This is a genomic window from Citrobacter sp. wls714, from assembly GCF_005281025.1.
Classification (GTDB): domain Bacteria; phylum Pseudomonadota; class Gammaproteobacteria; order Enterobacterales; family Enterobacteriaceae; genus Citrobacter; species Citrobacter werkmanii.
This window is the reverse complement of record NZ_SZWZ01000064.1, coordinates 1-57671: the sequence shown is the minus strand read 5'-3', so window position 1 is coordinate 57671 and position 57671 is coordinate 1. Positions and strand designations below refer to the sequence as shown.

At 51.4% G+C, this 57671-nt stretch carries 56 protein-coding genes and 2 pseudogenes (1 of these 58 running past the window's edge); 20 read left to right on the top strand and 38 right to left on the bottom strand.

Features of this window, described 5'->3' with window-relative positions:
- Nucleotides 1–201 carry the end of a superoxide dismutase [Cu-Zn] SodC gene (gene sodC / locus FDX11_RS13590; RefSeq protein WP_042308639.1) on the top strand. 327 nt of this gene lie to the left of the window's left edge, so the window shows 201 of its 528 coding nt (coding positions 328–528); its start codon lies off the left edge, out of view; its stop codon occupies nt 199–201.
- Here sodC and FDX11_RS13585 read toward each other — a convergent pair.
- The 3 genes and pseudogenes from FDX11_RS13585 to FDX11_RS13575 form a co-directional block, all read right to left on the bottom strand.
- A pseudogene (locus FDX11_RS13585) lies at nt 177–2217 on the bottom strand (FUSC family protein). The gene sodC and the pseudogene FDX11_RS13585 overlap by 25 nt on opposite strands.
- Nucleotides 2214–3077, bottom strand: coding sequence for an HlyD family secretion protein (locus tag FDX11_RS13580; RefSeq protein ID WP_137398053.1), 864 nt, complete (start codon nt 3075–3077; stop codon nt 2214–2216). The pseudogene FDX11_RS13585 and the gene FDX11_RS13580 overlap by 4 nt, the downstream one beginning before the upstream one ends.
- A gap of 2 nt (nt 3078–3079) precedes the next feature.
- The gene (locus tag FDX11_RS13575) at nt 3080–3316 is read right to left on the bottom strand and encodes a DUF1656 domain-containing protein (protein WP_038640388.1); all 237 of its coding nucleotides are present in this window, start codon (nt 3314–3316) and stop codon (nt 3080–3082) included.
- 192 nt (nt 3317–3508) lie between these two features.
- On the opposite strand from FDX11_RS13575, the gene slyA reads away from it, so the two are divergent.
- Nucleotides 3509–3949 carry a transcriptional regulator SlyA gene (slyA, locus tag FDX11_RS13570; RefSeq protein WP_019076732.1) on the top strand — a complete coding sequence of 147 codons (441 nt, stop codon included), beginning with the start codon at nt 3509–3511 and terminating at the stop codon, nt 3947–3949.
- 46 nt (nt 3950–3995) lie between these two features.
- Here the strand turns inward: slyA and slyB are convergent, their stop codons facing one another.
- Nucleotides 3996–4463 (bottom strand): outer membrane lipoprotein SlyB, encoded by a 468-nt coding sequence (gene slyB / locus FDX11_RS13565; RefSeq protein WP_003029175.1) that lies wholly within the window; start codon nt 4461–4463, stop codon nt 3996–3998.
- Nucleotides 4464–4736: 273 nt separating this feature from the next.
- Here slyB and anmK point away from each other — a divergent pair, with 273 nt between their 5' ends.
- From anmK to pdxY, 5 genes are all read left to right on the top strand, one after another.
- Nucleotides 4737–5858: an anhydro-N-acetylmuramic acid kinase gene (gene anmK / locus FDX11_RS13560; RefSeq protein ID WP_137398052.1), complete on the top strand. Its 1122-nt coding sequence runs from the start codon at nt 4737–4739 to the stop codon at nt 5856–5858.
- A 93-nt stretch (nt 5859–5951) separates the two neighbouring features.
- On the top strand, nt 5952–6275 hold the full coding sequence (gene mliC / locus FDX11_RS13555) for a C-type lysozyme inhibitor (protein WP_042308632.1): 324 nt from the start codon (nt 5952–5954) through the stop codon (nt 6273–6275).
- A 59-nt stretch (nt 6276–6334) separates the two neighbouring features.
- On the top strand, nt 6335–6991 hold the full coding sequence (gene pdxH, locus FDX11_RS13550; protein ID WP_137398051.1) for a pyridoxamine 5'-phosphate oxidase: 657 nt from the start codon (nt 6335–6337) through the stop codon (nt 6989–6991).
- A 126-nt stretch (nt 6992–7117) separates the two neighbouring features.
- On the top strand, nt 7118–8392 hold the full coding sequence (gene tyrS / locus FDX11_RS13545) for a tyrosine--tRNA ligase (protein WP_032939770.1): 1275 nt from the start codon (nt 7118–7120) through the stop codon (nt 8390–8392).
- Nucleotides 8393–8456: 64 nt separating this feature from the next.
- A complete protein-coding gene (gene pdxY / locus FDX11_RS13540) occupies nt 8457–9317 on the top strand; it encodes a pyridoxal kinase PdxY (protein ID WP_137398050.1) in 861 nt (286 codons plus the stop codon).
- A gap of 73 nt (nt 9318–9390) precedes the next feature.
- Here pdxY and gstA read toward each other — a convergent pair whose 3' ends face one another.
- From gstA to blr, 12 genes are all read right to left on the bottom strand, one after another.
- A complete protein-coding gene (gene gstA, locus FDX11_RS13535) occupies nt 9391–9996 on the bottom strand; it encodes a glutathione transferase GstA (protein ID WP_042308627.1) in 606 nt (201 codons plus the stop codon).
- A 104-nt stretch (nt 9997–10100) separates the two neighbouring features.
- Complete coding sequence (gene dtpA / locus FDX11_RS13530; RefSeq protein ID WP_042308624.1) at nt 10101–11606, bottom strand: dipeptide/tripeptide permease DtpA; 1506 nt, start codon at nt 11604–11606, stop codon at nt 10101–10103.
- A 613-nt stretch (nt 11607–12219) separates the two neighbouring features.
- The gene (nth, locus tag FDX11_RS13525) at nt 12220–12855 is read right to left on the bottom strand and encodes an endonuclease III (protein WP_038640407.1); all 636 of its coding nucleotides are present in this window, start codon (nt 12853–12855) and stop codon (nt 12220–12222) included.
- Entirely contained in the window at nt 12855–13547 is a 693-nt protein-coding gene (locus FDX11_RS13520) for an electron transport complex subunit E (protein WP_038640410.1), read from the bottom strand. Before FDX11_RS13520 ends, nth begins: the two co-directional genes overlap by 1 nt.
- 3 nt (nt 13548–13550) lie before the next feature.
- Nucleotides 13551–14171 carry an electron transport complex subunit RsxG gene (gene rsxG, locus FDX11_RS13515; protein ID WP_061381400.1) on the bottom strand — a complete coding sequence of 207 codons (621 nt, stop codon included), beginning with the start codon at nt 14169–14171 and terminating at the stop codon, nt 13551–13553.
- A gap of 9 nt (nt 14172–14180) precedes the next feature.
- Entirely contained in the window at nt 14181–15233 is a 1053-nt protein-coding gene (gene rsxD / locus FDX11_RS13510) for an electron transport complex subunit RsxD (protein ID WP_137365557.1), read from the bottom strand.
- Entirely contained in the window at nt 15234–17351 is a 2118-nt protein-coding gene (gene rsxC, locus FDX11_RS13505) for an electron transport complex subunit RsxC (RefSeq protein WP_137349810.1), read from the bottom strand. It abuts the gene before it with no gap.
- Nucleotides 17344–17922 (bottom strand): electron transport complex subunit RsxB, encoded by a 579-nt coding sequence (gene rsxB, locus FDX11_RS13500; protein WP_032943340.1) that lies wholly within the window; start codon nt 17920–17922, stop codon nt 17344–17346. The genes rsxC and rsxB overlap by 8 nt, the downstream gene beginning before the upstream one ends.
- A complete protein-coding gene (rsxA, locus tag FDX11_RS13495; RefSeq protein WP_003029144.1) occupies nt 17922–18503 on the bottom strand; it encodes an electron transport complex subunit RsxA in 582 nt (193 codons plus the stop codon). Before rsxA ends, rsxB begins: the two co-directional genes overlap by 1 nt.
- A 76-nt stretch (nt 18504–18579) precedes the next feature.
- Nucleotides 18580–19020, bottom strand: coding sequence for a DUF2569 domain-containing protein (locus FDX11_RS13490; protein WP_038640418.1), 441 nt, complete (start codon nt 19018–19020; stop codon nt 18580–18582).
- 91 nt (nt 19021–19111) lie between these two features.
- Nucleotides 19112–19327, bottom strand: coding sequence for a transcription modulator YdgT (gene ydgT, locus FDX11_RS13485; RefSeq protein ID WP_008784684.1), 216 nt, complete (start codon nt 19325–19327; stop codon nt 19112–19114).
- A gap of 291 nt (nt 19328–19618) precedes the next feature.
- A complete protein-coding gene (gene blr / locus FDX11_RS13480) occupies nt 19619–19744 on the bottom strand; it encodes a division septum protein Blr (RefSeq protein WP_038643149.1) in 126 nt (41 codons plus the stop codon).
- Nucleotides 19745–19984: 240 nt separating this feature from the next.
- Between blr and FDX11_RS13475 the strand changes: the two genes are divergently transcribed.
- Complete coding sequence (locus tag FDX11_RS13475; protein ID WP_042308603.1) at nt 19985–21025, top strand: oxidoreductase; 1041 nt, start codon at nt 19985–19987, stop codon at nt 21023–21025.
- A 76-nt stretch (nt 21026–21101) separates the two neighbouring features.
- Here FDX11_RS13475 and add read toward each other — a convergent pair whose 3' ends face one another.
- From add to malX, 8 genes are all read right to left on the bottom strand, one after another.
- Nucleotides 21102–22103, bottom strand: coding sequence for an adenosine deaminase (add, locus tag FDX11_RS13470; protein ID WP_137398049.1), 1002 nt, complete (start codon nt 22101–22103; stop codon nt 21102–21104).
- Nucleotides 22104–22264: 161 nt separating this feature from the next.
- Nucleotides 22265–23275 (bottom strand): cytochrome d ubiquinol oxidase subunit II, encoded by a 1011-nt coding sequence (gene cydB, locus FDX11_RS13465; RefSeq protein ID WP_137398048.1) that lies wholly within the window; start codon nt 23273–23275, stop codon nt 22265–22267.
- On the bottom strand, nt 23275–24681 hold the full coding sequence (locus FDX11_RS13460) for a cytochrome ubiquinol oxidase subunit I (RefSeq protein ID WP_137349808.1): 1407 nt from the start codon (nt 24679–24681) through the stop codon (nt 23275–23277). Before FDX11_RS13460 ends, cydB begins: the two co-directional genes overlap by 1 nt.
- A gap of 50 nt (nt 24682–24731) precedes the next feature.
- Nucleotides 24732–25238, bottom strand: a complete 507-nt coding sequence (locus FDX11_RS13455) for a ferritin-like domain-containing protein (RefSeq protein ID WP_038640433.1) — start codon at nt 25236–25238, stop codon at nt 24732–24734.
- 24 nt (nt 25239–25262) lie between these two features.
- Nucleotides 25263–25760, bottom strand: coding sequence for a ferritin-like domain-containing protein (locus FDX11_RS13450; RefSeq protein ID WP_038640435.1), 498 nt, complete (start codon nt 25758–25760; stop codon nt 25263–25265).
- 92 nt (nt 25761–25852) lie between these two features.
- On the bottom strand, nt 25853–26038 hold the full coding sequence (locus FDX11_RS13445; protein WP_006684659.1) for a general stress protein: 186 nt from the start codon (nt 26036–26038) through the stop codon (nt 25853–25855).
- Nucleotides 26039–26518: 480 nt separating this feature from the next.
- Nucleotides 26519–27691 (bottom strand): MalY/PatB family protein, encoded by a 1173-nt coding sequence (locus FDX11_RS13440; RefSeq protein WP_137398047.1) that lies wholly within the window; start codon nt 27689–27691, stop codon nt 26519–26521.
- Between the two features lie 10 nt (nt 27692–27701).
- Nucleotides 27702–29294 (bottom strand): maltose/glucose-specific PTS transporter subunit IIBC, encoded by a 1593-nt coding sequence (gene malX / locus FDX11_RS13435; protein WP_042308591.1) that lies wholly within the window; start codon nt 29292–29294, stop codon nt 27702–27704.
- A 169-nt stretch (nt 29295–29463) separates the two neighbouring features.
- Here malX and FDX11_RS13430 point away from each other — a divergent pair, with 169 nt between their 5' ends.
- Nucleotides 29464–30492: a Mal regulon transcriptional regulator MalI gene (locus FDX11_RS13430; protein WP_038640443.1), complete on the top strand. Its 1029-nt coding sequence runs from the start codon at nt 29464–29466 to the stop codon at nt 30490–30492.
- A gap of 45 nt (nt 30493–30537) precedes the next feature.
- Here FDX11_RS13430 and FDX11_RS13425 read toward each other — a convergent pair whose 3' ends face one another.
- Both FDX11_RS13425 and manA read right to left on the bottom strand, forming a co-directional pair.
- Nucleotides 30538–32046, bottom strand: a complete 1509-nt coding sequence (locus FDX11_RS13425) for a YdgA family protein (RefSeq protein WP_061381520.1) — start codon at nt 32044–32046, stop codon at nt 30538–30540.
- Between the two features lie 106 nt (nt 32047–32152).
- Nucleotides 32153–33328 carry a mannose-6-phosphate isomerase gene (gene manA, locus FDX11_RS13420; RefSeq protein ID WP_061381393.1) on the bottom strand — a complete coding sequence of 392 codons (1176 nt, stop codon included), beginning with the start codon at nt 33326–33328 and terminating at the stop codon, nt 32153–32155.
- 262 nt (nt 33329–33590) lie between these two features.
- Here manA and fumB point away from each other — a divergent pair, with 262 nt between their 5' ends.
- Nucleotides 33591–35237, top strand: coding sequence for a class I fumarate hydratase (fumB, locus tag FDX11_RS13415; RefSeq protein ID WP_137398046.1), 1647 nt, complete (start codon nt 33591–33593; stop codon nt 35235–35237).
- Between the two features lie 141 nt (nt 35238–35378).
- Nucleotides 35379–36782 (top strand): class II fumarate hydratase, encoded by a 1404-nt coding sequence (fumC, locus tag FDX11_RS13410; protein WP_137370561.1) that lies wholly within the window; start codon nt 35379–35381, stop codon nt 36780–36782.
- On the opposite strand, the gene tus is transcribed toward fumC, so the two are convergent.
- Entirely contained in the window at nt 36779–37708 is a 930-nt protein-coding gene (gene tus, locus FDX11_RS13405) for a DNA replication terminus site-binding protein (protein ID WP_137398045.1), read from the bottom strand. The two genes, fumC and tus, sit on opposite strands and share 4 nt — an antisense overlap.
- Nucleotides 37709–37782: 74 nt before the next feature.
- Entirely contained in the window at nt 37783–39084 is a 1302-nt protein-coding gene (gene rstB, locus FDX11_RS13400) for a two-component system sensor histidine kinase RstB (protein ID WP_061381389.1), read from the bottom strand.
- A 65-nt stretch (nt 39085–39149) separates the two neighbouring features.
- Here rstB and FDX11_RS13395 point away from each other — a divergent pair, with 65 nt between their 5' ends.
- Entirely contained in the window at nt 39150–39494 is a 345-nt protein-coding gene (locus tag FDX11_RS13395; RefSeq protein WP_079224315.1) for a DUF1294 domain-containing protein, read from the top strand.
- A gap of 25 nt (nt 39495–39519) precedes the next feature.
- On the opposite strand, the gene FDX11_RS13390 is transcribed toward FDX11_RS13395, so the two are convergent.
- Nucleotides 39520–40311: an MBL fold metallo-hydrolase gene (locus FDX11_RS13390; RefSeq protein WP_137398044.1), complete on the bottom strand. Its 792-nt coding sequence runs from the start codon at nt 40309–40311 to the stop codon at nt 39520–39522.
- Between the two features lie 132 nt (nt 40312–40443).
- Here FDX11_RS13390 and FDX11_RS25760 point away from each other — a divergent pair.
- Nucleotides 40444–40533, top strand: a pseudogene (locus FDX11_RS25760) (APH(6) family putative aminoglycoside O-phosphotransferase); the annotation flags it as partial.
- 120 nt (nt 40534–40653) lie between these two features.
- Nucleotides 40654–41682: a HoxN/HupN/NixA family nickel/cobalt transporter gene (locus tag FDX11_RS13380; protein WP_137398043.1), complete on the top strand. Its 1029-nt coding sequence runs from the start codon at nt 40654–40656 to the stop codon at nt 41680–41682.
- Nucleotides 41683–41768: 86 nt separating this feature from the next.
- Here the strand turns inward: FDX11_RS13380 and rstA are convergent, their stop codons facing one another.
- On the bottom strand, nt 41769–42503 hold the full coding sequence (gene rstA, locus FDX11_RS13375) for a two-component system response regulator RstA (protein WP_162267373.1): 735 nt from the start codon (nt 42501–42503) through the stop codon (nt 41769–41771).
- 126 nt (nt 42504–42629) lie between these two features.
- Here rstA and FDX11_RS13370 point away from each other — a divergent pair, with 126 nt between their 5' ends.
- On the top strand, nt 42630–42965 hold the full coding sequence (locus FDX11_RS13370; RefSeq protein WP_032939759.1) for a GlpM family protein: 336 nt from the start codon (nt 42630–42632) through the stop codon (nt 42963–42965).
- Here FDX11_RS13370 and folM read toward each other — a convergent pair.
- The 3 genes from folM to ydgH form a co-directional block, all read right to left on the bottom strand.
- On the bottom strand, nt 42962–43684 hold the full coding sequence (folM, locus tag FDX11_RS13365; protein WP_042308572.1) for a dihydromonapterin reductase: 723 nt from the start codon (nt 43682–43684) through the stop codon (nt 42962–42964). The genes FDX11_RS13370 and folM overlap by 4 nt on opposite strands.
- Nucleotides 43685–43720: 36 nt before the next feature.
- On the bottom strand, nt 43721–45103 hold the full coding sequence (locus FDX11_RS13360) for an amino acid permease (protein ID WP_042308571.1): 1383 nt from the start codon (nt 45101–45103) through the stop codon (nt 43721–43723).
- 245 nt (nt 45104–45348) lie between these two features.
- On the bottom strand, nt 45349–46293 hold the full coding sequence (ydgH, locus tag FDX11_RS13355) for a DUF1471 family protein YdgH (protein WP_042308569.1): 945 nt from the start codon (nt 46291–46293) through the stop codon (nt 45349–45351).
- Nucleotides 46294–46818: 525 nt separating this feature from the next.
- On the opposite strand from ydgH, the gene pntA reads away from it, so the two are divergent.
- Nucleotides 46819–48348, top strand: coding sequence for a Re/Si-specific NAD(P)(+) transhydrogenase subunit alpha (gene pntA / locus FDX11_RS13350; RefSeq protein ID WP_137398042.1), 1530 nt, complete (start codon nt 46819–46821; stop codon nt 48346–48348).
- Between the two features lie 10 nt (nt 48349–48358).
- Nucleotides 48359–49747: a Re/Si-specific NAD(P)(+) transhydrogenase subunit beta gene (pntB, locus tag FDX11_RS13345; protein WP_038640472.1), complete on the top strand. Its 1389-nt coding sequence runs from the start codon at nt 48359–48361 to the stop codon at nt 49745–49747.
- A 42-nt stretch (nt 49748–49789) separates the two neighbouring features.
- Here pntB and FDX11_RS13340 read toward each other — a convergent pair whose 3' ends face one another.
- A complete protein-coding gene (locus FDX11_RS13340) occupies nt 49790–50641 on the bottom strand; it encodes an aldo/keto reductase (RefSeq protein ID WP_069324178.1) in 852 nt (283 codons plus the stop codon).
- 261 nt (nt 50642–50902) lie between these two features.
- On the opposite strand from FDX11_RS13340, the gene FDX11_RS13335 reads away from it, so the two are divergent.
- Nucleotides 50903–52099, top strand: coding sequence for a multidrug effflux MFS transporter (locus FDX11_RS13335; RefSeq protein WP_042308565.1), 1197 nt, complete (start codon nt 50903–50905; stop codon nt 52097–52099).
- 30 nt (nt 52100–52129) lie between these two features.
- Here FDX11_RS13335 and FDX11_RS13330 read toward each other — a convergent pair whose 3' ends face one another.
- Nucleotides 52130–53164 (bottom strand): AI-2E family transporter, encoded by a 1035-nt coding sequence (locus tag FDX11_RS13330; protein ID WP_137398041.1) that lies wholly within the window; start codon nt 53162–53164, stop codon nt 52130–52132.
- Between the two features lie 416 nt (nt 53165–53580).
- Between FDX11_RS13330 and mdtJ the strand changes: the two genes are divergently transcribed.
- Both mdtJ and mdtI read left to right on the top strand, forming a co-directional pair.
- A complete protein-coding gene (mdtJ, locus tag FDX11_RS13320) occupies nt 53581–53946 on the top strand; it encodes a multidrug/spermidine efflux SMR transporter subunit MdtJ (protein ID WP_167371265.1) in 366 nt (121 codons plus the stop codon).
- Nucleotides 53933–54262 carry a multidrug/spermidine efflux SMR transporter subunit MdtI gene (gene mdtI, locus FDX11_RS13315; protein ID WP_038640477.1) on the top strand — a complete coding sequence of 110 codons (330 nt, stop codon included), beginning with the start codon at nt 53933–53935 and terminating at the stop codon, nt 54260–54262. Before mdtJ ends, mdtI begins: the two co-directional genes overlap by 14 nt.
- 34 nt (nt 54263–54296) lie before the next feature.
- Here the strand turns inward: mdtI and FDX11_RS13310 are convergent, their stop codons facing one another.
- From FDX11_RS13310 to FDX11_RS13300, 3 genes are all read right to left on the bottom strand, one after another.
- Entirely contained in the window at nt 54297–55118 is an 822-nt protein-coding gene (locus FDX11_RS13310) for a serine protease (RefSeq protein ID WP_042308558.1), read from the bottom strand.
- A 270-nt stretch (nt 55119–55388) separates the two neighbouring features.
- Nucleotides 55389–55766 carry an acid resistance repetitive basic protein Asr gene (asr, locus tag FDX11_RS13305; protein WP_137398092.1) on the bottom strand — a complete coding sequence of 126 codons (378 nt, stop codon included), beginning with the start codon at nt 55764–55766 and terminating at the stop codon, nt 55389–55391.
- A 137-nt stretch (nt 55767–55903) separates the two neighbouring features.
- Nucleotides 55904–57391 carry a carboxypeptidase M32 gene (locus tag FDX11_RS13300; protein ID WP_137398040.1) on the bottom strand — a complete coding sequence of 496 codons (1488 nt, stop codon included), beginning with the start codon at nt 57389–57391 and terminating at the stop codon, nt 55904–55906.
- Between the last annotated feature and the right edge of the window lie 280 nt (nt 57392–57671).

Sequence of the window (57671 nt, the reverse complement as noted above, 5' to 3'; positions counted from 1 at the left end):
GGTCACATGGGTGACCTGCCGTTGCTGGTGGTGAATAACGACGGTAACGCCACAACACCGGTCGTTGCGCCGCGGCTTAAATCCCTGGATGAGATAAAAGGTAAGGCGCTGATGATTCACGTGGGCGGCGATAATATGTCCGATCAACCGAAACCGCTTGGCGGTGGCGGAGCGCGCTACGCCTGCGGCGTTATCAAATAGTCAGCTGCTTAGCGTACCCGGTGGTGGCGCCTGTTCAAGCTGTGACAGGGAGCAGTGCAGCCGCCAGACGAGGGCCGACAGCTCTTGTGCTGCAGGTTGATGATGGTGGGCGAGCGTATCGCAGATACGCTGTAGCTCGCTTAGCGTGGCATTCAACGGTCGTTGTTGGACGCCGCGCTCACTCATCACGTCGCGTAGCAACGAGATACACACATCCCTGACGCGAGCCAGCGGATCTGAGCGTGCCTCCCAGGTACGCAGTTGCCACACCACATGCGAGCAGTTCAGCAAGACAACCCCCCAACGTAATAACCAACGCCTCGCCAGCGCATCCTGACTGTTACTCAGCTGGCTGACGTGATGATAGGTCAACGACTCAAATTCATTCTCACTGAGTGCAGGATGTCGGCTGAGCTGATCGACAAAATCCCGACGCAGGGCGCGTATATGACGGCGGCTTTTCCGCGCATCCGATCCGGGTCGTAGAATAGCGAATGCCAGCCATGACAATGCCACGCCGGTGATTTTCGCCAAATTGTCATTCAGAAAATCAGCAAAGTCGTATACCGGGGGATTCGTTACCGCGATGAACGATCCCATAAACACGATAAGCTGCCCCCAAAGCCCCGCCAGCGCAGGCATTTGTAGTTTTAACAGCTGCATGGTGGCGAGGAGCGGGAAGAGAAACAGGATGAACTGCCAGAGATCGGTAATTTGTACCATCAAACCAAACTTGACCACAAAGCTAAACAGCGACAGCAGAACCAACGTGCGCATTAACAAGGAAAGTGATTTGAAGGGCGTGGCAACGGCGGAATACAACACGCTGCTGATGGCCGCGAGCGTGAGTGCGCCAGATCCTGATTCCCATTGTGCGCCAATGCTCCATGCGCCGATAAGCATCAAAGTGCAGAACGTGCGTAACCCGCTCCAGATAGCTTCCGCATTATCGGTATGGCGGGCAAGCCCTGGCGTACGAGCAACATTGATACGTTCGGCGGTAACGCCATTTTCCAGCAAATGCAGGTAATGGCTGCTACGTAAGTAAAGGCGGCAAAAATAGCGCAGCCGTTGCCAGAAGGCGACGTGTCGATAATCGCGGGCATCGATGGGCCGCAGTGGGGCGATAATACGCGCGACGGTATAGCTGTCGGTATTGGATTTGACCAGCGCGCCAAGTAATTGCTCAATGATATCGCGGGTATTAGCGGGAGGATTAGGCCAGTTCAGCAGCATTCTGCGCAGGCTGGAAATCACGCTGGTCATACGTAGCTGCTGATGCAACAGCGAATTGAGTAAGGCATTTTGGCGGCGAAAGCGGTAGTGACTCCAGAACGCCTGTATACGCAACAGGTTCATGGTCAGAATCTGGCCGATAACACCTTCATGTGCCGTGCGGATGGCATCCGTTGTCTCCGGTTGCCAGAGCAAACTGGCATGCTCGAGCAAACGCGTATGCATGTTTTTCAGTGCTGTAAGCAACGTGGTGCCATCGGAGGTGCTGGGTAGGATCATCATCATCATACCCCCACACAAGATACCCACAATGACCTCGCATACGCGGGCCTGCGCGATATCCCATAACTGCGTGATCTCGACGGTATTGACCATCGGAAACGCAATGATCGCCGCCGTGTAACCCGCCAGTTGAAAGGCGTAAGCGACGTTATTAGTAAAATGCGCGCAGGCCCAGGTACAAAAGCCGATCCAGGCTGACATGCTCAGCAGAAAAAGCCACGGTTCATTGAGGGTATGGCCGGCAATAATCAGCGCGGCTGTCGCGCCAAGTAAACTACCGGCAACACGACCCAGGCTTTTGCTGATGACCCCGCCGACGGTAGGGAAACTCACCACTGCCGCCGAGGTCATCGCCCAATAGGGTTCGTCCAGATTCAGATAATAGGCGAAGGTTAACGCCAGACACATCGCAATGGTGTTACGCAGCGCATAACGCCACTGTGCCGGCGTGGCTTTAAACCATGGCCAATTGCCTGGCGTCAGGTGGGGCAGTTTCATTTACGCTGGCCGATGGAGACGCTACAGGTGGTACCTGAAACCAGCGTGACATTCTGCGGCAAAGCGTCAAATTCGATGCGCACAGGGACACGCTGTGCCAGACGTACCCACGGCACGTTTGGCTTGATGTCAGGAATCAGGCCGGAATCGCTTTCTACACTTTGGTCATAAATCGCGCGACCGATACTGGAGACGTGACCCTGTAACTTAACGTTGCCGCTGTAGAGCGTAATTAACGCCGGTGCGCCTTCGCGTATGTGACGCAACTTAGTTTCTTCAAAATACCCCATCACATAAAAAGAGTGGCTGTCGACAAGAGCAAACAGCGGCTTACCGGTTGAGGCGTAGTCGCCGGTGCGGGTTGAAAGGTTGGTGACCCAGCCCGCTACGGGCGCTTTGACGACCGTTTGCGACAATTGCCATTGCGCCTGGCGCAAACTGGCCTCGGCTGCTTCAACGCTTGCCTGCATCGCTTTTACGTTGAGGTTGGCGGTATCCAGATCTTCGGCTGAGATATAATTTTGCGATAAGTGACGACGGCGATTGGCTTCGTTATTCGCTTTTGCCAGATCGGATTGTGCTTTCGCCAGCTGTGCTTGCGCATTCAGTTCAGCAATGTGAAACGGCGTCTTGTCGATAGTAAACAGGACATCCCCTTTATTCACGAATTGGTTATCTTTTATATTGAGTTCATTAATGCTGCCCGAAACCTGCGGTGTGATGCTGACCTGCTCTGCACGCACTTTGCCATCACGTGTCCAGGGCGACTGCATATAGTAATTCCACATCCACCATCCGGCAAAAACTGCGATTGCAGCGACTATAATGGTTGAGAAGTATTTAATGGTTTTGAGCGACATAATCACCACACAATCAGCATAACAAAGGCCAGACCTACGCTAAGCGTAAAGAGAGACAGATCCATCAACAGGGGATGCCAGATCTCACCGGAATAAATCCAGTCGCGCAGCAGGCGATGAACAACCAACCAGAGAATAAACCCTGCGACAAACGCCTTGAAAATGGGAGGGAAGTAGACAGATGCACCGATCATTAAATCTTGTAGGGGCAATCCTGTTGCATTAAACATAAACTTCACGGGCAAAATCCTTGACGGAAGAGAGCATTGCTATAGGTTTAGCAAAAAAGAGACGATGAGTCTCTGTAACACATAATGTCTGAAAAAATGTCAACCGGTAAGCAAATTTGGCAATACATTTGTTTTGAGAATACAAATGCTGCACACTATTCTAAAATCAGCACAATAACTTAGCAAGCTAATTATAAGGAGATGAAATTGGAATCGCCATTAGGTTCTGATCTGGCACGGTTGGTGCGCATTTGGCGTGCTCTGATTGACCATCGCCTGAAACCTCTGGAGTTGACGCAGACGCATTGGGTTACGCTGCACAACATTCATCAGTTGCCGCCGGATCAATCTCAGATCCAGCTGGCTAAAGCGATTGGCATCGAACAGCCTTCGCTGGTACGTACGCTCGACCAGTTGGAAGAAAAGGGACTCATTTCACGACAGACTTGCGCCAGCGATCGTCGGGCAAAGAGAATTAAACTGACTGAGAAAGCCGAACCACTGATCGCAGATATGGAAGCGGTTATCAACAAGACACGTGGAGAGATTCTGGAAGGGATTTCAGCTGAGGAAATTGATCTGCTGATTAAACTGGTCGCCAGACTGGAACACAATATTATTGAACTGCAGTCGCAGGGCTGAGACGAGAGATGACGTGTGGCCAGTGCCTGACCACACGTAAATTCGATTAACGTGGAGACACGGTAACCTGGCTGCCGTTGTTCGCCATAACAACGCGCTGACCAGCAGAGAATTTGGTCGCGCCCTGCTTCTGAACCACCATAATGGTATTACCATCATCCTTACGGATTTCCAGTTCGACACCCTGGGTTTTATTCATCGCGCCTTGTACGCCCTGACCCGCGACGCCACCGGCAACTGCGCCAGCAGCCGTCGCTAATGAACGACCCGTACCGCCGCCGACGGTGTTACCCAGGAACCCGCCGAGCACCGCACCACCGATAGCGCCAATTACGTTAGCGTCATCGCCACCCTGGATTTGCACCGGACGAACATGAACAATCGTACCGTAGGTAACGTTCTGAACTTGTTTCGCTTCGGATGCGGTATATACGTCGCCGGAAAGGCTATCATTGTTCACGCAGCCCGCTAAAGATACGCCCATTAATGAAACAATCAGCACACGTTTAATCATTTACAAATCTCCTTTGTCACCACGAAACGCTAATAACGCCCCATCATGGTTAAATTATATGGCATTTGTGAGCCTGAGGTCACATGTGCCACTGGCACAATATGAAAATCTTAACCGAAATCGGATCAACCGAGTATAAACGAATCATTCATATAATTGATGTAATTAAGCGACCATTGACATGATTTCCTCTCAAAAATCATTCAGGAAGCATGGCATTAGTCTGCACTTTATGGTTGAGTGTCAAGGCTAATTTGCTTAAAAGGATGACGTATGAAATCGGGCCGTTTTATCGGTGTTATGTCTGGAACCAGCCTTGATGGCGTCGATGTTGTGCTGGCGACAATAGATGAAACGATGGTTGCACAGCAGGCGAGTCTGACCTGGCCTATCCCCATTAATGTAAAACAGGCAATTCTGGATATCTGCCAGGGGCAGCAGCTTACGCTTTCTCAGTTTGGTCAACTGGACGCACAACTGGGTTATCTTTTTGCCGAGGCGGTAAATGCGCTGCTGGCAAAGGAAAAATTGAAACCGCAGGATATTGTGGCGATTGGTTGCCACGGACAAACCGTGTGGCATGAACCGAACGGCGCTGCGCCGCACACGCTACAAATTGGTGATAACAATCAGATTGTCGCGCGTACCGGAATAACCGTCGTCGGCGATTTTCGTCGGCGTGATATCGCGCTCGGTGGGCAGGGCGCGCCGTTAGTTCCTGCGTTTCATCAGGCGCTATTGGCCCATCCCACAGAGCGGCGGATGGTACTGAACATCGGCGGAATTGCCAATTTGTCGTTGCTTATTCCGCAACAACCCGTTCGCGGATACGACACCGGGCCGGGCAATATGCTGATGGATGCCTGGGTCTGGCGGCAATGCGGTCAACCCTACGACAAAGATGCGCAGTGGGCCATTTCAGGAACGGTGGTCCTGCCGTTGCTACAAAATATGCTTAACGACCCTTATTTTTCCGCGCCTGCCCCCAAAAGCACAGGCCGTGAGTATTTTAATTACGGCTGGATAGAGCGTCATCTGGCGCAGTTCCCGGGAATCAGCCCACGAGATGTACAGGCGACGCTTGCCGAACTGACGGCAGTCACCATTTCAGAGCAGGTCTTGTTAAGCGGCGGCTGTGATCGACTCATGGTATGTGGCGGCGGAAGTCGTAATCCGCTGCTGATGATGCGTCTGGCAGCATTATTACCAGGTACCGAAGTCACTTCTACCGATGACGCCGGGATTAGCGGCGACGATATGGAAGCGTTAGCCTTTGCCTGGCTGGCGTGGCGAACGTTGGCCGGATTACCGGGAAATTTACCTTCTGTGACCGGCGCGTCAGAGCCGAGCGTGTTAGGGGCGATTTATCCTGCCAATCCACGAACTCAGAGTTAACTGAAATTATTCAGCGCGGTATGCCGGTAAACTAGGGATATTAGGGAGGGTGCCATTACCCTCCGGGACCAGGAAAGTCTTCAGGATAGGGCTATGAAAAAACTGTTGTTAGTATGTCTGCCGGTACTGCTTAGCGGGTGCAGCGTGTACAACCAATTTGTTGAACGTATGCAAACCGACACGCTCGAATACCGTTGTGACGAAAAACCGCTTACCGTGAAGCTGAACAATACGCGCCAGGAAGTGAACTTTGTTTATGATAATCAGCTATTGAACCTCAAACAGGGCATCTCGGCATCGGGGGCGCGCTATACGGATGGTATCTACGTCTTCTGGTCTAAAGGCGACGAGGCAACGGTCTATAAACGAGACAGAATTGTGCTAAATAACTGTCAGTTACAGAACCCGAAGCGTTGAGATTTTCACCTGGGCGGCGCACAATAGCGTCACCCACTGACAATCCGTAGCCTAACATCATGTCTGACAACGACGAATTGCAGCAAATCGCGCATCTGCGCCGTGAATACACGAAAGGCGGTCTTCGCCGCCACGATCTTCCCGCCGAACCCCTTGCGCTGTTTGAGCGTTGGCTGGGGCAAGCTTGCGATGCCAAACTGGCAGACCCTACTGCTATGGTTGTTGCGACCGTCGATGAAAATGGTCAGCCGTATCAGCGCATAGTGTTGCTCAAACATTATGATGACAAAGGGCTGGTTTTCTATACCAACCTCGGTAGCCGCAAGGCGCACCAACTCGAGAAAAATCCCCGTATCAGCCTGTTGTTCCCATGGCATACCCTGGAACGGCAGGTGATGGTGATCGGCAAGGCTGAGCGTTTATCCACGCTCGAAGTCGTGAAATACTTCCACAGTCGCCCACGCGACAGCCAGATTGGCGCCTGGGTATCTAAACAGTCCAGCCGGATCTCCGCTCGCGGCATTCTTGAAAGCAAATTCCTTGAGCTGAAGCAGAAGTTTCAGCAAGGGGAAGTTCCGTTACCCAGTTTCTGGGGCGGCTTTCGCGTGAGTATTGAACAAATGGAGTTTTGGCAGGGCGGCGAAAATCGTCTGCACGATCGTTTTTTATACCAACGTGAAGATAACGCGTGGAAAATTGATCGTCTGGCCCCCTAAAGATGCAAAATTCTTGTTTTAAGCGCTGGTGCTGATCAATCCGGCGCTTTATTCTATGTTTCTTTCGCATCAGGCGAAAAGTCGTGTACCGGCAAAGGTGCAGTCGTTTTATACATGGAGATTTTGATGGCAAGCAGTAACTTGATTAAACAATTGCAAGAGCGGGGGCTGGTGGCCCAGGTGACGGACGAGGAAGCGTTAGCAGAGCGACTGGCGCAAGGCCCGATCGCGCTCTATTGCGGCTTCGATCCTACCGCTGACAGCTTGCATTTGGGGCATCTGGTTCCATTGTTATGCCTGAAACGCTTCCAGCAGGCAGGCCATAAGCCTGTTGCACTGGTAGGTGGCGCGACCGGTCTGATTGGTGACCCGAGCTTCAAAGCTGCCGAGCGTAAACTGAATACCGAAGACACCGTGCAGGAGTGGGTGGATAAAATCCGCAAGCAGGTTGCACCGTTCCTCGATTTCGACTGTGGCGACAACTCGGCGATTGCTGCGAACAACTACGACTGGTTTGGCGGTATGAATGTGCTGACTTTCCTGCGTGATATCGGCAAACACTTCTCTGTTAACCAGATGATCAACAAAGAAGCGGTAAAGCAACGTCTGAACCGTGACGATCAGGGGATCTCCTTTACCGAGTTTTCTTACAATCTGCTGCAGGGCTATGACTTTGCCTGCCTGAATAAACTGCACGGCGTGGCGCTGCAGATTGGTGGTTCTGACCAGTGGGGTAACATTACCTCCGGTATCGATTTGACCCGTCGTCTGCACCAGAATCAGGTATTTGGTTTGACCGTTCCGCTGATCACCAAAGCGGATGGCACCAAATTCGGTAAAACTGAAGGCGGCGCAGTGTGGCTGGATCCGAAGAAAACCAGTCCGTACAAATTCTACCAGTTCTGGATCAACACCGCCGATGCGGACGTTTATCGCTTCCTGAAATTCTTCACGTTCATGGACATTGAAGAGATCAATGCGCTGGAAGAAGAAGATAAGAACAGTGGTAAAGCCCCGCGCGCCCAGTATGTTCTGGCTGAGCAGGTCACGCGTCTGGTTCACGGTGAAGAAGGTCTGGTTGCAGCAAAACGCATTACTGAAAGCTTGTTCAACGGCAACCTGAGCGATTTGAGCGAAGCGGATTTCGAACAGCTGGCGCAGGATGGCGTGCCGATGATTGAGATGGAGAAAGGTGCGGATCTGATGCAGGCGCTGGTGGATTCCGAACTGCAACCGTCTCGCGGCCAGGCGCGTAAGACCATTGCGTCTAACGCGGTGACCATCAACGGTGAGAAGCAATCCGATCCAGAATATTTCTTCCAGGAGAGCGATATCCTCTTCGGGCGCTACACGTTACTGCGTCGTGGCAAGAAGAACTATTGTCTGATTTGCTGGAAGTAAGATTTAGTTAGCAGGGGCGTGGGAAACTACGCCCCTTTATTTTTTCAGGGTTGTGATAAGTAAAATGAAAAATATCCTCGCCATCCAGTCCCACGTTGTTTTTGGTCATGCGGGAAACAGCGCGGCAGAATTTCCGATGCGTCGTCTTGGCGCAAATGTCTGGCCGCTGAATACCGTGCAGTTTTCTAACCACACGCAGTACGGCAAATGGACCGGTTGCGTTATGCCGCCGACACATCTGACTGAAATCGTGCAGGGTATTGCCGATATCGATAAACTCCAGACCTGTGATGCAGTACTGAGCGGCTATCTTGGCTCGGCAGAGCAGGGTGAGCATATTCTGGGTATTGTGCGCCAAGTGAAAGCGGCCAATCCGCGGGCAAAATACTTTTGTGACCCCGTGATGGGGCATCCGGAGAAAGGGTGTATCGTCGCGCCGGGCGTGGCGGAATTTCATGTGCGTCATGCGCTTCCCGCCAGCGACATTATTGCCCCGAACCTGGTTGAGCTCGAAATTCTGTGCGAACATGCGGTTCACAATGTGACTGAAGCGGTGATGGCTGCCCGTGAGCTGATCGCCCAGGGGCCAGAAATTGTGCTGGTGAAGCATCTGGCTCGCGCGGGTATCAGCACCGATCGTTTCGAGATGTTGCTGGTCACGGCTGAACAAGCGTGGCACATCAGTCGACCGTTAGTTGATTTTGGCGCGCGTCAGCCGGTTGGCGTGGGTGACGTTACCAGCGGCTTGCTGCTGGTGAAACTGCTGCAGGGCGCGTCTTTACAGCAGGCGCTTGAGCATGTGACTGCGGCAGTGTATGAAGTGATGATCGCCACCAAAGAAATGCATGAGTATGAGTTGCAGGTGGTGGCCGCTCAGGATCGTATCGCGAAGCCTGAACACTACTTTAGCGCGACGCAGTTGTAATCAACGCCCGATGGCGCTCACGCTTATCGGGTGTACAGGCCGGGTAAGCGCAAGCGCTACCCGGCAACACCAATTAATTCAACCCTTCAGCCTTCAACGCTGCGGCAACCGCCGGGCGTTCAGCCATACGCGCCATATACGCCTCGATATGGCTTAATCCTGCCATATTCAGCTTAACCGCATAAGCCCAACGCAGCACGGTGAACAGATAAGCGTCTGCAATGCTAAAGCGTGGGCCGCAGATCCATTGCTCATCTTTCAGCGATTCATTCACGTACTGCATTTTTTTCTCCAACTGCGCGCGAACGGTTGGCTTGAAGTCTTCCGGCGTATCGGGACGGAACAGCGGGGTAAAGCCTTTATGCAATTCTGTCGCAATGTAGTTTAGCCATTCGATGGTTTTGTAACGGGAGAGACTGCTGGTAGGGGCGAGGAGGTGGCGGTCTGGCACTGTGTCCGCCAGGTATTGCATGATGGCGACGCCTTCGGTCAGTAATGTACCGTCGTCCAGCAGCAGCGCGGGAACTTGTCCTTTTGGGTTTACCGCGAAAAAATCATCGCCGTTTTCCAGACGTTTCTTCATCAAATCGACACCATCCAGCGTGAAATCTTTACCGCTCTCACGAAGTGTGATGTGGGAAGCGAGAGAACAAGCGCCCGGTTTGTAGAACAGTTTCATCGGTAACTCCTTTTGGCTGAGGTTTATCGTATGGTAGTGCTACCTCTGGCAAAAAAAAAGCCGCTAACAACAGTTAGCGGCCTGAAAATGAGTTTCCCTGAGAATTACGCTGTCGCGGCCTTAGAGGCTTTCTCATTAGCGTCATCGTCCTGAGTCATACGATTCAGTTTCGGCGCCGTCAGCAGCATCAGAACAGCGATAACCGCCGTTGCAACACCAATCTGCAGGAACACACGACCGTAGACTTCCAGAGACATCAGCGGGTCAGTCACGTTTTCTGGAACTGCCATCATGTTAGCGACGTAACCGCCGATGATGTTTGCACCGGCAGTGGTCAGGAACCAGCTACCCATGATGAAGCCCATCAGACGTTGCGGAACCAGCTGCGCCACCATGGCCAGACCCAGACCGGAAATCATCAGCTCACCGATACTTTGCAGACCGTAGCAAATGATCAGCCAGTTAACGGAAACGATGCCCGCATCGGTGGCGAATTTCGCACCCAGCGGCAGGATCAGGAACGCACCGGAGCACAGCACCATACCAATCGCGAACTTGGTCGGCATCGGCAGCGTATCACCCATCTTGTTATAGATAGCGGCGAGGATTGGGCTACCAATGATGATCCAGAACGGGTTCAGCGCCTGGTACTGCTCAGGTTCAAAAGCAATGCCCAGAATAGAGTGTTCAACGTTACGAATCGCAAAGAAGTTCAGTGAGGTCGGCATCTGGCTGTACAGCACGAAGAAGATAATCGCTTCCAGCATCAGAATGAAGGCGACGATCATTTTACGACGCGCAGCACCGTGCATGGTGAAGGCTTCTTTACCGAAGATAAATACGATACCAATGGCAATCACACCCAGAACCATACGGGCGATTTCCTGGTTGTGCAGCAGCCAGGTCGCAATCGCGATCAGAACCACAACGCCAGCGATGGTCAGCAGCAGGTTACGGAAGTTGATCGGCTCAAAGTCAGGTTTAGAACCGTACTGTTTAACCCAGCGCTGACAGAATGCGAAGTTAACCACGGTGATCAGCATACCTACGACGCTCAGCGCGAACGCGGTGCTCCAGCCGTAACGCGCAGCTAACCATGGCGTTGCCAGCATAGAGAAGAATGAACCGATGTTGACGGACATATAGTACATGGTAAATGCACCATCAAGACGCGGGTCATCTTTTGCATAGCAGGTAGAGAGCAGGGAGGATGGGTTGGCTTTAAACAGGCCGTTACCGACCGCGATGGCCGCCATGCCCATATAAACAATACCAGCATCGTGACCGGACCATGCAACCAGCGCATAACCGATGGCCAGAACAATGGCGCCCAGCATAATGACACGTTTTGTTCCCAGAACTTTATCACCTAACCAGCCGCCGATGGCAACCAGACCATACACCAGTGCGCTAAAGGACGAGAAAAGGGTGATGGAATCCGCTTCTGACATACCCAGTTGCTTAACCAGGTAGACGGCCATAATCCCTTGCAGGCCGTAATAACCAAAACGTTCCCACAGCTCTATCGAGAAAATGAGATAGAACGCTTTCGGTTGTTTGAAGGCGTTTAAACTAACGCTTTCTGTTGGTTTATTGTTTGCAGTAGACACTTTTACCTCTTTTTTTACATCCCATATCAACGGGGGTGTTCAGGTACGTGATGAATCAAGTTCATCCGTCCGATTGTTATAGTGGGAGGGGAAACGGCAAGTAATGTTCACTATCTTGACCATTCAGACAAGTGGTTTGTAATAATCTGTTACATATATCCTGGGTGGTGAAATCATCGGTACAGAGAAATGTTATCTAGCGTTAAATTTCTTCATTTGAAAAATCGCAGATTTTTACACTGTTTAAGCAACCCAAAAACCGCAATGTGGCGATATGTTCTGCTATTTACGGTTGAATCCAGTGATATAGGCCATTATCTGAAAAATAGTCAGTGTAATGTTTTGTTTAGAAACTGTTCAGTAAGGTCATCTGATTGTCACTTTAACTAAAAAATAAAAATTATTTAACATTGTGTTGTCTGAGTGATCTGCATCACGTATAGATAGAAATTTCTATTACTAAAAAAACGATTAACCTGCTCAGGTGTTTATACGCAAGAATAATGCGTTAGAAATGCGCAGTTGAATGGCATCATCGACGGGAAAAGATTGTTTAGGGAGTGCATAACTAATCGTTATGTGTCAAAGGGGCAAAGAGAACGCCCCATCAGTATCAGATATCAACTTTCTCTTTGAATTCGCAGAGATCTTCGATGATGCAAGAACCGCAGCGCGGTTTTCTCGCAATACAGGTGTAGCGGCCATGAAGGATTAACCAGTGATGGCAATCGACTTTAAATTCACTCGGTACGACTTTCAGTAATTTTTCCTCTACCTGCTCGACGTTTTTGCCTGGCGCAAATTGCGTGCGATTACAGACGCGAAAAATATGGGTATCTACCGCAATGGTAGGCCAGCCAAAGGCGGTATTTAACACCACATTGGCTGTTTTTCGCCCAACACCGGGCAGGGCTTCTAATGCGGCCCGGTCTTCTGGCACTTCACCATTATGTTTTTCCAGCAGAATGCGGCAGGTTTTGATCACGTTCTCCGCTTTACTGTTGAACAACCCGATTGTCTTGATGTAGGACTTAACCCCGTCTACGCCGAGCTCCAGCATAGCGGCAGGGGTATTGGCGACAGGGTACAGCTTAGCCGTGGCTTTATTGACGCTGACATCGGTGGCCTGCGCGGAGAGCAAGACCGAAATCAGCAGTTCGAACGGCGATGTAAAATTCAGTTCAGTTGTCGGATGCGGATTGTTATCACGCAGGCGTGTCAGTATTTCCAGCCGTTTTGCTTTGTTCATTACACATTCCCTGTTTCACCAACCGGACTGTCTGCGACAGCCGCTTCGGCACGACGTTTCTTCATTTTCTCATCAATCAGATATTTCACCGCCAGCATCAGGCCCAGGCCAATGAACGCGCCCGGTGGCAGCATAGCCAGCAGAAACGGCGTGTCGGTATGGAAGATCTCTACACGTAGTACCTTAGCCCAACTGCCAAGTAAACCGTCTGCGCCATCAAATAGCGTACCGTTACCAATTATTTCACGTAGCGAACCCAGAACAAACATGGCGCCAGTTGCGCCCATACCGATAGAGAAACCATCAAGGGCGGATAATGCCGGGCCTTTTTTAGCCGCGAAGGCTTCAGCACGACCAACAACAATACAGTTAGTCACAATCAGTGGGATAAAGATGCCAAGAGACTGATACAGACCAAAAGCGTAAGCATTAATCAGCATCTGTACCGCACTCACAACGGAAGCGATGATCATGACATAAATCGGAATACGAATTTCAGAGGGCGTCCAGCGACGCAGGGCTGAAATGGTCAGGTTGGTCAGCGTCAGGACGAGCGTAGTCGCCAGTCCCAGGCCTAACGCATTGGTGGCGGTAGAAGTTACCGCCAGCAGCGGGCACATGCCAAGTAACTGCACAAGCGCGGAGTTATTTTTCCATAACCCCTGGACAATGACATCTTTGATTTCGCTCATGGTTTATTCTCCACAGGCGCTAAGTTGAGGGAGTTGTGCAGGCAGTGACTGGGCATACAGCCCCGCACGTTTCACCGCATTAACAACCGCACGGGGCGTAATGGTTGCGCCAGTAAACTGGTCGAAGTCGCCGCCATCTTTCTTCACTGCCCAGTGGGCATCGTTACCCGCGCCGATCGTTTTGCCGCTAAAGTGGGTGATCCAGTCAGACAGACGCAGTTCGATTTTATCGCCCAGCCCCGGTGTTTCATGATGTTCAGTCACGCGTGTGCCCAATACGGTACCTGTGAAATCCACACCAACCAATAGCTGAATAGCGCCGGAATAACCATCTGGGGCTGTGGCTTCGAGAATTGCCGCGACAGGCCGATCGTCCTGGCGCGCGATATATACACGGTGAGTCCCTTTACCTAACGCCTGCGCATTCACCAGATAGCAACTCTCAGACAACGCGTTATTGTAGCGATCGCCAGGCAGAACCTGATCAAACAATACTTTTTGCTGCAACGCCGCTTGTTCATCGATAGTGGATTTGGTTAATTGATTGATTGCCGCGGTTAACCCCGTAGATCCAGCGGCAAATAGCGCCAGAGTAATACCGTGTTTACGAATCGTTTTCAGCATATGTTGTCCTTAGCGATGTCCGTACACGCGAGGGCGGGTGTAATAATCAATCAGGGGAACCGTAATATTTGCCAGCAACACGGCAAAGGCCACGCCATCAGGATAGCCACCAAAACTGCGGATTAACCACACTAACAAACCCGCAAGCGCGCCAAAAATCAGGCGACCACGGTTGGTGGTCGATGCCGTAACGGGATCGGTAAGAATAAAGAAAGCGCCGAGCATCGTCGCGCCAGAAAGTAGATGTAACTGAGGCGGTGCCAGCGACTCTGGCGAGAAAATCCAGCCTAAAGTAGCGCAAACAGCGAGCGACAGCAGGAAACTAACCGGGATATGCCAGCGAATCGCTTTTTGCCATAACAGCACAATGCCGCCAGCCAACCAGGCAAGGTTAACCCACTGCCATCCGGCGCCCGCGAGCATGCCGCTGTAAATCGGGTACTGCATTACCTGTTCAACCGTTCGTCCCGCATGCAGAGAAGTCTTGAAGGTATCAAGGGGGGTAGCCTGGCTGATGCCGTCGATTCCCATACGGAGCGCGTTCATATCGTTGCCGCCAGCGGTATGTCCGGTAAAGATTACGTTCAGAGCGTCAAAGAATCCGGGTACCGTGGCTGCAATTTCCTGTGGCGGCAGCCAGCTTGTCATCTGCACCGGGAATGAGATAAGCAGTACGACGTAGCCAATCATGGCGGGATTGAAAGGGTTTTGTCCGAGGCCGCCATACAGCTGTTTTGCAATGATAACGGCAAATACCGTGCCTAATACCACCATCCACCAGGGGGCCAGCGGAGGAATACTCACGGCCAGCAGCAACCCCGTAAGGAGCGCGGAGTTATCTTTTAAAATCGGCGCAATGGGTTGTTTCCGCAGTTTAAGTACGACCGCTTCGGCGCCGATAGCGCTAATGGCGGCCAGAACGATCTGCAACAACGTCCCCCAGCCAAAGAACCACAGCTGCGCGACGATTCCCGGCAATGCAGCAAGTAACACCAACATCATGATGCGTGATGTCTGACGTTGGTTATGGGTATAAGGGGAGCTTGCTATTCTGAATACCATTTATTCCTCGTTTACAACCTGCTGCTGTGCGGCTTTTTTAGCCTGGGCGCGTGCGATAGCGGCCGCGACGGCGGCTTTACGCGGATCCACCGGTTCAGCGCTTTCAGTCACCGGCTGCTGCTCAAGCTTACGGGCTTTGGCGCGGGCGATTGCCGCTTCGACGGCGGCTTTGCGCGGATCCACCGGTTCAGCGGTTTCAGTCACCGCCTGCTGCTCAAGCTTACGGGCTTTGGCGCGGGCGATTGCCGCTTCGACGGCGGCTTTGCGCGGATCCACCGGTTCTGCTGTTTCCGTTACCGACTGCTGCTCAAGCTTACGGGCTTTGGCGCGGGCGATAGCCGCTTCGACTGCCGCTTTACGTGGGTCAACCGGTTCAGCGGTTTCAGTAACCGGCTGTTGCTCAAGTTTACGGGCCTTGGCGCGGGCGATAGCCGCTTCAACGGCGGCTTTACGCGGGTCGGTACCCGCGCTGCTGTCTTCAATTTTGTTTGAATTTTCCGCTCGGGCCGCACGAGCCTGTGCTTTACGCGCCTCGCGAGCGGCAATCACTGCGCTATTGTCAGGTTTTTCGCCAGCCTGAATAACAACCGGTTGCATTGCCTGAGCCTGTTTCTCTTTTACGCGAGCCAGCGCGGCGGCGATGGCATCATGATCTTTAGCCGCAGGCTGTACGGCAGCGCTTTTGTGGCGTTCAAGACGTGCGGCTTTTTCACGCTCAAGTCGCGCCTGTCGGGCTTCAAAACGTGCTTTGGCTTCTGCGGCGCGTTTTTCTTCCTGGCTAATAGCATAAATCTCGGCCTTTTCCTGGCGGAAATACTGCACCAGCGGAATGTTGCTCGGGCATACCCATGCGCAAGCGCCGCATTCGATACAGTCTGCAATATTGTGAGTTGTGGCTTTATCGTGCTGCTGCCCTTTACTGAACCAGTAGAGTTGCTGCGGCAGAAGATCGGCCGGGCAGGCATCGGCGCAGGCGCTACAGCGAATGCAACCTTTCTCCTCCGGCGTTTCACCCATTTCACTGGCAGAGGGGGCCAGAAGGCAGTTGGTTATCTTCACCACCGGTACATCCAGCCACGGCAGCGTAAACCCCATCAGCGGCCCGCCCATAATCACCATCTGGTCGGCGGAAGGGCAGAAACCCGCGTCGCTGAGCAGATGACGAACCGGCGTCCCTAATCGCGCCCAGACGTTGCCCGGACGGCTGACGGCTTCGCCTGTAAGCGTCACAACACGCTCGGTAATGGGTTCGCCGTCAATCACCGCGCGTTTGATTGCGTAGGCGGTCCCGACGTTTTGCATCAGCACGCCAATATCTGAGGAGCGTCCGCCATGGGGGACCTGTTTGCCGGTCAGAATTTGTGTTAACTGTTTGGCGCCGCCTGACGGGTACTTTGTCGGGATCACGCGTAAGCTGATATCGTGCGAATCGGCCAGCACCGCACGCAGCATGGAAATTGCCTGCGGTTTGTTATCTTCTATTCCCAGCAGGATCTCACGCGGCTGAAGAATGTGCGCGAGGATGCGGATACCTTCGACGACCTGCGCCGCGCAGTCCTGCATCAAGCGGTCATCCGCCGTAATGTACGGCTCGCATTCTGCGGCGTTGATGATCAGCGTTTCAATTTTATCGCCGCCGCCCTGTAGCTTAACCCCGGTTGGGAAACCTGCGCCGCCCAGACCGGCGACGCCGTACTGATGAATACGTGCAATAAGCTCTTCCCGACTACGGGAACGGTAATCGGCCCAGCCATCACGCTCAATCCAGCGGTCTTCGCCATCGGCATCAATGATGACGCTTAGCTCGGCTAATGCCGAAGGGTGTGCGGTGGAGTGCGGCGCAATAGCAACAATAGTGCCTGACGTTGGCGCATGTACCGGCAGCATTTTGCCACGCCCGATGGTTAACGCCTGGCCACGCAGGACGGTGTCGCCCACGTTGACACACAGTTCACCTTCCGCGCCAATATGTTGTTTCAGGGGAATAACGAAGCGCGGCGCCAGCGGAACCTGCCGCAGCGGCGTACCGTTTGACTGGGTCTTCATTTCTGGTGGATGAATGCCGCCATCAAAATCCCAGATTTTGTTTTTTCTGAATGCAGAGAATAACTTAAACATGTTGTTCCACAGGAATGATGCGCACAGGGATAGTGTTTAAATCCCATTTCCAGCTATCGGGCGTCTCAGCCACCGGGCGTAATTCGATACATTGCGTTGGACATGGGTCAACGCACAGGTTGCAGCCGGTGCAGAGATCGCTCATCACTGTGTGCATGGCGCGGGTCGCACCCACAATGGCATCGACCGGACAGGCCTGAATGCACTTTGTGCAACCAATACAATTATTTTCATCAATGACTGCCAGCATTCGCACGGGCGTAACATCTTGTTCATCACCATCAATCGGCTGCGGGTCGACGTTCAACAGGGCAGCGATTTTTAACATCACCGCTTCACCACCGGGCGCGCAACGATTGATTTTTTCACCCTGCGAGCCGATCGCTTCAGCATAGGGATGACAGCCCGGATAGCCGCACTGCCCACACTGGCTTTGCGGGAGAATTTCATCAATTTTCTCCACGACCGGATCATCCTCAACGGCAAAACGTCGCGAGGCGTAACCCAAAATAGCGCCGAACGCCAGACCCAGCAGACTCACTGCGGCAACGGCAATCCAGATAGCATTCATTACAACTTCACCAAACCACTAAAGCCCATAAAGGCCAATGACATTAAACCGGCGGTAATCAGCGCAATCGCATTACCGCGAAACGGAGCAGGGACGTCTGCCACAGCGAGACGTTCGCGAATAGCGGCAAACAGTACCATTACCAGTGAGAAGCCGACGGCGGCGGAAAAGCCGTATAGCGCCGACTGTAAGAAGTTATGGCCGAGGTTAATATTCAGCAACGCTACCCCCAACACCGCACAGTTTGTGGTGATCAGCGGTAAGAAGATCCCCAACAGGCGGTATAGCGCAGGGCTGGTTTTACGGACCACCATCTCGGTAAATTGCACGACGACGGCGATGACCAGAATAAAAGCTAGCGTGCGCAGATAGATGAGATTGAGCGGAATGAGGATCCAGGTATCAATCAACCATGCGCAAATGGAGGCCAGCGTCATGACAAACGTCGTGGCAAGGCCCATACCCATTGCGGTTTCCAGTTTTTTGGAAACGCCCATAAACGGGCAGAGCCCCAGAAACTTAACCAGTACAAAGTTGTTGACCAGTACAGTTCCGACAAACAGCAGCAGGTAATCAGTCATTTTTCGGCCTGAAATAAAAAAGCCGCCTATTATCTGACAATCTACAACAGGCGACAACAGGTTAACTGTAGGGTTATTACGGGTTCACAAACGTCGACTTAACGCGCTGTGAGCGCTTGAAATAGGGCACCAGCAGTGCTGCTGCTAACAAAGGGAACAGCAGTTGGCGCACGGCAAAGGCGTCCGGGACGGGTGAAAACGCAAACGCTTTAATCGCCAGTAACACAGAGATCAGCAGCCATAAAATATAGTGCTTCGGCACGCAGGTTCTGCGTTTGAAAAACGCAATCGTCAGCCATAACGTGTAATACCACATGGCGATAGCCGTAATAAAAGAGACGCCCCATAACAACAAATTGGTCGTACTTTGCTCACCAAGCGTTTGGAAGGTTTGCGGTGTGGCCAGCGCAGTGACGTAAAGTAACAACGCCAGCGAAGCACTCAACAACGCAACTAACAGCCAGGCCAATGGCCCAAGTAGCCAGCCTCCGATACGTTGTGCCGGTGTGGTAGTCATCTCTTCTCCAGGTTTACGCGCGCGATCAAACATGCCATTCATTTTGGGGCAATTATTATAAAGCTTTTAACGTTGAGCGCTACTTTCTTCTTTATTGCACGTAATGCCAGACTGATTTAGGTACCTGACCGACGTCAAACAGACGACCGCCGGAGATGAGCTCCGCACGACGGTGGTCTGCTGCACGGTACATATTGATAATGTCGTTATCATCGGTGAGCGTGTAGTTAAGATGATCGAATAGTTTTTCCAGACTTTCGAGTGAACTAATTTTACGGAATTTTAATAAGTAATCCTGAACAGTCATAAAGAGCGATCCATATATAAAATAATACCAACGGAGTAGTAAATATTAAGAAATAAACAATGTGCACAGGTAAAAGCGGATTTGCGCGCAAATGTAAGAAGAGTATGCATACCTGTGAAAAAGCAGGCGCTATGTACGCCTGCGGCAAGGTTAGCGCGCTTCGCGATCGCAGGCAATACGCGCGGGAGCGGGATGCGGCATAATTCGCTTTTTTTGACAGAATTGGATCTTTTACAGCCGGACCCAGCAATGCGTGAAGGTGAATTGCTGGGCGAAAAAGGCCGATGACGCTTATTTTTTCTGCACTGCTGCAATTGGTTCCGGTGGCTGGTAATTGTCAATATGATTGGCAATACCCAGCAGGATCACGGAGACCGCAAGAACAATCCAACCTGCTAACTCAATAAGACGATTCATTACTGATGACATTTGCTTTGATTTATCCATAAACACAGGCTGCAAATGTTACTAATCTCTCCATAATACAGCAAGAAGATTGGGAACGATTTCAGCCACTTTTTCGCGGCAAATTCAGCTTAAGAAGCATATGTTTGACTTAAGTTAATAAACAACCTTTGTAGCGCAAAGGTTATTAAACTATTGAGACGTTGCAATGTATGGTGTGAAATAGGTCAGTCTGAATTGAGAGGCAATAACATGAGTGACAACATCCGCGTTGGGCTAATCGGCTATGGTTACGCCAGTAAAACCTTCCATGCCCCCCTGATTGTGGGCACACCGGGCCTGGAACTGGCTGTGGTGTCCAGTAGTGATGAAGCAAAAGTGAAGGCCGACTGGCCTACAGTGACGGTTGTTGCTGAACCGAAGCACCTTTTTAACGATCCTAATATTGACCTGATTGTGATCCCTACGCCAAATGACACGCACTTCCCGTTAGCGAAGGCTGCACTGGAAGCGGGTAAACATGTGGTTGTTGATAAACCTTTCACCGTGACACTGTCACAAGCTCGTGAGCTGGATGCACTTGCGCGTAGTCTGGGACGCGTACTCTCTGTTTTCCATAACCGGCGCTGGGACAGTGATTTTCTGACCTTGAAAGCGTTATTGGCGGATGGTGTTTTGGGCGAAGTTGCCTATTTTGAATCCCACTTCGATCGTTTCCGCCCACAGGTTCGTGACCGTTGGCGTGAACAGGGCGGTCCGGGCAGCGGTATTTGGTATGATTTAGCACCACATCTTTTGGATCAAGCGATTAATCTGTTTGGTTTGCCGGTCAGTATGACGGTGGATCTGGCGCAACTGCGTCCGGGGGCGCAATCGACAGATTACTTCCATGCCATTCTGACGTATCCGCAGCGTCGTGTGATTTTGCATGGAACCATGCTGGCGGCCGCAGAATCGGCCCGCTATATCGTGCACGGCTCACGCGGGAGCTACGTCAAGTATGGTCTTGATCCACAGGAAGAACGTCTGAAAAATGGTGAGCGTCTGCCTCAGGAAGACTGGGGTTACGACATGCGCGATGGTGTATTGACGCGAGTTGAAGGCGATGAGCGGGTTGAAGAGACCTGGCTGACCGTGCCGGGCAATTACCCGGCGTACTATGCAGGCATCCGTGATGCGCTGAACGGTAACGGTGAAAACCCGGTCCCGGCGAGACAAGCTATCCAGATTATGGAGCTGATTGAGCTTGGTATTGAGTCCGCGAAACACCGCTCTACGCTATGCCTTGCCTGATAAGACACATGCCGGATGGCGATGCCCTGGCATCTTATCCGGCCCACAATGCAACGCCACGTAGGCCGGATAAGCGTTACGCTGCGGCGACTTTCTCGCGCAGCGTACGTTTCTCTTCGTTACTCAGGAATGCCATTTCCAGACCATTGATTTGTGCCTGGCGGATCTGTTCGCGAGTTAAACCTGCGGCAGGCGCGGCAATAGTGTACTCGTGAATAATATCGACACCCTGAACAGCCGGGTCGTCCGTATTCAGACTGGCCACAACGCCATGTTCAAGGAATGTTTTCAGCGGATGGGTCGCCAGCGCAGCGACGGTGCTGGTCTGGATGTTCGATGTCAGGCAGGATTCAATGCCGATACGGTGCTCGGCGAGGTAATCCATCAACGCACGATCTTCGACCGCTTTAACACCATGGCCAATGCGTTCAGCGCCCAATTCTTTGATGGCCTGCCAGATGCTTTCTGGTCCCGCGGCTTCGCCGGCATGGACGGTGATATGCCAGCCTGCATCGCGTGCCTGGTTGAAGTGTGACAAGAACAAACTACCCGGGAAGCCCAGTTCGTCACCGGCCAGATCCAGCGCAGTAATATGGTCGCGGTGTGCTAACAGCGCATCAAGTTCCTGCAGGCAGGCGGCTTCGCCGAAGGTACGACTCATAATGCCAATTAAACGTGCTTCAACGCCAAAGGCCTTGCAGCCTTCGCGCACGCCTGCAATAACGGCTTCAACCACGCCTGCTACAGGGAGTTGATGGGTCATTGCCATGTAGCCAGGGGAAAAACGTAGTTCAACATAGTGCAGGCCGTTGCGTGCGGCATCCTCAATATTTTCAAACGCGACGCGGCGGCAGGCGTCCAGCGAGGCCAGAACCTTTACGCCCCAGTCCAGTTTGGATAAAAAGCTGACCAAATCAGGCTCGGTTGACGTCACTTGCACATGAGGAATCAACGTTTCCAGCGTCTGTGCCGGGAGGGTTAAATTAAACTGGCGACCCAGATCGAGGATCGTTTGGGCACGGATGTTACCATCAAGGTGGCGATGGACGTCGGTTAAGGGGAGAGAAGTATCAATCATGGTCGCACTCGTATTTTTAGGTAAAGTGCAGGGCATTATACAACAGAATCATAATTCTCTAAAAACTTTGAATAAAGTGCGCCAACACTTTGTAAAAGTGGAACATTGTGGACATATATTTCAGGTTTTCAATGAGTCAGGCGATCGGCGCGCTATCCTGGTCAATGGTAGCCTTCTCCGTCAGATACTTTGCCGCGAAAGACATAGTAGCTCCATGCTGTATACATCAGAATGACCGGAATAATAATAAGCGTGCCAACCAGCATAAACATCTGGCTTGCAGGGGGAGCCGCTGCATCCCACAAGGTAACATGCGGCGGAATAATATAGGGCCACAGGCTGATACCTAAGCCGCTAAATCCCAGAAAGATCAATCCCAGCGTCAGGATAAAAGGTCGTGCATGGCTGGTGTTGTCGCTGCTCAGACGCCAAATCCACAGGCTGAGTATCGTCACCAGAATGGGGACCGGCACAAACCAGTAGAAATTAGGTAGCGTGAACCAGCGTTCTGCAATGTATTGCCAGTTAAGGGGTGTCCAGATGCTGACCACGGCAATAACCGCCAGCAGAGCGAGCAGAACATGGCGCGTTAATTTACGCATCCGTTCCTGAAGCGCGCCATCGCTTTTCATTATCAGCCAGGTGCTGCCGAGTAACAGATAAGCGGCAACCAGTCCGAGGCCGCAAAATACATTAAATGGGGTCAACCAATCCAATGCCGACCCGGCAAAGCGACGGTCTGCTATATCGAAACCGTTAATCACGGCGCCAACAACGATCCCCTGACTCACGGTCGCCAGCAACGATCCACCGGCAAATGCGTAATCCCAAAATAGCCGATGCGACGGCGTGGCTTTAAAGCGAAACTCAAACGCCACACCGCGAAAAATCAACCCAATTAGCATCATCGTGAGTGGAATTGCCAGTGCGTCAGCAATCACAGCATAAGCCAGAGGGAAGGCGCCAAAGACACCGGCCCCACCGAGCACCAGCCAGGTTTCATTCCCGTCCCAGACGGGGGCCACACTGTTCACCATCACATCTCGTTCGCCGGGGGCATGTACAATGCTAAACAACATACCAATGCCCAAATCGAAACCATCCATTACGATGTACATCAGCGTGGCAAAGACAATGATAATAAACCAGATTACGGTGATATCGATGTCCATCAGATTTTCTCCTCTTCATCCGTTACCGGTTCTGCGGCGGAAAGCGGACGCGCAGGGGTGCCATCGGTTTGTGAGGTCAGTTCACTGACCGGCTGAGGACCTTTTTTAATCAGTCTGAATATGTAGTGGTAACCCACGCCAAAGACGGTGCTGTAAACGACGATAAATACCAGCAAACTGATGACCATTTGCGTTGTACTGTGCAACGAAACGGCATCACGGGTGCGCAAAAAGCCGTATACGACCCAGGGCTGGCGGCCAACCTCCGTGGTCACCCAACCGGCCAATAAGGCCAATAGTCCGGCCGGCCCCATCAAAAGTGCAAACCATTGGAATGGACGGGAATGGTACAGGCGCTTGCGCCAACGTAACCAGACACTGCAGATACCCAGGGCGATCATCAACACGCCCATGCCAACCATGATGCGAAACGACCAAAATACAATCGCGGAGTTGGGGCGATCTTCCTTGGGAAAATCCTTCAGCGCAGGAACCTGCTTGTCCAGACTATGGGTCAGAATCAGACTGCCCAGCGCAGGGATCGCCAGAGCGTATTTGGTGCGCTCTTCCTCCATGTCAGGCATGCCAAACAGCGTCAATGGCGTTGCCTCTCCGGGGGGGTTCTCCCAGTGCCCCTCAATGGCCGCTATTTTTGCAGGCTGATGCTCAAGGGTATTGAGGCCATGCATATCTCCAACAACCGCCTGAATAGGGGCGACAATCAGAGCCATCCACAGCGCCATCGAAAACATTTTACGAATGGCAGGAGTATCGTTACCCCGCAGTAAATGCCAGGCGGCAGATGCGCCAACGAACATCGCGCTACTCAGAAAAGCAGCAATCGACATATGCAATAAGCGATACGGAAAGGAAGGATTAAATACGATAGCCAGCCAATCCTGGGGAATGACATGCCCATTTTCGAGGCTAAAACCTTGAGGTGTTTGCATCCAACTATTGGAAGCCAGGATCCAGAAGGTAGATAGCAACGTGCCCAGCGCCACCATACAGGTGGTGAAGAAATGCAGCGCTGGAGATACTTTGTTCCAGCCGAATAGCATTACGCCAAGGAAGCCCGCTTCGAGGAAAAAGGCGGTCAGGACTTCATAAAGCAGCAGTGGTCCGGTAATACTGCCGGCAAATTGCGAAAAGCCGCTCCAGTTGGTACCAAACTGATAAGCCATCACCAGGCCGGATACGACACCCATCCCAAAATTGACGGCGAAGATTTGCAGCCAGAAATTATAGAGCGAGCGCCAGAGATTGTTTCGCGTGCGCAGCCACATCCCCTCCAGCACCACCAGATAGCTGGCCAGTCCAATCGTAATCGCGGGAAAAAGAATATGGAAAGAAACAGTGAAGGCGAACTGAAAACGGGCTAAATAAAAAGCGTCAAATTCAGGCACGGTACAGACCCCATCCGAGGAAGCTCTGCCTGAAGCAGAGCGTAATGAGATTATTTTTTGGCTACAACACCGTCAGCGTCAGACCGTAAGAGAAATTGTTCTGTCGTTTGCGGAATATGTTTAATCAGCCAGTCGGCCATCTCACGTTCTTCTGCGAGAATCGTTTCGATAGCGGGGATAGAGGCGGTATCACCGACCTTTTTGGCAGCGGCCAAAAGCGATGTGTAGCAGGCTATTTCAAATTGCTCGAATACATAGCCGCTGATTGCGCCTTTTACAATTTCGTCAGAAGGAAACATGCCGCCAATCGACTGGCCAAAAGCGGCCATTTTACTCATGGAGTCTTTTAATACAGAACGCGAAATATCGTTTCGATCGAGGATCTCTTCCAGCAGGGTAATTTGCCTTTTTGTTTCATTAATATGTTGCTCAATTCTGGCACGCAAATCAGGATAATTATCGATACGACTCGCCATCGATTCCAGCATTGACTCCGCTTGCTTTTCCATCGCGTGCGCATCGCGTAGCCAGTCATGGTAATGTTCTAAGTGATTCATCGTAATTTCCTCGAGTCAGTATGGTTATCGTTTTTCAGCGTCTTTATTAATGTTACCAACCGCCAGATCGGTTAATTTCAGATCGGTTTGTTTCTCTTCTTCAAGCGTTTCTGCGAGGAGTTTTACGGCTTTTTTATATCCCAGTTGTTCTGCAAGGGTTGCCAGTGTGCCGTAGCTGGCAATTTCATAATGTTCCACTTTCTGTGCGGCTGCGATTAATGCGGCATCGCGTACTTCATTTTTCTCGGTGCTTTCTATAACCTCATTAGCCTCTTCAATTAAGCCTTCCATCGCCACACATTTCATGCGTTTAATCTTAATTCCCGGTTCTTGCTCAACGATTTGGTCAATACGTTCAATTTGCCCCTGGGTTTCTTCCAGGTGGGCATTAAACGCTTTGCTGAGTTTTTCGCTTGAGGCGGCTCTGGCGAGTTTAGCCAGTCCGCGCGTTAACTGTTTTTCAGCGCTATAGGTATCTGAAAGTAGGTGAATAAATACGTCTTCAATGCTTTTCATATGCATATTAATATCCTTTAGAGGTTAAAAATAACTGCGAGCCCCATACAGACCCGCAGGACACTCTTTTAATTAAAAGATGAAAATAACGCTAACTATCAGGAGTTGTCAGACTTACGGCCACCGCCGTGGCTGCTTTGCCCACCTTTTTTACCTGCTTCAGATGCGCGTTGTGGATCGTTTTTGAAGTTACCACCGCTATGTTGACCGCCTTTACGGCCCGCTTCTGATGCTTTTTCTCGGTCTTCTGCGAAGTTACCGGAACCACCACGATGCTCTGCCATATATCACCTCATATATCGGTTATGTCAGTCAGATACAAAAAAATAATTTCGTATCCGTCGTTGTTCAAGGCTTAAAGTTAGCGGCTATTTGTATTAAGTCAAATTTAATGCTGATAGGCGAATCAGTCCGTATTGATAATTTTCAATGGATTGCGGAAAATACCGCTTCGCTTATTATGAATGATGTTTGATTAATAAATAATCGTAACCGTCTGAGAGTTAGAGGGAATAAAAATATGAGTGCTCAATCAGGGTTATTCTTGTAAATTTTCTTAAATTATAAATAAATTATAAAACCGAAGCGTTCCGCTCAGACATAAAATAGCATTATTAAATGTCATGATATTCATTTTTGTCTACGCTCAACTTCTTTCCCCGGTGCAAGGGATAACGCGGGCTTTTCGACGATGCTGGATGAACAGGGTGGTAAAGCGTCAGGTAGAGAAGGCGCGCAATGAGGTTTTCATTGCGCAAACCTGTTTAACGTATTGTACGGATGGCGTTAATCAACCCCTGAACGCCTTTTTCAAGTTTTGAGCGCGGACATCCGGCATTCAGGCGCACAAAACCGCGTCCTTCTTCGCCGTAAGTGTTTCCTGGCATGATGGCAACTTTCTGCTGGTGGATAAGCGCTTCCTGTAATGTGCGATCATCAATGTTAAGCGGACGCAGGTCAATCCACGCCAGATAGGTAGACTGTGGAACCTGCCAGCTCAGTTCGGGGAATGCGGCATTAAGCTCGCGGGCGACGTAATGCAGATTGCTGGCAAGATAATCCCGCAGCGCATCAAGCCAGCTTGCGCCCTGTTGATAGGCGGCGATATGTGCGGTCAGCGCCAGCACCGCAGGTGAGGAAAGACCATCGCGACCTTTTAATGCGCTGAGATAATCATTACGGCTTTGAGTGTCTTCAATAATCGCGTAAGCCCCGGTCAGTGCCGGAATATTAAAACTTTTTGAGCCGGAAGTGAGCAGCGCCCAGCTGTCACGCGCGACGTTACTCCAGGGGATATGCGGGTGATCACCCCATACCATATCCATATGGATCTCATCGGAAATGACTTTTACACCATGGCGATGACACAGTTCCGCCATGGTTTCCAGCTCATCACGCGTCCACACTTTGCCCGTCGGATTTTGTGGGCTACAGAGCAGAAGAATTTTGCTCTCTGGGCGAGACAGGGCATTCTCCAGTGCGGTCATGTCGCAGTACCAACCGTCAGTACGTTTTTCCAGTTCGACAGCGCGCACCACGCGCTGATTACCCTCGATAGCTTTGTAAAACGCGTCGTAAGCCGGGGTGTGAATAACCACCGCATCACCCGCGGAAGACCACTGGCGAATCAGCTCTGACACCATATAGATGACCGAGGGACCATATACCAGCGACTGAGGATCGATTTTTGTATTGTGACGCGTAAGAAACCAGTGCTGAATAGCCGCCAAAAATTCATCATTTTTCCAACGGCTGTAACCCAACACGCCATGGGACAGGCGCTGGGCAAGTGCCTCAAGAATGCAGGGGGCAGTTGCAAAATCCATGTCAGAGATGGTGAACGGCAGAAGATCCGCTGAGCCAAAACGGTCGGCAACATAATCCCACTGGGTACACCAGGTGCCGTGTCGGTCCACAACCTTAGAAAAATCAAACATATTGTTGTCCTTAAGCCTGTACGGTGTTCATCAGAACCGCGATTTCGTCTTTCACTGACTGGACCTGCGGACCAATAACAACCTGAAGGTTATGCTGATTGAGTTGTACTACGCCAATGGCACGATTGTCCTTCAGAGCTTGTACGTTAACAAGCGACATATCTTTCACTGACAAGCGCAGACGAGTGATGCAGTTATCCAGGCTAACAATGTTTTCCGCGCCGCCCAACGCCGCCAGAATAGCTGGCACGTTATAACCCGATTTACCTGGCGATCCAGCCATCACTTTTTCGATAGTGCTGGCCATTTCGACTTCGCGACCCGGTGTCTTCAGATTGAAGCGCGTGATGGCGAAGCGGAAGATAACGTAATACACCGCAAACCAGATAGCTGCGACGACAGGGACCAGATACCACTTGGTAGACAATCCATGCAGGATGCCGAATACCACGAAGTCGATCAGGTTACCGTCAGTGTTACCGATGGTAACGCCAAGCACCGCCATCACGGTGAAGCCGAGACCGGTAAGCAAAGCATGGATCACGTACAGAACCGGGGCCACGAACAGAAACAAGAACTCGAGAGGTTCGGTCGTACCACCAATTACACAGGCAATCAGACCGGAAATTAATAACCCTTTAATTTTATGACGATTCTCTGGACGTGCGCAGTGGTACATCGCTAACGCTGCACCCGGTAACCCGCCGAGGAACGCCGGCATTTTACCCTGGGACAGGAAGCGGGTTGCGCTTTCAGAGAAACCTTGCGTTGTCGGACAGCTCAATTGAGCCTGGAAAATAGTCAATGCACCGCTCACGCTATGACCACAGACTTCCTGCGTGCCGCCCGCTTCGGTAAAGCGGATCAATGCCACCAGAATATGATGCAGACCAAAAGGCAACAACAGACGTTCGCCGGTACCAAACAGCATAGGACCAAATTCACCTGCACTGTTGATGATGTGACCGAGTCCGGTAATGCCCATGGCGAAAACCGGCCAAATCAGGGGAATAACCAGACCGACCAGGCCCATCACCACCGAGGAGATGATGGGAACGAAGCGAGTGCCGCCGAAGAAGGCCAGGGCATCCGGCAGACGAATGTTATGGAAGCGTTCATGCAGCATCCAGACGATGATCCCAGCGATAACGGCGCCGAGGATCCCGGTGTCGATCGACTGGATCCCCAGAATATTTTGCACGTTGTTGGCTTTCAGGATCGCCGCATCAGTGGTGGGTAAGATGCCTTTGGCGGTTAACCAGAAGTTGACGGCAAGGTTCATTACCGCGTAACCAACAAAACCGGCAAACGCCGCCACGCCTTTATTCTCGCGCGCCAGGCCAAGAGGAATGGCAATACAAAACATCACCGGTAGGAAGCTAAACGCAAATGAGCCAACTTTGCTCATCCAGGTAAAGATGGCCTGTAGCACCGGATTTCCTAACACCGGGATTAACGTTAAGACATCGTGGCTGCTTAACGAACTGCCGATCCCTAACATGATCCCGCAAAATGAGAGCAGAGCCACGGGCAACATAAAGGTTTTGCCCAACTGCTGGAAAAATTCCCATAACGTTATTTTTGGTGTGGTTCTCGTCGTCATTAAACGACTCCTTGTAAAATCAGGCTGGCTAATGATGGCGAGAAGATAAAACGTTTTACCTAATTTTAGTGCGGTATAAATCACATTATCGAACGATAATAGAGGGTATAAATATAAGTGATTGATAAAACGTTTTATCGGTCACGTTATCAGGGAGTTTTCTGTTTTTATGGCTATAGCCAAAAAAATAACGATCCATGATGTTGCGCTGGCTGCGGGTGTTTCGGTCAGTACCGTCTCATTGGTACTCAGTGGCAAAGGACGTATTTCATCAGCAACCGGTGAGCGGGTAAATGCTGCCATTGAGCAACTGGGGTTTGTGCGTAATCGGCAAGCATCAGCCCTACGCGGTGGGCAGAGCGGAGTCGTGGGTTTGATTGTGCGCGATCTTTCTACGCCGTTTTACGCCGAGCTGACGGCGGGGCTGACGGAAGCATTAGAAGCCCAGGGGCGCATGGTCTTCTTACTGCATGGCGGCAAAGACGGCGAACAGCTGACGCAGCGCTTCACACTGTTACTTAATCAAGGGGTTGATGGCGTGGTGATCGCCGGGGCCGCAGGCAGCAGTGACGCGCTACAACAACTGGCCGCTGAGAAAGGGATCCCGGTGGTGTTTGCGTCACGCGCCAGCTATATGGATGACGTTGACACCGTCAGACCTGATAACATGCAGGCCGCGCAACTCCTGGTTGAACAACTGATACGCCATGGGCACCAGCGCATTGCCTGGCTGGGCGGGCAAAGCTCTTCATTAACCCGGGCAGAGCGCGTCGGCGGCTATTGCGCGACATTGTTAAAGTATGGTTTGCCGTTTCATAGCGACTGGGTGCTGGAGTGTTCATCCAGCCAAAAGCAGGCCGCGGAAGAGGTGACGGCGCTGTTACGCCGGAATCCCACAATCAGTGCGGTGGTGTGCTACAACGAAACCATTGCCGTAGGCGCCTGGTTTGGCCTGATGAGAGCAGGGCGACAGAGCGGTGAAACAGGCGTGGATCGCTACTTTGAACAGCAAATATCATTGGCCGGATTTGCTGATGTGGCGGAAAGCGCGCTGGATGACATTCCCATCATTTGGGCTTGCACGCCTGCCCGTGAAATGGGATACACCCTTGCGGAACGCATGCTACAACGCATTGGCCACGATGAAAGCCATTCGCGCAATCTGACGCTTGCCGCCCGACTGGTCGTCGCGAAATAAAAAAAGCCCGATAAGCAAGGTTATCGGGCCTGTCGTAACGGATATTTACTGTTGCGGGGCAGCAGGAGCGTCCGGCTCAGCAAAGGCAGGCATACCGAACATGCCAACAAACTCATCCAGCGACATTTTCTGTCCGTTAAGTGTTACCTGACCGTTCGCATATTGCAGGCTGGAACCGATAACGTTGTCCTGCAACGTCGTAATACGGAACATCTGCCCCATCGCCGCGAGGCCATTAACCTGCTGCTTCGCCAGACCCGCCGCTTCTTCCTGCTGATATCCTTCCAGTTTGGCAATCTGTGTCATGAATTCAGTCGCCATATCGACAGGGATCGTCAGCTTAGCATCCAGTGATTTGACGGAGCGATCTACTTCCTGGGCCAGTGTTTGCGGCTCTACGGTGTTTGCGGTCGGATCTTTCAGTAGTAGCGACAAATTAAAGGCGGTTTCACCTTTCGCATTTTTCCAGCTCAGCGGCGCAATAGTGATAACCGGTTCGCCTTTCATCAGAATCGGCAGGGCATTAAAGAAGGCTTCGGTGACTTTCTGCTGATATAGCTCAGGGTTTTGCACCACATCGATTTGTGACATCAACGCCTTGGTTTGGGCGCTATACTGCTGACTGAACTGGTGCAGGGCTTCACCATCAATCTGGCCCACTTTCAGCGTCAGTTTGCCGCTACCCATATCCTGGCCCTGCAGTTTAAGGCTGTTCAGGGTGTAATCCAGTTGGCTGTTGACGGTTTTACCCTCGTTGATCAGATCGGATTTACCATCGATACCCATGCCTTCCAGAACCGCCAACTCTTTACCCTCGACTGCAATCGACAGTTTTTCGAGTGACAACTTCTGGTCGCCAATACGCTCACCAAAGCTGGCGATACTGCTGGAACCCTCAGTTTTCAGGTTATTGAAGGTAATTTGTACTTTCTGGTTGTACTCATTGACCGCATTAACCAGACCACTTTGCGCATCGCCAGTTAGCGAAACTGCATTACCGTCTTTGTCAGCCGTAAACTGGAATTCCCCGCCGCTGAAGGCCACTTTTTCATCGCCATTCTCGTAGTTCAGCGGTTTGAGGGAGAGATCGGAACGGGTATCGCCGCTGTAACCGATACGGGAGTTAATGACGAATGGCGTTTCGCCTTTGGCAATATCGAACAGTGGTTTGGTGACGTCGTTATTCACCAACGTTGTTTTCACCGAGGCCATAGCGGGAACCAGATTCAGCGATTTCAGCTGTGCGAGCGGGAAAGGACCGTGATCAACCGTTTCATTAAGGACGATGCTTTGCCCTGGCTTCAGCCAGGAATCTTGCTGCCCGGTGATGGGTTTAACCACCAGTTGCAGTTGGCTATTGAACACGCCGCGCTGATAGTTTTGATAACTCAGTTCAATGCCCGCCTCAGGGGAGTAGCGTTTCAACTGATTGTTTGCCTGTGTCACCATCTCGGCGAGATGCGTTTCGAGTTTTTTACCTGTGTACCAGGCACCGCCCGTCCAGACGATACCCAGTGCAACCACTACACCCGCAGCTACCAGCGATTTTTTCATTTTGATATCCATAAAATAAAACCAGGCGTTTGAAGACGCCTGGAGGAGTGATTTGTCTTTAACTCACTACAGCTTAGCAAGAGTTGTTAAAAATATCAGTATCTTGCTACAGCTTGTTATAAACCCGAGCTAAACGGCCCTTGCCGCTGACGTTTACCGGCGATTCATTCGCACTAATAAAGGCCGACTCACCCGGCTGCAGGACCAGACGCTGCTCACCTTTGCTCAACACGGCTTCACCCTCAATGCAGAACAGAATTGCGGCGCTTTGCTGGCCGATCTCTGCACCAGTGGCCGTTAACTCATGTAGGGAGAAGGCGAAATCGTCGACCGGAATAGGGAAGTCCAGTTCATCATCTGTTTTAACCGGTGTGGTCAGCAATTGGTTTGCAGGCTTAGCGACAAACTTAACGTTGGCGACCAGTTCCGGGATATCAATGTATTTTGGCGTTAGCCCGGCGCGTAGCACGTTGTCCGAATTCGCCATCACCTCCAGCGCCACACCTTGCAGATAGGCGTGCGGGGTCTCGGCAAACAAGAACATGGCCTCGCCGGGATTGAGTTTAACCACGTTGAGCAGCAGTGGGGAAAAGAGTCCGCTGTCGTTAGGGTAGAAGTCGGCGATCAGGCGGATGGTTTGCCAGGGTTCACCCTGCTGACTGTTCAGCGCCGATTTCAGGATCGCCAGCGCGTGGGATTTCTCCTCATCCTGCATATTCAGCAAGCTGGCAAATAGATAGCTCAGACGCTCTGCGCTCGGTTCCTGCAGGAAATGCGCAATAGCCGGATGCGCAGCGGAAACGGGTTGTAATAACGCAACAATATCGGAGAACTCACGAAATGCGTTCATCGCCAGGAAAGGCGTTAAAGCAAAAACCAGTTCTGGTTTGTGGTTAGGATCTTTGTAGTTGCGCTCGGCGGCATCCATCGGGATCCCGGCGGCGTTTTCTTTGGCAAACCCGATTTCAGAATTGTGCTTGTTAGGATGAACCTGAATCGAAAGGGGTTGCGCAGCACAGAGCACTTTAAACAGGAAGGGCAGTTCACCAAAGCGTTCGGCAACGGCATCGCCTAATAGCGCGGATTTATCGCTTTCAATAACGTCGCGTAAAGCAACCGTCTGACCATCAGCGCTCTGAACCTGCGAACTGCTTTTTGGGTGCGCTCCCATCCAAAGTTCAGCCATCGGTTGCTGAGTTGGGTTGGCAATCCCATAAAGTTCCGTTAACGCAGTTTTACTTCCCCAGGCGTAGTTCTGCACTGAGTTGATGAGTTTTTGCATTCTCAAGCCCTGTTTGAATGTGGAATTTTCTCTGGCTATTAAACCAAGAAACCCTGAGGGAAGTAACCTGCGCATGTAAAAAGTCGTACTTGTCTCAGTTTTTGTTAAAAAATTGTGTAGGATATGGTGACTCGCTTTTAATACCCTGAGTATTTCCGGTTGCAGAAAGCCTTGCCTTCTCCAACCCGACTTACGGCAGGGAAGCAGGGCAATGGAACATCTGCCCAGAGAATAACCAGACCTAGCAGTAAGTGAGAGCACAATGTCAAACAAACCCTTTCATTATCAGCATCCTTTCCCGCTTAAAAAGGATGATACCGAATACTATCTGCTGACCAGCGACTATGTCTCCGTTGCCGAATTCGAAGGGCAGGAGGTTATTAAAGTCGCGCCGCAAGCGCTAACCCTGCTGGCTCGTCAGGCTTTTCATGATGCGTCGTTTATGCTGCGTCCAGCGCATCAGCAACAGGTTGCCGATATCCTGCGTGACCCTGAGGCCAGTGAAAACGACAAATATGTGGCCCTGCAATTCCTGCGCAACTCCGACATCGCGGCGAAAGGTATTTTGCCGACCTGTCAGGATACCGGCACAGCGATAATCGTGGGTAAAAAAGGTCAGCGTGTCTGGACCGGCGGCGGTGATGAAGCGGCACTGGCGCGAGGGATCTATAACACCTACATCGAAGACAACCTGCGCTATTCGCAAAACGCCGCGCTGGATATGTATAAAGAAGTGAACACCGGCACCAACCTGCCAGCGCAGATCGATTTGTATACCGTTGATGGCGATGAATACAAATTCTTATGTATTGCCAAAGGCGGTGGTTCGGCAAACAAAACCTATCTGTACCAGGAAACCAAAGCGCTGCTCACGCCGGGCAAATTAAAAAATTACCTGGTCGAGAAGATGCGTACGCTGGGAACAGCGGCTTGCCCGCCGTATCACATCGCGTTTGTGATTGGTGGAACGTCGGCGGAAGCCACGCTGAAAACTGTCAAGTTGGCTTCGGCGAAATACTACGACGAGCTGCCGACCGAAGGTAACGAGCATGGTCAGGCGTTCCGCGATGTGGAGCTGGAAAAAGAGCTGTTGATAGAAGCGCAGAATTTGGGGCTGGGTGCCCAGTTCGGCGGGAAGTACTTCGCTCATGATATCCGCGTGATCCGTCTGCCGCGTCACGGCGCGTCGTGTCCGGTTGGTATGGGGGTTTCTTGCTCAGCCGATCGAAATATCAAAGCTAAGATCAACCGTGAAGGTATCTGGATCGAAAAACTTGAGCATAATCCGGGTAAATACATACCAGAAGAGCTGCGTCAGGCAGGCGAAGGCGAAGCGGTGCGCGTTGACCTCAATCGCCCGATGAAAGAGATCCTGGCTCAGTTGTCGCAATATCCGGTGTCCACGCGTCTGTCGCTCAACGGAACCATTATTGTTGGCCGTGATATTGCGCATGCGAAACTGAAAGAACGTCTGGATAACGGCGAAAGTTTGCCGCAGTATGTTAAAGATCACCCGATCTATTACGCCGGCCCGGCAAAAACGCCCGAAGGCTATGCCTCAGGCTCGCTAGGCCCAACCACTGCCGGGCGTATGGACTCGTATGTTGACCAGCTTCAGGCCGCGGGTGGGAGCATGATCATGCTGGCGAAAGGCAACCGTAGCCAGCAGGTGACCGACGCCTGTCATAAGCATGGCGGCTTCTATTTAGGCAGTATTGGCGGCCCCGCAGCGGTGCTTGCCCAGGGCAGTATCAAGAGTCTGGAATGCGTGGAATATCCTGAACTGGGGATGGAAGCCATCTGGAAAATTGAAGTGGAAGATTTCCCGGCGTTTATCCTGGTGGATGACAAAGGTAATGATTTCTTCAAGCAAATTCAGACGTCGCAGTGCGCACGCTGCGTTAAGTAACGTCAGCCGCCCTTCGGGGCGGTTTTTTTTACCGCACGAACCACCAAACGACAGATTTATCCTCGTTAATACTGATAAGACCAATGCAAGTGGGCAATGTCGAAACATAACCTAATCAATTGTTAATGTAAGGAGCAGGTAATGGTAACGGTACGCCGCGAGAATGATTCAATGGGCGCAATTGATGTTCCTGCCGATAGGCTTTGGGGCGCGCAAACCCAACGGTCGCTGGAGCATTTTCGTATCTCTACGGAGAAAATGCCGGTCTCGCTGATCCACGCGCTGGCGCTGACGAAACGGGCGGCAGCAAAGGTTAATTTAGATCTCGGGCTGCTGGCGGAGGATAAAGCCACCGCGATTATGCAGGCCGCAGATGAGGTATTGGCGGATAAACATCGCGATGAGTTTCCGTTGGCCATTTGGCAGACGGGCTCCGGCACACAAAGCAATATGAATATGAACGAGGTGCTGGCAAACCGTGCCAGCGAATTGCTGGGCGGCGTGCGGGGAATGGAGCGAAAAATTCACCCCAACGATGATGTTAATAAAAGCCAAAGCTCGAATGATGTCTTTCCGACTGCGATGCATGTTGCCGCGCTGTTGGCGCTACGCAAATCACTGATCCCGCAATTAACGGTGTTGACCAAAACGCTCAGTGATAAATCCCACGCTTTTGCTGATATCGTCAAAATTGGCCGGACGCATCTGCAAGATGCAACCCCGCTTACGCTTGGCCAGGAGATTTCCGGCTGGGTCGCAATGCTCGAACATAACCTCAGACACATTGAAAACAGTTTACCTCATGTGGCGGAACTTGCGCTGGGGGGAACCGCGGTGGGAACTGGGCTGAACACCCATCCGGAATATGCTCGTCGGGTTGCGGATGAACTGCGGGTAATTACCTGCGCGCCGTTTGTTACCGCACCGAATAAATTTGAAGCACTGGCGACCTGCGATGCGTTGGTTCACGCGCATGGCGCGCTGAAAGGGCTGGCGGCATCGCTGATGAAAATCGCCAACGATGTACGCTGGCTGGCATCCGGTCCGCGCTGTGGTATTGGTGAAATTTCAATTCCTGAAAACGAACCGGGTAGCTCCATTATGCCGGGTAAGGTCAATCCGACTCAGTGTGAGGCGCTGACTATGCTGTGCTGCCAGGTGATGGGCAATGATGTTGCCATTAATATGGGCGGGGCGTCAGGTAACTTTGAGCTTAACGTGTATCGACCGATGGTCATCCACAACTTCCTGCAATCAGTGCGTCTGCTGGCGGACGGGATGGAAAGCTTTAACGAGCACTGCGCGACGGGAATTGAACCCAATCGTGAGCGAATCGACCAGTTACTCAACGAGTCGCTGATGCTGGTTACCGCACTTAATACCCATATTGGTTATGACAAAGCCGCCGAGATAGCCAAAAAAGCGCATAAGGAAGGGCTGACGTTAAAAGCATCTGCCCTTGCGCTGGGATATTTAACCGAAGCGGAGTTCGACAGTTGGGTACGACCAGAACTGATGGTTGGCAGCATGCGACCGGGCAGTTAATCAGCAACGTACAGGTACAGTCGGGGAATAATCAATCTCAACGGCTGCGCCTGAGGTTTAAAACGATGCTGAACATTGTCGGCATCGTAATTCAGTAACTCGCCGATATCGGGTACTGTCATGCCGTTGTCGTTGTTGATTAGCGCAATCAATGGCGTCGGGCAGGCGTATTGCACCTGTTTTTGTTCTCCTTTGTACCACACGCGAGCGATGGGCTGCACTTTTACCGGTCTTTTAATCTTCAGTTTTGCCTGCTGTGGCAGAGCTGCAATGTCCTGATATTCCCGCTCCAGCTTTGCCTGCCACTCTTCACGCGTCCAGGGATGTACGCTGCGCGGCGACGTCAGACTCTTTTCCAGTTGCTGTAGGACTTCATCGCGCATCAGGTTTTTAATGATGTGCTTGTTAGCCCACCCAAAGCGCAGGGTGGCGGGTTCTTTCACCAGCGTGAGGGTACGGTAGGCATTCAGCGTAATCAGTCCCGGCAGATGGCGATGCACCCATTCGAAACGTGCCGCCGGCGCCAGTTCCGATTCCACAGTGACAATGCGCTCAAACGTCGTTTTCAACTGGTTAATACGCTGAATTTGTTCTTCCAGAACGCTCTGCGCCGCGTTATCCACCTGATAGCACAACACGCCAGGAAGACGGACGGCCGCTTTGCTGCTGCGGTTCTCGGATTGCTGCTGAATAAACAGATGGCGATAGTGACGCAGTGCCAGTGATTCAGCTTCTTTGCCTAAATGTTGTTTTACATCGATGCTCTGCAAAGGGGCATGTTCTGCCTCCTTGGCGACTTCTGGTAACGAGAACACGCGCGCAATCAGCAGCGTCTGCTGCAACAAATTTTCGCTCAGAAGCGCCAGTTCCTGTTCCATCTGGCGGAAGGTGCTGTTCAGACGGTCAACGAGATCGTAACGGGCCATGTGTTTTACCATTTTAGTTACAACATACTTTTTTATAGCACAACATCTGCCGCCTGACCACCGAGCGGTATGGGTCAGGCAGTGGGAAATTCAGGAATGTTATGCCAGACGGGCCAACTGAAAGAAAAACGGGCCCCGCCCAGTTCACTTTCATCGCAAACGACCGTACCGCCCATAGCCAATGCGATCGAGTGGACGATGGCTAACCCAAGCCCGCAACCACCGGTCGCCCGGTCACGACTAGGATCGAGGCGTACAAATGGCTCAAAAACTTGTTCGCGCGCCGCAGGTGCGATACCAGGGCCGTCGTCTTCCACGATCAGCGTTGCCTGATTACCGTCCAGCCGCAGACTGGCTTGTACTGTCGACTGGCAATAGCGCAGGGCGTTATTCAGTAGATTATCCAGCACGCGCTCCATCAGGCGCATGTCCAGCGCACCGTAGTCGCCAATCTGAAGATGGCGAAGGCGCACAGCATGGTCAGGATTGACGCTTTGCACATCCTCAAGATGGGTTGTCAGCCAAAGGGGCAGGTCGGGTACGCTGAGCTTCAATTCATTTTGGGGGCGATCCAGCCGGGCGTAGGTCAGTAATTCTTCGATCAACGCTTCTAACTGGCCGATATCACGATTCAGTGCCTGAGATTCTTGCTCGGTGAGATTCTCACTCATCTCCAGTCGGTAACGTAAGCGTACCAGTGGAGTCCGAAGCTCATGGGCAATACCATCGATAAGCTGTTTTTTACTGGCGATCAGCGCATTGATATTGTCCGCCATCTGGTTAAACGCCACACCAAGACGCTCAAAACTGGAACCGTTATCAAAATGGAGGCGTTCACCCAGATGTCCTTCACCAAAACGTTGTGCTGCAGCTTCCAGTCGGAGCATTTCCTGCCAGTGGGGGCGCATCCAGATAAGCACCGGGAAGGCCAGTGAAATGGCAATGAACGCCATCAGCGCGACGTCCAGCAAGCGCATTTGATGCAGAAAATAGAGATAGGGAACCGGGCCAACGGCCAGCACGTAATGGCTGCGCGGGATTCGTTGAATAAAAGTGTACTGATCGTCAAGTGCGACAATATCGCCTTCGCGCAGGCGCTGCATGGTTGGGGCGTCCAGCGTGTATTTATTCAGCGGTTCAACGCGCAGATCAAAAGAGAGGTTCAAATCCATCTCCTTTAGCGTCTTACCCCAGTCACGTGGTGGGATCTCGCGCAGCTCACTGCGCATCAGGTACAACGAGCTTTTCATTAAATCGTCGAGCGACTGCCTGCCCGCGCGTTCTGCGGTGAATTTATATACCAGGCCGACCAACAGGGTCATCACCAGAAAGCAGACAAACAGCAGGAGATAAAACTGTACAAACAGCTTCTTCATATAAAATCACCGAATACGCAATATAATGCGTACTGATACTCTCAAAATTGTTGTGATATAAAAATATGAATTTCAATCGTTGTTGTTATTTGCTACTCATTTTCGCAGCAACAGGCTGTATTTTCACCGCACATCCCTGGGTTATGTGGCTCATACTTGCCAATATACTAACGATGGCGCTATACGGCGTGGACAAAATGGCCGCGCGTAAGGCCTGGCGCAGGGTGCCTGAGTCTACATTGCTGATGTTTGGTGTTGTTGGCGGGTGGGGTGGTGCGATAGCGGGTCAACAAATTTTCCGCCATAAAACACAAAAGCAACCATTCAAAACCTATTTTATTATCAGTGTGATAGTCAGTCTCTCGCTGATGGGGGCGGTTTATCAGTTCTATCCATTTTCATCTTCCTGAATGAGGGGGAGAGTAAACGGCCCGATTATCTAAGGCAGGAGATATACTTTTCGCCTGAACGGCGTACGATTTCATCGGCATTGTCCGTAATATCTTTTCCCTCAAATGCACCGTAGAGTTGTTTAAATTTCACCATACTCAGGCGGTAGGTGATGTCGCTGACCGTTGCGGCTGGCAGCGGCAGCATATTGGGGTAACTCCACATAAAGGAGACGGCGTGCGCCCCTGGTGTGACCTGAACGATGTCGCCGGAAAGCACCAGGCCTTCATTTCGTGCCCAGTGCAGAACACAGCCGCCGGAAAAATGTCCCCCAAGTCGTATCACACTGACGTTTCGGGCCAGTTCAAGGGTGTCGCCTTGCCAAAATTTAATCCACGGGCTGTCGCGCATTACCCACTCGCTATCACTGGCATGGAGGTAAATTGGGGCATTAAATTCCGCAGCCCAGTCCTGCATGGTGGTGTAGTAGTGAGGGTGTGATATCGCAATAGCCTTAAGCCCGCCCAGAGACGTTATTAGCATTTTCGTGGCATCGTCGAGCGTAGCAATACAGTCCCACAAAATATTACCCTCGGGAGTGAGCAGAATAAACGCGCGCTGATTAATCGCAAAATCAGGAACGGTGCGGATGCTGAGTAGAGCGCTGTCGTGTTGTTGCCACTTATTTGCATGTGAAGCGCAAAGGGCGGCAAAATCGATCCATTTCTGTCCTGTTGTGGGGACATACTGGCGCTCATCATTACAGATAGCGCAATGTTGTGGATGAGAATCCGTTTTCTCATAGGATGTCCCACAGGCTTTGCATAAAACGATCATCGCGTCTTCCTCATTTAACAACCACAATCAGCATGGCACATAGAGACATAAGAATGTACCCGTTAGTGCTCTGGTCTATAATCTTCCCCTGATTGCATCAATGCTGATTCTTGATTTCGAAATTAAAGTCGGTTTCTGCAGGAGGGAGACTGCGCGGCTATACCCCTGCGCATCGCGGAGTTAGCGATGGCGGAACTCGCACCAGGTGGTAATCAACTTTGATCTAAGACACTGGGTTGGTAATTCTTAAGAGTTATCATTAGCCTGATAAACGTTTTGTTAATTAATCAGTGAACGGCGGTGTGGTGTGTTGTTTAGCGCAAATTTGACTGGCTGGAAACAATGAACGCATTGTTTTCAATATTAAAAAAACGCCCAAATATTATTTCATTGATGGTTTTACTCATCGGGGCAAACATTGTGGCGTGGCTGTGGGCTTTCACCGCGTTTAGCAACAACACGTCGTTACTGGCGCTGAGTCTAATCGCGTGGTGCTATGGTTTGCGTCATGCCGTGGATGCCGACCATATCGCCGCGATAGACAGTGCGACGCGTAAACTCATGCAACAGAAAAAACGCGCCCTGACGACGGGAGCCTGGTTTTCACTTGGTCACTCTACCATTGTGGTGCTGGCAAGCATTGGCATTGCGTTGACCACCAGAGTATTTAAGCAGCATATGGCATGGTTTCAGAATGTCGGCGGTCTTATCGGTACCACGGTCTCAGCCGCATTTCTGCTGATTCTGGCTGCCATTAATCTCATTATTTTCTGCCATGTCTGGAAGGCTTTTCGCCATCTTAAACGCACCGGTACTTACGCTGGCAACACGGAAGAGATTGCTGTTACAGGTCCATTGAACTGGATTTTTCGCTCAGCTTTCCGCCTGGTAGGTAAAGACTGGCATATGTATTTTGTCGGTTTTTTGTTTGGCCTGGGTTTTGATACCGCCACTGAAATTTCTCTTCTGGGTATTTCCGCTTCAAGCGCGTCCAGTGGCATGTCGGTCTGGTCAATATTAGTTTTCCCGGCGCTGTTTACCTGCGGTATGGCGCTGATTGATTGCCTCGACAGCATCCTGATGGTTGAGGCCTACGGATGGGCGTTTAATAAGCCGCAGCGCAAGCTTTATTACAATATGACAATCACCGGAACCTCGGTGATTGTTGCGCTATTTATCGGTGGACTGGAGGCGCTCGGACTGCTGTCTGATGCCTTTTCACTCCAGGGGGGATTGTGGGACACCGTCAGCAATTTGAGCGACCACATGGGGAATGTCGGCTTCGTGATTATTGGCGTCTTCATCGGCTGCTGGATTATTTCCGCAGTGAATTACCGTTGGAAAAAATACGACGGACTGACGTTCAGTTGAGTTACAAGCTAAAACCGATTAATAAATTATTGTGACGCTGTCACGTTTATAGGGCCGTATAATAAGCGAGATACGGCCCGATGGGTTTACTTGTCAGATTCATCGTCCCAGGCGTGCGGTGCGAACAGGTAACCTTTGTTGCGTACCGTTTTGATTCGATAGGGTTCTATGGCGTTATCGAGCAGTTTTTTACGTAACCGGGAAATCGCCACATCGACGCTGCGATCCATACCGTCATAGCTTACACCGCGCAGGTTCTTCAGCAACGCATCGCGGTCCATAATCTGCCCGGCATGGGTTGCCAGCTCCCACAATAATTCAAAATCGGCAGTGGAAAGAGAGACTTGCTTGCCGCCGAGTAGCACGGAGCGGTTGGTTGGGTCGATAGTGAGTGTACCAAAGCGTAGCGTGGTATGCGGTGTGATGGTCGTTGCCTGAATACCTTTAGACTGGGCTGAATGTTCGCTCTGACGCAAATGCAGGCGTAGCCGTGCAAGCAGAACGGCCGGAGGTGTTGTTTTAAGGATGTAGTCGCAGGCACCCATTTCCAGCGCCAGGATATGGTTCATGTCGCTGTCCAGAGAGGTCAGCAGGACAATCGGACCCTGCCAGCGTCCACGTAAATCGCGGCAGATTGTCATCCCGTCTTTGCCCGGCAGCATGATATCTAGTAACACCAGATCGGGTCGAACTTGCAGGATTTTCTCCTCAGCCAAATCACCACGAGGTTCAAGGATAACCTCAATGTCATGCCGGGCCAGATAGGCGGCAATCAGCGAGCCAACTTCGGGATCATCTTCAACAAATACGATGGTGTTCATATCATTCATTTTGAATATAAAACGCCAACATACACCGCCCTCGTTTTTCCTTCCATTAATCTTTTCTAAACAAGAACGCTTCCGTTATGCTAGGGGCTGATGTTATTGATGTGTTAAGGCAGGGTGATGGGACTCGTTATCAAAGCGGCGCTGGGTGCGCTGGTGGTCGTATTGATTGGTTTGCTCGCTAAAACAAAGAATTACTATATTGCTGGATTAATCCCGCTGTTCCCGACATTCGCGTTGATTGCCCATTATATCGTGGCCAGTGAACGTGGGATCGAGGCGTTGCGTACCACCATTGTATTCAGCATGTGGTCAATTATTCCCTATTTTGTCTACCTCGTTTCGCTGTGGTATTTCACTGGATTTATGCGCTTACCCGTCGCGCTCGGCGGGTCAGTGGTGTGCTGGAGCCTGAGCGCGTGGTTGCTGATTTTTTGTTGGATAAAACTGCATTAACGCAGATGACGCCCGCCATCAAGGGCAAAACTACGTCCTGTGACAAAGCAACTGGTCAAGAGATAGTCGATTAAATCAATGACTTCTTTTTCACCGGGCGCCGTTTTCATCAATGATTTATTCAGAGCCTGCTGGCGATATTCAGCATCGTCACTCTCGTTGAACAGGATCAGCGAGGGGGCAATTGCATTCACTTTGACTTCTGGTGCCAGTTTGCGGGCGAATGAGCGAGTCATATTGTCCAGCGCCGCTTTACTGGCAGCATAAGCAATGTGCTTGTCGCTGCCACGCTCTACAACATAATCCGTAAAATGGATAATATCGCTGGCTGCATGTCCGTGACCGCGTAACAACTCTTCCAGGGCGTGGTTGAGTAAGTAGGGCGTATTGACATGAATTTGCATCATGGCCGACAGCACTTCGGTTAGCGGCGCGCCCGGCTTTTCTGCCACCCAGGCACTGGCATTATGCACAATGGCGCGCAAACCGTTCGTCTGTCTTTTAACCTCATCGGCAAAGGCTAACACGCCTTTATCGGTAGAAAAGTCAGCCTGGATACACAACGCGCCAGCTTCGCATAAGCCATCAATGGCCGGGTAATGTGTCCGGTAGCTGACAATAACTGGCTGTTTTTGATTGAGAAAATGCCATGCGACGGCGAGGCCGATGCGACGACCTCCTCCAGTGATAAGAATCGGCAAAGGGGGCTTTTTACCCATCGTAATCTCCAGGTTTCGCAAACGATGGGGATAGCGTTACCCCACCAACATCCAGGTCGCCGGAACTGCAGCAATAAGCAGCAGGCCGATCAGCGCCATCTCCTGACGTTTTAATACATTTTCATGCGCGTGTGTTTTACGGGCATAAAGGAAAACCAGTAGTCCTGGCGCATACAGCACCACAGACAGCAGCAGGTGCATCGGACCTGACGCATACAATAACCATATGCCATAAATGCTCGCACCGACACCAACTGCTTTATGCAACGGACGGGTAGCTATTTTCAGCAAAAATGCGCCGACCAGCAAATAGGGCACCAGAATCATCTCTGAGGCAATGGTCAGTAACGTATTGTAGTCGGAACCTGTGAGCCAGATCAGCACCAGACAGATTTGGACGCAGATATTGGTCAGCCACAACGACGCAGATGGCGCACCCTGCGCATTCTGACGCGCGAAAATCCGTGGGAACGCTTTGTGGGTAGAGGCGAGGAACGGTACTTCCGCCGCCATAATCGTCCAGCTTAAATAGGCTCCGCAAACGGAGACAATCAGGCCCGCGGCGATAATAATTTCGCCCCATGGTCCCATCATTTTAACCATCAGACCGGCCATTGATGGGTTGCGGATTTCTGCCAGTTCGGGACGCGCAACAACACCCAGTGACAGCAGGGTGACCAACAGATAAACGCCCAGCGCGGCAAGCACCGCCAGCAGCGTGGCGCGTCCGACATCGCGTTTGTTTCGTGCGCGGGCGGAAACCACCACTGCGCCTTCCACACCGATGAATACCCACAGGGTAATGAGCATAGTGTTTTTGACCTGCTCCCAGACGGGGACGCCTAACGCGACGCCGGTAAAATCCAGACTGAAAGTATCGAGTTTAAACAGCATGAACGCCAGCACGATAAACAGGCCAAGCGGCAGCAATTTGGCCAGGGTCGCAACCAGGTTAATGCTGGCTGCGGTTTGCACCCCACGCAGCACCAGAAAATGGACGATCCACAGCAGCGTTGATGCGCCAACAATAGCCTGCCAGGTATTACCATCGCCAAAAAGGCGTAATTCCGGCGTGTCGGTAAAGAAGCTGAGCGCAGAGAAGACGATAACCAGATACGAAACGTTAGCGATAACGGCGCACAGCCAGTATCCCCATGCAGAGCAGAAGCCAATCAGTTCCCCGAAACCTTCGCGCGCGTAGGTAAAAATTCCACCGTCCAGATCAGGTCGGATACGCGTCAGGATCAGCATGGCAAAGGCGAGCAGCAGAATACCCGCACCGGTAATCGCCCAACCAATCAGTAATGCAGCCGGGCTGGCAACCGCCGCCATATTTTGTGGCAGGCTGAAAACACCAGCGCCGAGCATTGAGCTTAGAACCAGCGCGGTCAGTGCGCTCAGACCCAATTTCTTTTCCATTTGTATCCAGTTACTAAAACGAGAGTGAGAGAATAATTATTTTGGCAAACCGCATAAAAATGGTGAAAGCCACTAAGGCGCGGGATTTTACGGAGAGAAGAGAACGCATGCAATGGGGATAGAGAGATTTGTGACTAATAGTGTGAAAAGTTGTCTTAATATTCGTGTTTTTGTTCGGACTGAGGATTTAACGAGGAAAAATTATCAGGTCTACAAGAGCTGTAGACCTGATAGAGCATAGGACATTACTTATACAGGTCAGCGCTAATGGTCATGTTGTTACCACGTTCTGACCACTGGCGAGTAATGTGATAATACTTCGCGCCTTTCTTCGCTGCGCGCTTGGCAACCTGATAAGAGACTTCGGTCATATTACCGTAGTTACCGGTGAACTTGATGCTGTCGAACGGAACCATCATTGCAGCAGTCGCTTTGTTCAGCTCTTCAACTTTCGTTCCATCCGGAAGCGTGACGGTGTAACGTCCACCTTTGGTGGATTGCGTTTCGAAGAAGCGACCAACTTCAGCACTCGGAGATGCGGTAGTCGCAACGCCCGGGATCTCAACTTTCTTCGCAGCTTCACCGCCTGCAGCTAACGCGGCGCGACCGGCATCAGAATCAGCCGGAATTGCATCAGGGCTTTGTACTACGCGTTTTTTCGCATCCGCTTTATAGATGAATGCGGTAATACGCTGGTTACCACCCTGGTTGGCATCGACCTGGCGAACGATATAGAAGGAGTAAGCCCCTTTCTCTTTTGCCGCTTTGGTGATGGCATCATTCACTTCAGGCTGGCTGCGGTAGAAGCCCTGTACCGTAACGGTATCGTAAGGTTCTATCAGAACGGCCTGATCTTTAGGTAACTCCATCACACCGTTAATGATACGGTTTTTGGATGCTTCCGCTTTTTCAGCGTCGGCTTTATAGATGTCGGCTACAACGCGCCAGTTACCGCCGCTGCCAAAATCTGAGGTATCAACAACATAAAAAGAGGCTGCACCGTCTTTATCTGCACGACGTGATACGGCATTCACCGCGTCGCCGATCGCATTAAAACGACCGGTAACCACAATGCGGTCATAGGGTTTCAGGGCAGCAGCTTGCTCCGGCGTCAATTCTGTCGCTGCATTTACAGAAAAAGCAGTCGCAGAAATAAGTGCGGACGCCAGGAGAGTGTTCTTAAGCTTCATAAAAATAATCCTTCGCCTTGCGCAAACCAGGTACTGGTATTGTTATTGACTAGAAACGTCGCTGATTATTGCATTTAAATTGTGTCAGTGTCTGCGTCATTTTTCACTCATCGTGCCACAGGGTGTAACAGTGTCGATAACATTTTGTGATATGTCCAAAAATTCGGCGTTTGGAGGCTAAAACTGATAAAACAGTTGAATTTCATAAGTTAATTTAATGTTAATCAATTGTTCTCTGGTGGCGCTTAATCATGTTTTGCCGCTTCGCTTGAGCGAATTATCAGCCATTGCGGGCTATTTAAAGGGCATTATCCCTGTCTGCGGGCGAATTCATCCCTGTTTTGCGAATTTCATAATAAATACTGTTTTTTGGCGCTAGATCACAGGCTCCATTTTCAGTAGGTTATACAGAGTTTGTTACTGTTTTATTTTATTGAGGTAACACTGACCTCTTTCGAGAGTGCGCGCATGCCTCGTGCGAACATTGATAAACCATCATCATAAATACAGATGGAAGGGAACATTATGCGAATTGGCATACCAAAAGAACGGTTAACCAATGAAACCCGTGTCGCAGCTACGCCGAAAACGGTTGAGCAGCTGCTGACGCTGGGTTTTAGCGTCGCGGTTGAAAGCGGCGCAGGTCAACTGGCGAGTTTTGACGATAACGCGTTTGTGCAGGCAGGCGCAGAAATTGTGGACGGGAATGCTGTCTGGCAGTCAGAGATTATTCTGAAGGTCAATGCGCCGGAAGAGGCGGAAATTCCGTTGCTGAATCCGGGCACGACGTTGGTGAGTTTTCTTTGGCCCGCGCAAAACCCGGAGCTGCTGCAAAAGCTTGCAGAGCGCAATGTGACGGTGATGGCGATGGACTCCGTGCCGCGTATTTCGCGTGCGCAGTCGCTTGATGCCTTAAGCTCGATGGCGAATATTGCCGGCTATCGCGCCATTGTTGAAGCCGCACATGAATTTGGCCGTTTCTTTACCGGACAGATCACCGCCGCGGGCAAGGTTCCACCTGCCAAGGTCATGGTGATTGGTGCTGGTGTGGCGGGGCTGGCAGCGATCGGGGCGGCAAACAGCCTGGGCGCTATCGTCCGCGCGTTTGATACCCGTCCGGAAGTGAAAGAACAAGTTCAGAGTATGGGCGCTGAATTTCTCGAACTGGACTTTAAAGAAGAGGCGGGCAGCGGCGACGGCTACGCTAAGGTGATGTCCGAAGCATTCATCAAAGCCGAGATGGCGCTTTTCGCCGCTCAGGCGAAAGATGTCGACATTATCGTTACAACGGCATTGATCCCGGGCAAACCAGCGCCGAAACTGATCACCCGCGAAATGGTTGATTCGATGAAAGCGGGGAGTGTAATTGTCGATCTCGCCGCGCAAAATGGCGGTAACTGCGAATATACCGTGCCAAACCAGGTGACTACCACTGCGAACGGTGTGAAGGTTATCGGTTATACCGATTTGCCTGGTCGTCTGCCGACGCAGTCTTCCCAGTTGTACGGTACCAACCTCGTCAACCTGCTCAAACTGTTGTGCAAAGAGAAAGACGGCAACATTACCGTTGATTTTGACGACGTGGTGGTGCGTGGCGTGACGGTGGTTCGCGAGGGTGAAATCACCTGGCCTGCGCCACCGATTCAGGTTTCAGCTCAGCCGCAGGCTGCGCCAAAAGTGGCTCCTGCGCCGAAAGAAGAGAAAAAACCTGTTTCACCATGGCGTAAATATGCGCTGATGGCGCTGGTAGTCATTTTGTTTGGCTGGCTTGCCGACGTCGCCCCGAAAGAGTTCCTCGGTCACTTTACGGTGTTCGCGCTTTCCTGCGTGGTGGGTTACTACGTGGTCTGGAATGTGTCGCACGCGTTGCATACTCCGCTGATGTCCGTCACCAACGCCATCTCCGGGATCATTGTTGTCGGTGCGTTGTTACAAATTGGCCAGGGTGGCTGGGTGAGTTTCCTGAGCTTTATCGCGGTGCTTATTGCCAGCATTAATATTTTCGGTGGCTTCACCGTGACTCAGCGCATGCTGAAAATGTTCCGGAAAAACTAAGGGGTAACATATGTCTGGAGGATTAGTTACAGCTGCATACATTGTTGCCGCGATCCTGTTTATTTTCAGCCTGGCGGGACTTTCCAAACACGAAACCTCGCAGCAGGGTAACAACTACGGTATCGCCGGGATGGCGATTGCGCTGATTGCGACGATTTTTGGCCCGGATACCGGCAATGTTGCCTGGATCCTGGTGGCGATGATCATCGGCGGCGCGATTGGTATCCGCCTGGCGAAAAAAGTCGAGATGACCGAGATGCCGGAGTTGGTGGCGATTCTGCACAGCTTCGTTGGTCTGGCGGCGGTACTGGTGGGCTTTAACAGCTACTTGTATCACGATACGGGCCTGGAACCGATTCTGGTGAACATTCACCTGACGGAAGTGTTCCTCGGTATCTTCATCGGTGCGGTGACCTTTACCGGTTCCGTGGTGGCCTTTGGCAAACTGCGCGGCAAGATCTCCTCTAAACCGCTAATGCTGCCAAATCGTCACAAGATGAATCTCGCGGCGCTGGTCGTTTCCTTCTTGCTGTTGGTGGTGTTTGTTCGTACTGAAAGCGTTGGCCTGCAGGTTCTGGCGCTGCTGGTGATGACCATCATCGCGCTGGCCTTTGGCTGGCATCTGGTGGCGTCCATCGGTGGGGCAGACATGCCGGTAGTCGTTTCAATGCTCAACTCCTATTCAGGTTGGGCGGCGGCAGCGGCAGGCTTTATGCTCAGCAACGATCTGCTGATCGTTACCGGTGCGCTGGTAGGTTCGAGCGGTGCGATCCTGTCTTACATTATGTGTAAGGCAATGAACCGTTCGTTCATTAGCGTTATTGCGGGCGGCTTCGGTTCTGATGGCTCATCTACGGGTTCTGATGAAGAAGTGGGTGAACACCGGGAGATTAATGCAGAAGACACAGCAGAAATGCTGAAGAACTCGCACTCCGTGATCATCACTCCGGGCTACGGTATGGCGGTGGCTCAGGCGCAATATCCGGTGGCGGAAATCACTGAAAAGCTGCGTGCCCGCGGCATCAAAGTGCGTTTCGGGATCCACCCGGTAGCAGGACGTTTGCCGGGTCATATGAACGTGCTGCTGGCGGAAGCCAAAGTGCCATATGACATCGTGCTGGAAATGGATGAAATCAATGATGATTTCGCTGACACCGATACCGTACTGGTTATTGGCGCCAACGATACGGTAAACCCGGCGGCGCAGGATGACCCACGCAGCCCGATCGCCGGTATGCCAGTGCTGGAAGTGTGGAAAGCGCAGAACGTTATCGTGTTTAAACGTTCAATGAACACCGGCTATGCTGGCGTACAAAACCCGCTGTTCTTTAAAGAAAACACCCATATGCTGTTTGGCGATGCCAAGGCCAGCGTGGATGCGATTCTGAAGGCGCTGTAATCGTTAGCCAAAAGTAAGACGGCCTCTGCGGAGGCCGTTTTTTTAAACGTCCAGCTTCCGCTGGGTGATCCATTCCACTCGAGCCGGATCTCGATGCGAGAAAAACGCGCTGCTTCCGCTGTCCATGGCGGCAATTTGCGTCATTTCTTCCGGGGTTAAGCTAAAATCCAGCACCTGAATATTTTCGGTCATACGCGTTTTACGCACGGTTTTCGCCAGTGAAATAATTCCGCGCTGATAAATCCAGCGCAGCACGATCTGACCAATGCTTTTGCCGTATTTTTCCCCAATAGCCGCTAAAACCGGGTTCTGAAACAGGTCATTACGCCCCTCGGCGAACGGTGCCCAGGCTTGTGGTTGAATGTTTCTGCTCTGCATCCAGGCAACCGCATGTGGCTGTTGATGGAATGGGTTTACCTCAATCTGGTTTACGGCAGGAATCACGCGATTGAAGGCCATTAAATCAGCCAGTCGATCCGGATGAAAATTACTCACGCCAATCGCACGGATTTTTCCTTCCTCATATAACTCCTCCATAGCGCGCCAGGCACCATGTACATCTCCATAGGGCTGATGGATTAAATAAAGATCAATATAATCAAGCTGAAGGCGTTGCAGGGACCGAGTAAATTGCGCTTTTGCGCCGGAATAGCTTGCATCTTGTAACCACAATTTGGTGGTCACGAAAAGCTCATTACGTGGCACACTGCTTTGCTTGAGTGCGTTCCCTACTTGAGTTTCATTCAGATATGAGGCAGCGGTATCAATCAGGCGATAACCTGAATCAATGGCATCCCGTACGGCTTGCTCGCATTCGGCGGCATCGGTCATTTGATAAACGCCAAAACCAAGCAAGGGCATCTCAACACCGTTATTTAGTACTTTTGTATTCATGGGATTCTCCTGAGCATTCATCTTTGTATTGACCGCAGATTAGCAATTTTCTGTTGGTACTATTAGTCTGTGAATCCAGCATGGACCTATGAGTTAAATTCATTTCTGGATAGCAAATACTGGCGTTGAATCACAATATCTGCCGCTAACGTTGCCATTATTCATGATTATGGTTCATAAACTTATGCCGTTTTAGCCCTCTAATCACCGCAATACGTCGCATATATACTGCGGTCTGTTTCTTCAACATGACAGAGCGCTATGCGTAAAAATGAACAGGCATCGCCGGTGGCTACAGCAAGCCACACCGGCCTTAGTTTTATTCTGATCCTCAGTGGCCTGATGGCCTTTACCTCACTTTCTACCGATATTTATCTTCCGGCAATGCCGACAATGGCCACGGATTTACATGGCAATGTAGAACTTACGATCACCGGATTTTTGGTAGGTTTTACTATCGCACAGCTGATTTGGGGACCGATCAGCGATCATCTGGGCAGGCGTAAACCGCTGTTTATTGGCATGGTGCTTTTTATCATCGGGTCTGCAGGATGTGCGTTGTCTACAAGCATCACGCAGATTGTTTTCTGGCGGGTATTTCAGGCCCTTGGCGCCTGTACTGGGCCTATGTTGGCCCGGGCAATGATCCGCGATCTCTTTGCGCGTACCCGTGCGGCGCAAATGCTCTCGACGCTGGTGCTGATAATGGCGATTGCGCCGATAGCTGGGCCATTGATTGGCGGGCAAATTATTCGCCTGAGCACCTGGCACGCAGTTTTTTGGCTGCTGGTGCTGATTGGCGCGCTAATGTGTGTCTCTTTATGTTGGCTACCAGAAACACTACCTGAAGCAAAACGGGTGAAAGCTTCTCTGACGGGCGCATTTCGTAATTACCGTTCCCTGTTATCTAATGGGCGTTTTATGCGCTACACCCTGAGCCTGACGTTTTATTACGTCGGCGCGTATGCGTTTATTACCGGATCGCCATTTGTTTATATTAGCTATTACCATGTTGATCCTCAGCATTATGGCTGGCTGTTTGCGCTAAATATTGTCGGCGTCATGGCGATGAGCGTGTTAAACCGTAGGCTGGTGCAACGGCATCCCCTGGAGCAACTGTTGAAATATGCGACGATGCTGGCGGCGCTGGCTGCGGTTGCGCTTGCCCTGTTGGTTAAGCTGGAGTCCGGGGGAATTGTGGCCATTATCATTACCATATTCCTGTTGTTCTCAATGAACGGCATTATTGCGGCCACCTCAACGGCCGCAGCGCTGGATGCGGTACCGAACATCGCTGGTTCAGCCTCCGCGCTGATTGGCGCATTACAGTACGGTAGCGGGATCATCTCATCATTACTGCTGGCCGCTTTCAGTGACGGCACGCCATGGACCATGGCGTGGATAATTGCGTTATTTACGTTGTTGAGTGCCACCCTGGCGCTACGTGCTAAACGATAAACGAAAGCCCCGCGCAGGCGGGGCGACAGTTTACGCTTTGTTGAGATCGCTAAGCAGAACGGCAATGCTTTGCCCGCCGTTGGTTTGCTCAAGCGCAATTTTGACGATGATGGTCAGCGGGACAGAAAGCAGCATCCCCACAGGACCCAGCAACCAGCCCCAGAAGATCAACGACAGAAACACCACCAGCGTGGACAGCCCAAGCCCATGTCCCATAATCCGCGGTTCGAGGATATTCCCGAACACCAGGTTAATGACCAGATAACCTGCCAGCACCACCAGGGCGTCGTAAAAACCGCTAAATGCCAGCACCTGAGCAATAGGGGGGATGGCTGCCAGTACGGAACCGATATTAGGAATATAGTTAAGGGCAAAGGCCAGCAATCCCCAGACAAAGGCAAAGCGCACGTCGAGGGCGGCGAGCATGCCCCAGGCGACCAGACCGGTCACAATGCTGATTGCCGTTTTTAGTACCAGATAGTGGGATACGCTGTCGATGGCGCGTTGAATTGCCGCCATTCCCTCAATGGGCCGACTCATCATTTGTTTTAGTTTATTGGGCAGTTGCGGGACTTCCAACAGCATAAAAACCACCGTCAGCAGCAGTAAAAATATCGATGACATGGCATTAGACAGCTGCGTCAGTAAATTAGTGACCAGCGTCATAGCCGCGTTCGGATCAATGTATTTGACGAGCTCATCTACCGAAACGCCGATCCCTGCGCGCTGTAGCCACGGCTCGAGATTTTTCAGCGGGATAACCAGTGAAGAACGGTATTGCGGTAGCGTCCGCGCAAGCTCATTTAAGGATGTACCTAAGTAGGCTAATAGTAGCACCATTAGCATCACAATAATGACGATCAGCAATGACACTGCGAATACGCGCGGTATACGCAGTTTCACCATCCGTTGCACCACTGGGTTCAGCACAACGGCGATAAATAATGCCAGAATAAAGGGCACGATGATATCTGCGGCAAAGCGGATGCCGCTCAGTATGATAACCAGCATGCCCAGCATAATGACTATTTTTAACCCGTTAAGCGTGATGATCGGTTTCGCCATGTGTATTCCTGCGTTTTTAATTTTTGAATCTGAATAATAATGTGATTTGCGTCGAGCCGTTATAACAAAAATCAAACGGGGCTGGTAAAGAAGTGAAAAGGCTTTGAGTTCGTAATGAACCTATGATACAAATCATCTGTGTTTAACTACCGAGGACAATTATCATCCGCGATGATGAGAAGCAACACTGCGGATAATTGTAATATTATGGACAATATGTTCAGGATGTTTTTGCTTTTACCTACACTTCTTCGTACCTCTTCCACTTTCCTGCTTGCGGGTGAGCAACACTGGCGCAACGCGCTTTAGTCCTTTCTTCTGCCTGAGCTGGCGCTGTGCGCTGAGCTAACTGATTTTATTTTTTGGTTTACTGCATGCAGTAGGCCCAAAGGACTATATTCTCAAGCAGGAGAAGCATCATGTTTTACTGGATATTATTAGGTCTGGCCATCGCGGCTGAAATTACCGGTACGCTGTCAATGAAATGGGCGAGCGTGGGACATGGTAATGCGGGCTTTATTTTAATGCTGGTAATGATCGCCTTATCGTATATTTTTCTCAGTTTTGCCGTTAAAAAAATTGCCCTCGGCGTAGCTTATGCCTTATGGGAAGGTATCGGTATTTTATTTATTACGCTGTTTAGCGTGCTGTTATTTGACGAAACCTTGTCCACGATGAAGGTGGCTGGTCTGGTCTCGCTGGTGGTAGGTATCGTGCTGATTAAATCCGGTACACGAAAACCTGCAAAAGCGGGCAGAGAGGTGACCCATGCAGCAGTTTGAATGGGTACACGGCGCGTGGCTTGGCATGGCCATCGTTCTGGAAATCGTGGCTAACGTCTTTTTGAAGTTTTCTGATGGTTTTCGCCGCAAGGCTTATGGCGTGCTGTCGCTGGCTGCAGTGTTAGCGGCTTTTAGTGCGCTGTCGCAGGCGGTAAAAGGCATCGATCTCTCCGTCGCCTATGCCTTATGGGGCGGATTCGGGATTGCCGCGACGTTAGCCGCAGGCTGGGTGCTGTTTGGTCAGCGTCTGAACAATAAAGGCTGGATCGGCGTGGCATTGCTGTTGGCCGGAATGATCATGATAAAACTAGCCTGATAAAAGTGCTGCCCGTTAATGCGGGCAGCATGTGTTATCCCTTGGCGAGCGCTTCCAGTTTGTCGCGAAATCCGGTCACGGAAATCGCGCGGTTATCTGCCCGCCAGCGATCTTTCGCCGCCGGAGCGGAGCTTTGTACGCCAATCAATTGCCAGCCGGAATCCGTCTTCAGCATCAATGGCGACCCACTGTCGCCCGGGAGCGTATCGCACTGATGTGACAAAACGGTATTTTGCGCCCAGCCGGTTACCACGCAATCCTGATGTGTGTACAAATCGTCAAGATGATCTTCCGGATAGCCCGACTGCGTGACTTGACGATCCGCGGTTTTCAGCGCCGCGGTTAACGCCGCTTTATCACCTTCAAATAATGGCAGCGGTGTGATTCCGGAAGGTGGATAACGTAACACCACCAGACCAAAATCCCATGGGGCGGCGGAGGGGGGCACAATCCAGCCATCACCATCGGCTTTTAAACGTTTGCCGAGGGAAGGATCAACCCGGCCTTCAATTCCGTGGATTTCATAACGCCAGATACCCTTTTTCGACACGAAGCGTAACGCCACGGCCTTATCAGGTTTTCCTTTTGGCGGCGTAAGTAAGCAGTGTCCGGCAGTCAGAGCCAGATGGGGTGAAATGAGCGTAGCGGTACACAGATTACCGCTGGCGGTTTCCAGTTGTCCGATAGCGTCCCATGGTGATTGCGTTGGGTCAGTCACCTTAATGCGATCGTCATGTCCAAAAAACAGCGTTTTTATATTTTCTGCTTCAGCGCTGGACGTTGCTGGCTGTTCCGCATGCGCAACGACAGGAGTTAAAAAAATTGAACCCAGTAACACAGCAATGGTTTTATGCATATCACACTCTGGTGGGGAATTATGATTTTTAACAGCAAACCCTCAGTTAATACTATAGACGGGACGGCGGGAAAGTGGGAGTAAAATCAGATAACTACACTCAGGAAAGATAAAAATGCATGGCGATGAGGGCACAAATAATCAGGGCCGTAAGAATGAACTCAAAGCGGTAATGTGACACCATTTTACCCTCCGAAAGGCGGCGCCAAATCTGGATGATTTAGCGCCGTATGCTACGGCGTGGGGGGCGCCATAGTGACTACAGGTGTGTTATGCAGCAGGCTGAGCGGCTGGTTTCGCGGAGTCGTGTTTTACGGTTTTTTTGGTGTGTTTTTTAGCGGCCTGAGCTTTTTGTTCTGCAGCAGGTTTGGTTGCTGCTTTTTTGGTGTGCTTTTTCGCCGCCTGAGCTTTTTGTTCTGCAGCAGGTTTGGTTGCTGCTTTTTTGGTGTGTTTTTTAGCAGCCTGAGCTTTCTGTTCTGGCGCTTTCTGCGTCGCAGTTTTGTGCTGTTTTTTATGATGCGTGGTTTTCGCCGGGGCCGCTTTCGTCGTTGCAGCAGTTGGTGCGGTGGTAGCAGTTGTTTCAGCAGCAAATGCAGCAGAAGACAGACCCATAGCAGCGGCAACAACCAGAGCTAATACTTTTTTCATTCTCATACCCTCGATTTGGTTTTTCATTCAACCCCACTGCGGGGCCGTTGAAATAACTATATCGCTGTAATTACTGGGCTTCCGTGAGTCATTGGTATCGGCGTGTAACGATATGTACAATGACTCACGGTAGGAGATTACAAATAACGGGCTTCCAGGTGAGCGCGGAAATAGCGGCTGCTGAGCGGCTCTCCGGTGGCCTGGGTAATGAGTTGTTCCGTGGTAAAACGACTGCCATGCTGCCAGATATTCTGGCGTAGCCAGTCAAAGAGGGCGCTAAACTCTCCTTGCGCAATGTGCTGGTTCAGATCGGGCAATGCGCGGTGAGCTGCGCTGAACAATTGCGCCGCATACATCGCGCCTAAAGTGTAAGACGGGAAGTAGCCAAAGCCGCCGTCGGTCCAGTGAATATCCTGCATACAGCCATTGCGATAATCCCCCACAGTTGACAGTCCAAGCCAGGCCTGCATCTTCTCATTCCACAATGCCGGAATGTCATCCACTTCAATGTCGCCGTTAATTAATGCTCGCTCGATTTCATAACGCAGGATCACGTGAGCCGGATAGCTCACTTCGTCGGCGTCAACGCGGATAAAACCGGGTTTTACCTGCTGGTTCCAGGCGATAAAATTGCTCTCTTCAAACGCAGCCTGATCGCCAAAATGACGCGTCACCGCCGGAATGAGTCGCGTCAGGAATGCTTTACTGCGCCCCAATTGCATCTCAAAGAACAGACTTTGCGACTCATGAATGGCTGTTGAGCGTGCCAGAGCGATAGGTTGTCCAGACCAGTTACGCGGCAGGTTTTGCTCATAGCGGGCATGACCGGTTTCATGAATCACGCCAAACAGCGCGCTGAGGAGTTCATTTTCGTCATAGCGGGTAGTAATGCGCACATCTTCCGGTACGCCGCCACAGAAGGGGTGTGCGCTGATATCCAGTCGGCCAGCCGTAAAGTCGAATCCTAACTGCGTCATCGTTTCCAGACCCAACTCTCGCTGGACAGCCTTCGGGAAGGGGCCAACCGGGGCGATAAGCGTTTGCTGAGACTGTTTTGCCACTGCCCTGGTGAGTAGATCGGGCAGCCAGTTTTTCACGTCCGCAAACAGGACATCCAGTTGGGCGCTGGTCATTCCTGGTTCAAAGATGTCCAGTAGCGCGTCATAAGGTGAACAGCCTTTAGCGTCTGCACGCAGTCGGGCTTCTTCGCGGCTGTACTTCACGACTTCTTTCAGGTTCTCGGAGAATCCTTCCCAATCGTTCGCGGGTCTCTGGCTGCGCCAGGCATGCTCACAGCGACTGCCCGCCAGCGACTTTGCTTCTACCAGTGATTCAGGCAGCAGGGATGCCTGGTGATGCAGTCGCGACATTTCGCGCAAATTCGCTTGCTCAACATCGTTAAGATCTTCCTGTTTTGCTGCGGCGATCCACGTGGCTACCTTCGGGTCGGTTAACAGCTGATGTTCAAGCACGCTTAGTTCAGCCAACGCTTCGCCGCGGGCTTTACTGCCGCCCGGCGGCATCATGGTGAACATGTCCCAACTGGCGATAGCCGAAAGGTGAGAGAAGCGAGAGAGGCGCTGGAACGTGCGGGTGAGTGCCTGATAAGAAAGGTTTTTCTGCATAGTTCTTCTTCTCGTTAGTTGGGTATGTTTCAAGGAGTTTACCGTGATTCATACACGATTCATGCACCCATCTTAGCCACTCTCAGAAAGATGGCTACCTCTGGAGGAAAAAACTTAACAATCGAACATTGTCGGTAAGTCTTAGGACTCGACTACCAGAGATTGCAAAATTTAGAGCACAAAAGTTGACCATTCAGTATGTAAGAATCAAAGAGCTTTCTCTTCCATTTGAGAGCTTAAGAAACGTCCTTAATGAATCGCCACAGATAATCTAGACACT

Bases quoted from the DNA above. Each gene is read 5' to 3' on its own strand.
- FDX11_RS13360 (WP_042308571.1), bottom strand. From the start codon at position 45,103: ATGGAAAAGAAATTGGGTCTGAGCGCACTGACCGCGCTGGTTCTAAGC.
- rstB (WP_061381389.1), bottom strand. From the start codon at position 39,084: ATGAAGAAGCTGTTTGTACAGTTTTATCTCCTGCTGTTTGTCTGCTTT.
- FDX11_RS13450 (WP_038640435.1), bottom strand. From the start codon at position 25,760: ATGCATATGAAAAGCATTGAAGACGTATTTATTCACCTACTTTCAGAT.
- rsxG (WP_061381400.1), bottom strand. From the start codon at position 14,171: ATGCTGAAAACGATTCGTAAACACGGTATTACTCTGGCGCTATTTGCC.
- FDX11_RS13490 (WP_038640418.1), bottom strand. From the start codon at position 19,020: ATGACTACCACACCGGCACAACGTATCGGAGGCTGGCTACTTGGGCCA.
- nth (WP_038640407.1), bottom strand. From the start codon at position 12,855: ATGAACAAAGCAAAACGGCTGGAAATACTGACACGCCTGCGTGATAAC.
- folM (WP_042308572.1), bottom strand. From the start codon at position 43,684: ATGGGTAAAAAGCCCCCTTTGCCGATTCTTATCACTGGAGGAGGTCGT.
- rsxB (WP_032943340.1), bottom strand. From the start codon at position 17,922: ATGAATGCTATCTGGATTGCCGTTGCCGCAGTGAGTCTGCTGGGTCTG.
- FDX11_RS13330 (WP_137398041.1), bottom strand. From the start codon at position 53,164: ATGGCGAAACCGATCATCACGCTTAACGGGTTAAAAATAGTCATTATG.
- mdtI (WP_038640477.1), top strand. From the start codon at position 53,933: ATGCAGCAGTTTGAATGGGTACACGGCGCGTGGCTTGGCATGGCCATC.
- blr (WP_038643149.1), bottom strand. From the start codon at position 19,744: ATGAATCGTCTTATTGAGTTAGCAGGTTGGATTGTTCTTGCGGTCTCC.
- gstA (WP_042308627.1), bottom strand. From the start codon at position 9,996: ATGAAACTGTTCTACAAACCGGGCGCTTGTTCTCTCGCTTCCCACATC.
- FDX11_RS13395 (WP_079224315.1), top strand. From the start codon at position 39,150: ATGAATTTCAATCGTTGTTGTTATTTGCTACTCATTTTCGCAGCAACA.
- FDX11_RS13455 (WP_038640433.1), bottom strand. From the start codon at position 25,238: ATGAATCACTTAGAACATTACCATGACTGGCTACGCGATGCGCACGCG.
- FDX11_RS13380 (WP_137398043.1), top strand. From the start codon at position 40,654: ATGAACGCATTGTTTTCAATATTAAAAAAACGCCCAAATATTATTTCA.
- FDX11_RS13580 (WP_137398053.1), bottom strand. From the start codon at position 3,077: ATGTCGCTCAAAACCATTAAATACTTCTCAACCATTATAGTCGCTGCA.
- slyB (WP_003029175.1), bottom strand. From the start codon at position 4,463: ATGATTAAACGTGTGCTGATTGTTTCATTAATGGGCGTATCTTTAGCG.
- slyA (WP_019076732.1), top strand. From the start codon at position 3,509: ATGAAATTGGAATCGCCATTAGGTTCTGATCTGGCACGGTTGGTGCGC.
- FDX11_RS13340 (WP_069324178.1), bottom strand. From the start codon at position 50,641: ATGAATACAAAAGTACTAAATAACGGTGTTGAGATGCCCTTGCTTGGT.
- FDX11_RS13310 (WP_042308558.1), bottom strand. From the start codon at position 55,118: ATGCATAAAACCATTGCTGTGTTACTGGGTTCAATTTTTTTAACTCCT.
- fumC (WP_137370561.1), top strand. From the start codon at position 35,379: ATGGTAACGGTACGCCGCGAGAATGATTCAATGGGCGCAATTGATGTT.
- pntA (WP_137398042.1), top strand. From the start codon at position 46,819: ATGCGAATTGGCATACCAAAAGAACGGTTAACCAATGAAACCCGTGTC.
- tyrS (WP_032939770.1), top strand. From the start codon at position 7,118: ATGGCAAGCAGTAACTTGATTAAACAATTGCAAGAGCGGGGGCTGGTG.
- rstA (WP_162267373.1), bottom strand. From the start codon at position 42,503: ATGAACACCATCGTATTTGTTGAAGATGATCCCGAAGTTGGCTCGCTG.
- mliC (WP_042308632.1), top strand. From the start codon at position 5,952: ATGAAAAAACTGTTGTTAGTATGTCTGCCGGTACTGCTTAGCGGGTGC.
- cydB (WP_137398048.1), bottom strand. From the start codon at position 23,275: ATGGACATCGATATCACCGTAATCTGGTTTATTATCATTGTCTTTGCC.
- FDX11_RS13300 (WP_137398040.1), bottom strand. From the start codon at position 57,391: ATGCAGAAAAACCTTTCTTATCAGGCACTCACCCGCACGTTCCAGCGC.
- FDX11_RS13370 (WP_032939759.1), top strand. From the start codon at position 42,630: ATGGGACTCGTTATCAAAGCGGCGCTGGGTGCGCTGGTGGTCGTATTG.
- anmK (WP_137398052.1), top strand. From the start codon at position 4,737: ATGAAATCGGGCCGTTTTATCGGTGTTATGTCTGGAACCAGCCTTGAT.
- fumB (WP_137398046.1), top strand. From the start codon at position 33,591: ATGTCAAACAAACCCTTTCATTATCAGCATCCTTTCCCGCTTAAAAAG.
- rsxA (WP_003029144.1), bottom strand. From the start codon at position 18,503: ATGACTGATTACCTGCTGCTGTTTGTCGGAACTGTACTGGTCAACAAC.
- FDX11_RS13390 (WP_137398044.1), bottom strand. From the start codon at position 40,311: ATGATCGTTTTATGCAAAGCCTGTGGGACATCCTATGAGAAAACGGAT.
- FDX11_RS13425 (WP_061381520.1), bottom strand. From the start codon at position 32,046: ATGAAAAAATCGCTGGTAGCTGCGGGTGTAGTGGTTGCACTGGGTATC.
- FDX11_RS13430 (WP_038640443.1), top strand. From the start codon at position 29,464: ATGGCTATAGCCAAAAAAATAACGATCCATGATGTTGCGCTGGCTGCG.
- malX (WP_042308591.1), bottom strand. From the start codon at position 29,294: ATGACGACGAGAACCACACCAAAAATAACGTTATGGGAATTTTTCCAG.
- pdxY (WP_137398050.1), top strand. From the start codon at position 8,457: ATGAAAAATATCCTCGCCATCCAGTCCCACGTTGTTTTTGGTCATGCG.
- manA (WP_061381393.1), bottom strand. From the start codon at position 33,328: ATGCAAAAACTCATCAACTCAGTGCAGAACTACGCCTGGGGAAGTAAA.
- pntB (WP_038640472.1), top strand. From the start codon at position 48,359: ATGTCTGGAGGATTAGTTACAGCTGCATACATTGTTGCCGCGATCCTG.
- add (WP_137398049.1), bottom strand. From the start codon at position 22,103: ATGATTGATACTTCTCTCCCCTTAACCGACGTCCATCGCCACCTTGAT.
- pdxH (WP_137398051.1), top strand. From the start codon at position 6,335: ATGTCTGACAACGACGAATTGCAGCAAATCGCGCATCTGCGCCGTGAA.
- FDX11_RS13475 (WP_042308603.1), top strand. From the start codon at position 19,985: ATGAGTGACAACATCCGCGTTGGGCTAATCGGCTATGGTTACGCCAGT.
- FDX11_RS13440 (WP_137398047.1), bottom strand. From the start codon at position 27,691: ATGTTTGATTTTTCTAAGGTTGTGGACCGACACGGCACCTGGTGTACC.
- asr (WP_137398092.1), bottom strand. From the start codon at position 55,766: ATGAAAAAAGTATTAGCTCTGGTTGTTGCCGCTGCTATGGGTCTGTCT.
- ydgT (WP_008784684.1), bottom strand. From the start codon at position 19,327: ATGACTGTTCAGGATTACTTATTAAAATTCCGTAAAATTAGTTCACTC.
- FDX11_RS13335 (WP_042308565.1), top strand. From the start codon at position 50,903: ATGCGTAAAAATGAACAGGCATCGCCGGTGGCTACAGCAAGCCACACC.
- tus (WP_137398045.1), bottom strand. From the start codon at position 37,708: ATGGCCCGTTACGATCTCGTTGACCGTCTGAACAGCACCTTCCGCCAG.
- rsxD (WP_137365557.1), bottom strand. From the start codon at position 15,233: ATGGTATTCAGAATAGCAAGCTCCCCTTATACCCATAACCAACGTCAG.
- ydgH (WP_042308569.1), bottom strand. From the start codon at position 46,293: ATGAAGCTTAAGAACACTCTCCTGGCGTCCGCACTTATTTCTGCGACT.
- FDX11_RS13520 (WP_038640410.1), bottom strand. From the start codon at position 13,547: ATGAGCGAAATCAAAGATGTCATTGTCCAGGGGTTATGGAAAAATAAC.
- rsxC (WP_137349810.1), bottom strand. From the start codon at position 17,351: ATGTTTAAGTTATTCTCTGCATTCAGAAAAAACAAAATCTGGGATTTT.
- FDX11_RS13445 (WP_006684659.1), bottom strand. From the start codon at position 26,038: ATGGCAGAGCATCGTGGTGGTTCCGGTAACTTCGCAGAAGACCGAGAA.